This window comes from Arthrobacter sp. NPDC089319, from assembly GCF_040684925.1.
Lineage (GTDB): Bacteria > Actinomycetota > Actinomycetes > Actinomycetales > Micrococcaceae > Crystallibacter.
On record NZ_JBFBGZ010000015.1, the window covers coordinates 1 to 57092 of the forward strand.

Annotated in this window: 53 protein-coding genes (1 of these 53 running past the window's edge); 10 read left to right on the forward strand and 43 right to left on the reverse strand. The window is 67.0% G+C overall.

What is annotated here, in order from left to right:
• Window positions 1-499: 499 nt before the first annotated feature.
• The 12 genes from tyrS to argC all read right to left on the reverse strand — a co-directional run bounded on the left by tyrS (window position 500) and on the right by argC (window position 13911).
• Window positions 500-1816 (reverse strand): tyrosine--tRNA ligase, encoded by a 1317-nt coding sequence (gene tyrS / locus AB0N75_RS16965; RefSeq protein ID WP_364652123.1) that lies wholly within the window; start codon window positions 1814-1816, stop codon window positions 500-502.
• 4 nt (window positions 1817-1820) lie between these two features.
• Window positions 1821-4079, reverse strand: coding sequence for a UvrD-helicase domain-containing protein (locus tag AB0N75_RS16970; protein WP_364652124.1), 2259 nt, complete (start codon window positions 4077-4079; stop codon window positions 1821-1823).
• A 124-nt stretch (window positions 4080-4203) separates the two neighbouring features.
• On the reverse strand, window positions 4204-4743 hold the full coding sequence (locus tag AB0N75_RS16975; protein WP_127511673.1) for an adenine phosphoribosyltransferase: 540 nt from the start codon (window positions 4741-4743) through the stop codon (window positions 4204-4206).
• A gap of 9 nt (window positions 4744-4752) precedes the next feature.
• Window positions 4753-5382 carry a DNA-3-methyladenine glycosylase gene (locus AB0N75_RS16980; protein WP_364652125.1) on the reverse strand — a complete coding sequence of 210 codons (630 nt, stop codon included), beginning with the start codon at window positions 5380-5382 and terminating at the stop codon, window positions 4753-4755.
• The gene (locus AB0N75_RS16985) at window positions 5382-6371 is read right to left on the reverse strand and encodes an SRPBCC domain-containing protein (protein ID WP_364652126.1); all 990 of its coding nucleotides are present in this window, start codon (window positions 6369-6371) and stop codon (window positions 5382-5384) included. The genes AB0N75_RS16980 and AB0N75_RS16985 overlap by 1 nt, the downstream gene beginning before the upstream one ends.
• 102 nt (window positions 6372-6473) lie before the next feature.
• Window positions 6474-7925 (reverse strand): argininosuccinate lyase, encoded by a 1452-nt coding sequence (argH, locus tag AB0N75_RS16990; RefSeq protein ID WP_364652127.1) that lies wholly within the window; start codon window positions 7923-7925, stop codon window positions 6474-6476.
• Between the two features lie 119 nt (window positions 7926-8044).
• Window positions 8045-8560 carry an arginine repressor gene (locus AB0N75_RS16995; RefSeq protein WP_364652181.1) on the reverse strand — a complete coding sequence of 172 codons (516 nt, stop codon included), beginning with the start codon at window positions 8558-8560 and terminating at the stop codon, window positions 8045-8047.
• A gap of 14 nt (window positions 8561-8574) precedes the next feature.
• Window positions 8575-9534 (reverse strand): ornithine carbamoyltransferase, encoded by a 960-nt coding sequence (gene argF / locus AB0N75_RS17000; RefSeq protein WP_364652128.1) that lies wholly within the window; start codon window positions 9532-9534, stop codon window positions 8575-8577.
• Window positions 9531-10817: an acetylornithine transaminase gene (locus AB0N75_RS17005; protein ID WP_364652129.1), complete on the reverse strand. Its 1287-nt coding sequence runs from the start codon at window positions 10815-10817 to the stop codon at window positions 9531-9533. Before AB0N75_RS17005 ends, argF begins: the two co-directional genes overlap by 4 nt.
• Window positions 10814-11725 carry an acetylglutamate kinase gene (argB, locus tag AB0N75_RS17010; protein ID WP_364652130.1) on the reverse strand — a complete coding sequence of 304 codons (912 nt, stop codon included), beginning with the start codon at window positions 11723-11725 and terminating at the stop codon, window positions 10814-10816. Before argB ends, AB0N75_RS17005 begins: the two co-directional genes overlap by 4 nt.
• A gap of 6 nt (window positions 11726-11731) precedes the next feature.
• Entirely contained in the window at window positions 11732-12883 is a 1152-nt protein-coding gene (gene argJ, locus AB0N75_RS17015; protein ID WP_364652131.1) for a bifunctional glutamate N-acetyltransferase/amino-acid acetyltransferase ArgJ, read from the reverse strand.
• Window positions 12880-13911, reverse strand: a complete 1032-nt coding sequence (argC, locus tag AB0N75_RS17020) for an N-acetyl-gamma-glutamyl-phosphate reductase (protein WP_364652132.1) — start codon at window positions 13909-13911, stop codon at window positions 12880-12882. The genes argJ and argC overlap by 4 nt, the downstream gene beginning before the upstream one ends.
• 187 nt (window positions 13912-14098) lie before the next feature.
• On the opposite strand from argC, the gene AB0N75_RS17025 reads away from it, so the two are divergent.
• From AB0N75_RS17025 to AB0N75_RS17035, 3 genes are all read left to right on the forward strand, one after another.
• Window positions 14099-15064 (forward strand): quinone oxidoreductase, encoded by a 966-nt coding sequence (locus AB0N75_RS17025; protein WP_364652133.1) that lies wholly within the window; start codon window positions 14099-14101, stop codon window positions 15062-15064.
• A 144-nt stretch (window positions 15065-15208) separates the two neighbouring features.
• Window positions 15209-19066, forward strand: coding sequence for a Pls/PosA family non-ribosomal peptide synthetase (locus tag AB0N75_RS17030; protein ID WP_364652182.1), 3858 nt, complete (start codon window positions 15209-15211; stop codon window positions 19064-19066).
• The gene (locus AB0N75_RS17035) at window positions 19063-20451 is read left to right on the forward strand and encodes a M1 family metallopeptidase (protein WP_364652134.1); all 1389 of its coding nucleotides are present in this window, start codon (window positions 19063-19065) and stop codon (window positions 20449-20451) included. Before AB0N75_RS17030 ends, AB0N75_RS17035 begins: the two co-directional genes overlap by 4 nt.
• On the opposite strand, the gene AB0N75_RS17040 is transcribed toward AB0N75_RS17035, so the two are convergent.
• The 3 genes from AB0N75_RS17040 to pheS form a co-directional block, all read right to left on the reverse strand.
• Window positions 20417-21127 carry a 4'-phosphopantetheinyl transferase superfamily protein gene (locus AB0N75_RS17040; RefSeq protein WP_364652135.1) on the reverse strand — a complete coding sequence of 237 codons (711 nt, stop codon included), beginning with the start codon at window positions 21125-21127 and terminating at the stop codon, window positions 20417-20419. The two genes, AB0N75_RS17035 and AB0N75_RS17040, sit on opposite strands and share 35 nt — an antisense overlap.
• Window positions 21128-21210: 83 nt before the next feature.
• Window positions 21211-23754: a phenylalanine--tRNA ligase subunit beta gene (pheT, locus tag AB0N75_RS17045; protein ID WP_364652136.1), complete on the reverse strand. Its 2544-nt coding sequence runs from the start codon at window positions 23752-23754 to the stop codon at window positions 21211-21213.
• Between the two features lie 4 nt (window positions 23755-23758).
• A complete protein-coding gene (gene pheS / locus AB0N75_RS17050) occupies window positions 23759-24829 on the reverse strand; it encodes a phenylalanine--tRNA ligase subunit alpha (protein WP_127511685.1) in 1071 nt (356 codons plus the stop codon).
• A 108-nt stretch (window positions 24830-24937) separates the two neighbouring features.
• Between pheS and AB0N75_RS17055 the strand changes: the two genes are divergently transcribed.
• The gene (locus tag AB0N75_RS17055; RefSeq protein ID WP_364652137.1) at window positions 24938-25390 is read left to right on the forward strand and encodes a hypothetical protein; all 453 of its coding nucleotides are present in this window, start codon (window positions 24938-24940) and stop codon (window positions 25388-25390) included.
• 132 nt (window positions 25391-25522) lie between these two features.
• Here the strand turns inward: AB0N75_RS17055 and AB0N75_RS17060 are convergent, their stop codons facing one another.
• Window positions 25523-26578 carry a DNA polymerase IV gene (locus AB0N75_RS17060; protein ID WP_364652183.1) on the reverse strand — a complete coding sequence of 352 codons (1056 nt, stop codon included), beginning with the start codon at window positions 26576-26578 and terminating at the stop codon, window positions 25523-25525.
• A gap of 153 nt (window positions 26579-26731) precedes the next feature.
• On the opposite strand from AB0N75_RS17060, the gene AB0N75_RS17065 reads away from it, so the two are divergent.
• Window positions 26732-27793 carry an Rv2578c family radical SAM protein gene (locus tag AB0N75_RS17065; protein WP_364652138.1) on the forward strand — a complete coding sequence of 354 codons (1062 nt, stop codon included), beginning with the start codon at window positions 26732-26734 and terminating at the stop codon, window positions 27791-27793.
• Between the two features lie 58 nt (window positions 27794-27851).
• Here the strand turns inward: AB0N75_RS17065 and AB0N75_RS17070 are convergent, their stop codons facing one another.
• A complete protein-coding gene (locus AB0N75_RS17070; protein ID WP_364652139.1) occupies window positions 27852-28295 on the reverse strand; it encodes a (deoxy)nucleoside triphosphate pyrophosphohydrolase in 444 nt (147 codons plus the stop codon).
• Between the two features lie 220 nt (window positions 28296-28515).
• Here AB0N75_RS17070 and AB0N75_RS17075 point away from each other — a divergent pair, with 220 nt between their 5' ends.
• Window positions 28516-29724 (forward strand): MFS transporter, encoded by a 1209-nt coding sequence (locus AB0N75_RS17075; protein ID WP_364652140.1) that lies wholly within the window; start codon window positions 28516-28518, stop codon window positions 29722-29724.
• Window positions 29725-29772: 48 nt separating this feature from the next.
• Here the strand turns inward: AB0N75_RS17075 and AB0N75_RS17080 are convergent, their stop codons facing one another.
• From AB0N75_RS17080 to infC, 5 genes are all read right to left on the reverse strand, one after another.
• Window positions 29773-30717 carry a cation diffusion facilitator family transporter gene (locus tag AB0N75_RS17080; protein WP_364652141.1) on the reverse strand — a complete coding sequence of 315 codons (945 nt, stop codon included), beginning with the start codon at window positions 30715-30717 and terminating at the stop codon, window positions 29773-29775.
• A gap of 83 nt (window positions 30718-30800) precedes the next feature.
• Window positions 30801-31727 carry an RNA methyltransferase gene (locus tag AB0N75_RS17085; RefSeq protein ID WP_364652142.1) on the reverse strand — a complete coding sequence of 309 codons (927 nt, stop codon included), beginning with the start codon at window positions 31725-31727 and terminating at the stop codon, window positions 30801-30803.
• Window positions 31728-31772: 45 nt separating this feature from the next.
• A complete protein-coding gene (rplT, locus tag AB0N75_RS17090) occupies window positions 31773-32450 on the reverse strand; it encodes a 50S ribosomal protein L20 (protein ID WP_364652143.1) in 678 nt (225 codons plus the stop codon).
• 116 nt (window positions 32451-32566) lie between these two features.
• Entirely contained in the window at window positions 32567-32761 is a 195-nt protein-coding gene (gene rpmI / locus AB0N75_RS17095) for a 50S ribosomal protein L35 (protein ID WP_127511693.1), read from the reverse strand.
• Between the two features lie 145 nt (window positions 32762-32906).
• A complete protein-coding gene (gene infC / locus AB0N75_RS17100; RefSeq protein WP_364652184.1) occupies window positions 32907-34016 on the reverse strand; it encodes a translation initiation factor IF-3 in 1110 nt (369 codons plus the stop codon).
• 294 nt (window positions 34017-34310) lie between these two features.
• On the opposite strand from infC, the gene AB0N75_RS17105 reads away from it, so the two are divergent.
• Window positions 34311-34730 (forward strand): DUF1844 domain-containing protein, encoded by a 420-nt coding sequence (locus tag AB0N75_RS17105; RefSeq protein WP_364652144.1) that lies wholly within the window; start codon window positions 34311-34313, stop codon window positions 34728-34730.
• A gap of 99 nt (window positions 34731-34829) precedes the next feature.
• On the opposite strand, the gene AB0N75_RS17110 is transcribed toward AB0N75_RS17105, so the two are convergent.
• The 7 genes from AB0N75_RS17110 to AB0N75_RS17140 form a co-directional block, all read right to left on the reverse strand.
• Window positions 34830-35678 carry an SseB family protein gene (locus AB0N75_RS17110; protein ID WP_364652145.1) on the reverse strand — a complete coding sequence of 283 codons (849 nt, stop codon included), beginning with the start codon at window positions 35676-35678 and terminating at the stop codon, window positions 34830-34832.
• Window positions 35679-35687: 9 nt separating this feature from the next.
• Complete coding sequence (gene priA / locus AB0N75_RS17115; RefSeq protein WP_364652146.1) at window positions 35688-36428, reverse strand: bifunctional 1-(5-phosphoribosyl)-5-((5-phosphoribosylamino)methylideneamino)imidazole-4-carboxamide isomerase/phosphoribosylanthranilate isomerase PriA; 741 nt, start codon at window positions 36426-36428, stop codon at window positions 35688-35690.
• Between the two features lie 45 nt (window positions 36429-36473).
• Window positions 36474-36617: a hypothetical protein gene (locus AB0N75_RS17120; protein ID WP_364652185.1), complete on the reverse strand. Its 144-nt coding sequence runs from the start codon at window positions 36615-36617 to the stop codon at window positions 36474-36476.
• A gap of 20 nt (window positions 36618-36637) precedes the next feature.
• A complete protein-coding gene (gene hisH, locus AB0N75_RS17125; RefSeq protein ID WP_364652147.1) occupies window positions 36638-37279 on the reverse strand; it encodes an imidazole glycerol phosphate synthase subunit HisH in 642 nt (213 codons plus the stop codon).
• Entirely contained in the window at window positions 37276-37893 is a 618-nt protein-coding gene (gene hisB, locus AB0N75_RS17130; RefSeq protein WP_127511699.1) for an imidazoleglycerol-phosphate dehydratase HisB, read from the reverse strand. The genes hisH and hisB overlap by 4 nt, the downstream gene beginning before the upstream one ends.
• Before the next feature lie 56 nt (window positions 37894-37949).
• On the reverse strand, window positions 37950-39059 hold the full coding sequence (locus AB0N75_RS17135; protein ID WP_364652148.1) for a histidinol-phosphate transaminase: 1110 nt from the start codon (window positions 39057-39059) through the stop codon (window positions 37950-37952).
• A 72-nt stretch (window positions 39060-39131) separates the two neighbouring features.
• Complete coding sequence (locus AB0N75_RS17140) at window positions 39132-39485, reverse strand: LysM peptidoglycan-binding domain-containing protein (RefSeq protein ID WP_364652149.1); 354 nt, start codon at window positions 39483-39485, stop codon at window positions 39132-39134.
• A 280-nt stretch (window positions 39486-39765) separates the two neighbouring features.
• Here AB0N75_RS17140 and lexA point away from each other — a divergent pair, with 280 nt between their 5' ends.
• Window positions 39766-40536: a transcriptional repressor LexA gene (gene lexA, locus AB0N75_RS17145; protein ID WP_364652150.1), complete on the forward strand. Its 771-nt coding sequence runs from the start codon at window positions 39766-39768 to the stop codon at window positions 40534-40536.
• 67 nt (window positions 40537-40603) lie between these two features.
• Here the strand turns inward: lexA and AB0N75_RS17150 are convergent, their stop codons facing one another.
• Window positions 40604-42643: an ATP-dependent DNA helicase gene (locus AB0N75_RS17150; protein WP_364652151.1), complete on the reverse strand. Its 2040-nt coding sequence runs from the start codon at window positions 42641-42643 to the stop codon at window positions 40604-40606.
• Window positions 42636-44177, reverse strand: coding sequence for a GTPase HflX (gene hflX, locus AB0N75_RS17155; RefSeq protein ID WP_364652152.1), 1542 nt, complete (start codon window positions 44175-44177; stop codon window positions 42636-42638). Before hflX ends, AB0N75_RS17150 begins: the two co-directional genes overlap by 8 nt.
• A 424-nt stretch (window positions 44178-44601) precedes the next feature.
• On the opposite strand from hflX, the gene AB0N75_RS17160 reads away from it, so the two are divergent.
• Complete coding sequence (locus AB0N75_RS17160; RefSeq protein ID WP_364652153.1) at window positions 44602-45213, forward strand: methyltransferase; 612 nt, start codon at window positions 44602-44604, stop codon at window positions 45211-45213.
• Window positions 45214-45223: 10 nt separating this feature from the next.
• Here AB0N75_RS17160 and dapF read toward each other — a convergent pair whose 3' ends face one another.
• The 7 genes from dapF to AB0N75_RS17195 all read right to left on the reverse strand — a co-directional run bounded on the left by dapF (window position 45224) and on the right by AB0N75_RS17195 (window position 51603).
• Window positions 45224-46156 carry a diaminopimelate epimerase gene (gene dapF / locus AB0N75_RS17165; RefSeq protein ID WP_364652154.1) on the reverse strand — a complete coding sequence of 311 codons (933 nt, stop codon included), beginning with the start codon at window positions 46154-46156 and terminating at the stop codon, window positions 45224-45226.
• Window positions 46153-47085 carry a tRNA (adenosine(37)-N6)-dimethylallyltransferase MiaA gene (miaA, locus tag AB0N75_RS17170; RefSeq protein ID WP_364652155.1) on the reverse strand — a complete coding sequence of 311 codons (933 nt, stop codon included), beginning with the start codon at window positions 47083-47085 and terminating at the stop codon, window positions 46153-46155. Before miaA ends, dapF begins: the two co-directional genes overlap by 4 nt.
• Window positions 47086-47090: 5 nt before the next feature.
• Window positions 47091-48611 (reverse strand): tRNA (N6-isopentenyl adenosine(37)-C2)-methylthiotransferase MiaB, encoded by a 1521-nt coding sequence (miaB, locus tag AB0N75_RS17175; protein WP_364652156.1) that lies wholly within the window; start codon window positions 48609-48611, stop codon window positions 47091-47093.
• A gap of 55 nt (window positions 48612-48666) precedes the next feature.
• Window positions 48667-49314 carry a hypothetical protein gene (locus tag AB0N75_RS17180; RefSeq protein WP_364652157.1) on the reverse strand — a complete coding sequence of 216 codons (648 nt, stop codon included), beginning with the start codon at window positions 49312-49314 and terminating at the stop codon, window positions 48667-48669.
• 261 nt (window positions 49315-49575) lie between these two features.
• Complete coding sequence (locus AB0N75_RS17185) at window positions 49576-50133, reverse strand: regulatory protein RecX (protein ID WP_364652158.1); 558 nt, start codon at window positions 50131-50133, stop codon at window positions 49576-49578.
• Window positions 50134-51186 (reverse strand): recombinase RecA, encoded by a 1053-nt coding sequence (gene recA / locus AB0N75_RS17190; RefSeq protein WP_364652159.1) that lies wholly within the window; start codon window positions 51184-51186, stop codon window positions 50134-50136.
• Between the two features lie 195 nt (window positions 51187-51381).
• Window positions 51382-51603: a DUF3046 domain-containing protein gene (locus tag AB0N75_RS17195; protein WP_364652160.1), complete on the reverse strand. Its 222-nt coding sequence runs from the start codon at window positions 51601-51603 to the stop codon at window positions 51382-51384.
• Between the two features lie 128 nt (window positions 51604-51731).
• Here AB0N75_RS17195 and AB0N75_RS17200 point away from each other — a divergent pair, with 128 nt between their 5' ends.
• Window positions 51732-52214 carry a MarR family transcriptional regulator gene (locus tag AB0N75_RS17200; RefSeq protein ID WP_364652161.1) on the forward strand — a complete coding sequence of 161 codons (483 nt, stop codon included), beginning with the start codon at window positions 51732-51734 and terminating at the stop codon, window positions 52212-52214.
• 88 nt (window positions 52215-52302) lie between these two features.
• Here the strand turns inward: AB0N75_RS17200 and AB0N75_RS17205 are convergent, their stop codons facing one another.
• From AB0N75_RS17205 to AB0N75_RS17225, 5 genes are all read right to left on the reverse strand, one after another.
• The gene (locus tag AB0N75_RS17205) at window positions 52303-52740 is read right to left on the reverse strand and encodes a helix-turn-helix transcriptional regulator (protein WP_127511713.1); all 438 of its coding nucleotides are present in this window, start codon (window positions 52738-52740) and stop codon (window positions 52303-52305) included.
• Between the two features lie 129 nt (window positions 52741-52869).
• Entirely contained in the window at window positions 52870-53367 is a 498-nt protein-coding gene (locus AB0N75_RS17210; protein ID WP_364652162.1) for a CinA family protein, read from the reverse strand.
• Entirely contained in the window at window positions 53364-53969 is a 606-nt protein-coding gene (pgsA, locus tag AB0N75_RS17215; protein WP_364652163.1) for a CDP-diacylglycerol--glycerol-3-phosphate 3-phosphatidyltransferase, read from the reverse strand. The genes AB0N75_RS17210 and pgsA overlap by 4 nt, the downstream gene beginning before the upstream one ends.
• 120 nt (window positions 53970-54089) lie before the next feature.
• Entirely contained in the window at window positions 54090-56945 is a 2856-nt protein-coding gene (locus AB0N75_RS17220; RefSeq protein WP_364652164.1) for a DNA translocase FtsK, read from the reverse strand.
• A gap of 74 nt (window positions 56946-57019) precedes the next feature.
• Window positions 57020-57092: the final stretch of a ribonuclease J gene (locus tag AB0N75_RS17225; RefSeq protein WP_364652165.1), read on the reverse strand. It continues 1619 nt past the right edge of the window; only the last 73 of its 1692 coding nucleotides appear in the window; its start codon lies beyond the right edge, outside the window — the gene reads right to left on this strand; the stop codon is at window positions 57020-57022.

The window sequence follows — 57092 nt, forward strand, 5'->3', positions numbered from 1 at the left end:
CACACCACAGGGGCGGCACGCCACGGCACTTCAACCAATAAATAATTGGTATCAACAAACTTGGCACACTATTGAGTTCTCAAACAACAGGAGCAAACGAATACTTCAGCAAAACGGTTTCTTTTGGAATTCGCTTTGTTTTTCTTCGTTGCGATGTTTCTACTTTATTTCATTCTTTTTCTTTCTGTCAAATCCGCGTTTCCGCTTCATTTACTTCAGAAAAAGGATGGTCCCAGCGAAAAACTGCAGCTGATTTGCCTGCGCACTGGGCGCATGACTAACCGCTGCGTTTTATCGAAGGGGTTTTGTCGCTGTCCGGCCGGCTGTTTCACAACCCGCGGCGGCGACTCAGAAAACATTACACGGCCCCGGCACCGCCCGCAAATCGTTGAAGCGTGATGCCCGCCACCGATGCGGAAGGGCCCGCCGTCGGCCTCCGAAACGGAGGAAAACAGCGGGCCCTTCGGTCAAGCCGTCGGTTGACGGCCAAGCGGCTTTCTCAGCCAGTCACTTCCACCATGGCAAGGGTGCGCTTGCCACGGCGCATCAACAGGTACTTGCCATGCAGCAACTGGTCTGCCCCGACGACGGTGTCCGGGTCGGTGATTTTCTGGTTGTTCACGTAGGCTCCGCCCTCCGCCACCGTCCGCCGTGCCGCCGAATTGCTGGTGGCCAGGCCGGACTGGACCAACAAGTCGATGATCCCGGTGGTCTCCGGTCCGGCAACAGCACTGGGCAGCTCAGCTGTAGCGGCAACCAGGGTGGACTCATCCAACTCGGCCAACTCTCCCTGCCCGAACAACGCCGAGGAAGCAGCAATCACCTTGTCGGTCGCATCGGTTCCGTGCACAATCGACGCCACCTCGTAGGCCAGCGTCCGCTGTGCTTCACGGGTGTGCGGCCGCTCGGCCACCGCTCGTTCGAGCTCTTCGATTTCCTCCCGCGAACGGAAGGTGAAGACCTTGAGCCGCTGCACCACGTCGGCGTCGGCCGTATTGAGCCAGAACTGGTACATGGCATAGGGGCTGCACATGTCCGCATCCAGCCAGATGGCGTTGCCCTCGCTCTTACCGAACTTGGTTCCGTCCGAGTTGGTGATCAAGGGCGTGCCGATCGCGTGGACAGCGCTGCCTTCCACCTTGCGGATGAGTTCGATGCCGCTGGTCAGGTTGCCCCACTGATCCGATCCGCCGGTCTGCAGGATGCAGCCGTACTGCCGGAACAGCTCCAGGTAGTCCATGCCCTGCAAGATCTGGTAGCTGAATTCCGCGTAGCTGATGCCCTCGTCGGAGTTCAGCCTGGAGGCGACGATGTCCTTCTTAACCATGGTGCCGACGCGGTAGTGCTTTCCGATCTCGCGCAGGAAATCGAGCACGCTCATCGGAGCAGTCCAGTCAAGGTTGTTGACCATTCGCGCGGCGTTATCGCCGTCGAAGTCAAGGAAGCGCTGGACCTGGCCCTTCAGGCGGTCCACCCACTCGGCAACCGTTTCCTTGGTGTTCATGGTGCGCTCGGCGGTGGGCCTGGGATCGCCGACCAGTCCGGTGGAGCCGCCCACGAGTCCCAGCGGCTTGTGCCCGGCCAGTTGCAGCCGGCGCATGGTGAGCAGCTGGACCAGGTTGCCCAGGTGCAGGCTGGGCGCCGTCGGGTCGAAGCCGCAGTAATACGTCACCGGGTCCCCCGCCAGCAGTTTCTCCAGTTCAGCCTCGTCGGTTGAAACGTGGACAAGACCGCGCCACTTCAGTTCCTGCCAGACGTTGGCGAAACCAGGGTCGTTGCTTTGCGAAGCGAGAAACGTATTATTCACGGATTCCAAAATATCAGCCTTCAATTCCCTCTGGGACGTCGCCCTCGGCCAACAGCCGCAGCCGCTGGGTCGGACGGGTCATGGCCACGTAGAGGTCGCCGACGCGGCCGCCGGTGCGGTGCAGTAGTTCACCGGGTTCGAGTACCACCACGGCGTCGAACTCCAGGCCCTTGGCCTCCTGCGGGCCCAGCACACTGATGTCCTGTTCCAGCCCGCCCGCGCCGCCGCCTACGCGGCGGCCGTAGACCGCGGCCAACGCGCTCCGGACCTCCTGCAGCTGACGATCGGCGGCGATGACCGCCAGCAGGCCGCCGTTGGCAGCATCGAGTTCCTCGGGCATGACCTCCAGCAAGTGTTCAACCATGCGGCCGGCCGGCACCCGGTCCACCACCGGCTGCCAGCGCCCGTCGCGCACGGCTTTCGGAGCCGATACCACTTGGCCGGCCGCGTTCGCCATCCGTACCGCCGCCTGGGCAATCTGCGATGGCGTGCGGTAGTTCACGGTCAGTTCTTCGAGCTGCCAGCGGCTGCCCGCAAACGGCTCGAGTGCCTGTTGCCAGGATTCTGCGCCGGCCGCCGAGCTGGTTTGCGCGATATCGCCGACCACGGTAAACGACTTGAGCGGGCAGCGGCGCATCAGCAGGCGCCACTGCATGGCTGACAGCTCCTGCGCCTCGTCGACCACGATGTGTCCGAAGGCCCACGTGCGGTCGCCGGCGGCTCGTTCAGCGGCGGTGAGACGGTTTTGCTGCGCTTGGTTGTACCCCGCCAGGTCCTCCGCGCTGACCAGCCCGTTGATGCCGATGTCACGCAGCGACTGGTCAACGTTGCGCAGCGACTGCTCGGCATTGGCGATGTCGCGGGCCCGGTCTGCTTCCTGCTGGGCCTTGTCACGCCCGGACGAGGCATCCATCTCGCCGAGCAGCTCTGCGGCCTCGTCGAGCAGCGGCACATCGGATTCGGTCCACGGCGCATCCGGGGAGCGCAACAGCACCGAGCGTTCGGCATCGGTCAGTTCCGGGGTTGCAGCCTCGAGATGGGCCGGCTTGCTGAGCAATTCCCGGATCAGCTTTTCCGGCGTCAAAGGCATCCACGCCAGATTCAGCGCCACCCGGACATCGCGCGATGTCCGTACGTCTTCGGCCAGATAGGCGCGATCCGCGTTGTTGCCCGGTCCCGAGGACGCTTCCAGGGCTTCGCGCAGCTGGTCGGTCAGTTCGCGCAGCAGGATCTTCACGAAGGTCACCCGGGCGGCGTTGTGGGGTTTACCGGTGGCCCGCGCGCGGTCCCGCGCCCGCGCCACCTGGCGCGGGGTGAGGGTCAAGATGGTGCCCTCGACGTTGACCTTGCGCGGCTCCGCCGGCAGCCTCTGCCGGTTCGCTACCGCGTTGGCCACGACGTCGGCCATGGACAAACGGCCCTTGATCTCGGCCGCGGCGGGATCGGTTTCGGGCACCGCCCGGATTCCGGGCATCAGCCCACCGAGTGTTGACATGACGACGCCGGTTTCACCCAGCGAGGGCAGCACACGCTCGATGTACTTCATGAAGGAGTTCGACGGTCCCACCAGCAGCACACCGGCGGACTTCAGCCGTTCGCGGTGGGAGTACAAAAGGTACGCCGCGCGGTGCAGGGCGACGGCGGTCTTGCCGGTTCCGGGGCCGCCCTGGACCACAAGGATCCCCGGCATCGGTGCCCGGATGATGCGGTCCTGTTCGGCCTGGATGGTTCCGACGATGTCGGACATGGCACCGGTGCGCTTGGAGTTAAGCGCGGCCAGCAGGGCGCCTTCGCCCTGCAGCGACGCACCTTCGGCGAGCATGGTCGAATCGAGCACGTCGTCTTCAATGCCCTTGACCTGGTGTCCTTGCAGGATCAGGTGCCGGCGCCGCCGCACGCCCAGCCGTTCGAAGGCAGTGGCCTGGTAAAACGCTCCGGCTTCGGGCGCGCGCCAGTCCACCATCAACTGCTGCAGGTCCTTGGTGCTGAGTCCGATGCGTCCGATGTAGCGGCGGTCGCCGTCGTCCAGATCGAGCCGGCCGAACACCAAGCGGTCGTCAACGGCGTTAAGCTGGGCCAAACGGTCCTCATACATGGTCGCGAACGCGTCGCGTTCGGAAATGTTCTGCATACTGCCCACTGCGCCGCTGCCGCGGACCCGGGCCAACTGCTCCTGTTTTTCGGCGCGCAGTTCTTCCAGCCGGCGGTACAGTCCGGCCACGTAGCTGCGCTCATGTTCAAGCTCGGCGTGGGCCGAAAGCGATTCTGGCATGTGTGTTATCCCTCCCCAAAAGGCAGACCGTCCATTCTACTACCGGGACGGTGGATTTTCCTGCGAGCAGGACGACGGCGGGCGGGCGCGCACCCTGTCCGTTCGCCGACGGCGGAGTTAGTGGCTACTCGCGGACCAGCGAACGGATGCGGTGTCCCGCCAAGGCGGACCTGCCACGCAGTGCCGAGAGCTCGAGGACCACGCCGAATCCGGCCACCTGGACTCCGGCCCGTTCAAACAGCCGGCAGGCGGCGCCGAGCGTCCCGCCGGTTGCGAGCACGTCGTCGAGGATCAGCACCCGCGAACCCGGCAACAGATCGTCCGCATGGATTTCCAGCGTGGCGGTGCCGTACTCCAGCGTGTAATCCTCGGAGATGGTTTTCCGGGGCAGCTTGCCCTTCTTCCGCACCGTGACGACGCCGGTGCCGGAGGCATACGCGGCGGCGGCCGACAGCAGGAAGCCGCGGGCCTCCACACCGGCCACGGCGTCGAACTGGCCCTGGAACGGGTCGATCAAGGCATGCACCACTGCGTGCAGCGCTTCCCCGTCAGCGAATACAGGAGTCAGGTCCCGGAAGACGACGCCGGGCTGCGGATAATCCCGGACGGTCTCCGAAAGACGGTTGACCAAGGTTTCAACTGATTCGCGAGGGCGTTCATTCACCCGTCTACCCTACCCGCTGCCGGCACGGCGCCGCGGTTTCGCGGCCCGATACGGCGAGACGGTTGGGTCACCTTCCAACCAAAAGCGCCACGGGTAAGCATCGGTGCCGCCCTCACCGCTGACGCCCACCCGCGGCCCGGTCCGCACGTGCTGATGCGATGCCTGGACCGCCGGCCGGGTCAGTGCCAAGCCGCCGGCCGCGACGGCGCGGCCATTGTCCGCCAGCTCCAGCCCCAAGGCCACGGCCAGCCGGGCCGGCCCCCGCGCCAACTCGGCGTCCCGCTTGGCCGAGGTCCGCCGGCTGCGGGCCAGATCCAGGCCTTCGGTGACTTCTCCGGCGCGGAGCAAGGCGGCGGTGGCCTGGCCTTCGTGGCCGCACACGATGTTCACGCAATGGTGCATCCCGTAGGTGAAGTAGACGTAGATATGCCCCGGCGGGCCGAACATCACCTTGTTCCGGTTGGTCAGGCCGCGGAAGGCATGCGAGCCCGGATCGTGCTCCCCCATGTAGGCCTCCACCTCGGTGAGGCGCACCGCAACCGTCCCTTCCGCCGTCGTATGCGCCAACCGGGCACCGAGCAGCCCCGGAGCCACCTCCACGGCGGGCCGGCCCAGCCAGCGCAGCAGAGCTGCATCCACTAGGCGGGTTGGAAGCGCTGGTAAAAGCGGGCCAAGGCTTCACGCCGGTGCGCCGAGTCATGTACCTGCCCACCGCCGAGCACCGTGGCCAGCGCGTCCAGCCGCATGTGCCAGCTGGCCATCAGGCTCCCCGCCGGGATTTCCCGGCCGAGGTTGTGGACCAAGGTCAGGCGGGTCCTGCCGTCCTCCGGTTCCAGCATCCAGTGCACGGTGCCGGTGCCCTCCGGGGCGGTCCAGGTGTAGTCAAGCCTGCTGCCCGCGAGCACATACTCGACGTCTCCGGTGACGTTCCGTCCCGGCAGATTGAATTCGACCGCGCCGCCGGCCTGCAGCTCCACCCGACCGGGTCCGAGCCACACCTTGAACAGGTCCGGCTCGGTCAAGGCCTCCCAGACCCGGTCCCGGCCGGCGTCGAGCAACCGTTCGAAGCGAAGGCACGTGTGGCCGGAATCGCTCTCCACCGTGCCCATCGAATGCGAGAGCTGGTACAGGCGGGAGTACGCCTCCCGCAGCGGGGTCCAACGGTCAATTTCCGTCTCCGGCCGGCGTCCGGCCGCGACCTCGGCCAGCGCGTCCAGGATGGTCTGCCAGCCGGCGCTGCCTTCGGTCAGGAATTCGGGCCCCTCGGCGCGCGACCGGAACTGCAGCAACGTTCCGCCGTCGCTTTCCAGCACCCGCCATTCAATCACCGACTCCTGGCCGAGCTCGTCCTCCCACGTGATCTGCAGGCTCAGCGGCGGGTTCAGCTGCAGCACCGTGCCGCTGGACATGCCACCGCCCAGAACCAGCTCGTAGGTGCGGCCCAGCTCCCAGTCGGCGTCCAGCGTGCCGAGCCACTTGGCGACGTTCTCCTTCTCTGCCAGCAGGCTCCAGATGTAAGTGTGCGGGTAGTCGAGTTGGCGGTCGAAGGCCAAGACGTAATCCCCGTCCACACGCTCGATCCGGCCCTCCGGAACCAGTTTTTCCTCGTCCTGGCTCAGCGTCGACATGCTCGCTCCCTCGGCTCAGTAGCTATGCCCCAACGCTTCACAAACTACCGCAGAGACATTTGCTACCGGTCGGTAACTTATGCCGACGTCGGTCCGCGAAGGCTAGCCGCGGTTCCCGCCGGCGTAGTCCCGCGCGCTGGCGAGGCCGGCCTGGAGCGCCTCGATCTGGGCTGCCACGGCGCTCGGTGCGGTGCCGCCCTGCGAACTGCGGCTGGCCAGCGAACCTTCCACGGTCAGCACCTCACGCACCCGCGGGCTCAGCTTCGGCGAAATGGCGGCGAACTCCTCGTCCGTCAGGTCCCAGAGTTCGACGCCGCGGCTCTCGGCCTGCTTGACCGCGGCACCGGAGAGCTCGTGGGCTTCGCGGAACGGTACGCCCTGCCGGACCAGCCATTCGGCAATGTCGGTGGCCAGCGCAAATCCCTGCGGGGCCAGCGCTTCCAGCCGCTCAGTGTTGAAGACCAGGGTCTCGATCATGCCGGCGACGGCGGGCAGCAGGAGTTCCAGGGTGTCTGCGGCGTCGAAGACAGGCTCCTTGTCTTCCTGCAGATCGCGATTGTAGGCCAGCGGCAGGCCCTTGAGCGTGGCCAGCAAACCGGTCAGGTCGCCGATCAGCCGGCCAGCTTTGCCGCGGGCCAGCTCCGCAACGTCCGGATTCTTCTTCTGCGGCATGATGGACGAGCCCGTGGAGTAGGCGTCGTCCAGGGTCACAAAGGAGAATTCCTTGGTAGCCCAGAGGATGACTTCCTCGGAGATGCGCGACAGGTCCACGCCGATCATTGCGGAGACCCAGCTGAATTCGGCGAAGACGTCGCGCGAGGCGGTTCCGTCGATCGAGTTCCAGGCGGCGGAGTCGAAGCCGAGGTCGGCGGCGACGGCGTTGGGGTCCAGTCCCAGCGAGGAACCGGCCAGGGCGCCGGAGCCGTACGGCGAGACCGCGGCCCGCTTGTCCCAGTCGGCCAGGCGCTGCACATCGCGCAGCAGCGCCCAGGCATGGGCCAGCAGATGGTGCGACAGCAGCACCGGCTGGGCGTGCTGCAGGTGGGTGCGGCCGGGCATCGCAACGTCCGGGTGCCGGCGGGCCTGGGCGAGCAGCGCGTCAATGGTTGCCAGCACTCCGCTGGCAATGATCCGTGCGTGGTCGCGCAGGTACATCCGGCCCAGGGTGGCGATCTGGTCGTTGCGCGAACGCCCGGCGCGGAGCTTGCCGCCCAGCTGCGTACCGGCCCGTTCGATCAGCCCGCGCTCAAGCGAGCCGTGGACGTCTTCGTCCGACTCGGCGGCCGCGTAGGCACCCGAGCGAACATCGTCGTCGAGTTGGCCCAGGGCAGCAAGCATGCCCTCGAGTTCGGCGTCGTCCAGCAGCCCCGCCTTGTGCAGCACCTTGGCGTGCGCGCGCGAACCGGCGATGTCGTAGTGCGCCAGGCGCCAGTCGAAGTGCGTCGACTTGCTCAGCGCCGCCAGCGCGTCGGCCGGCCCGCCGGCGAAACGGCCACCCCAGAGGGCACCTTCGTTGGTGTGCCCGGCTGCGCCGGTGTTCGGTTCCTGCGTCACGTTGTCTTCCCTTTCCGCCAGGTCGCCCTGGTGACGGTTCCGCGCGCTGCCGTGCCGGCCGGCGGAGATGGCTTGCCGCCGAGGCGGTAAGCCGTTGCTTTGCGTTTAGGTTATTGCGTTCAGGCGTTGCGCGACGAGTCGTCGGCGAACTGCAGGAACCGTGCCGCGAGGGCGGCGCCGCCGGTCGGGTCCCGCGTCACCAGCAGGACCGTGTCGTCTCCCGCGATGGTGCCCAGGACCGACGGCATGACCGAATGGTCGATGGCCAGCGCCAGGAAGTTGGCCGCACCCGGCGGCGTGCGCAGCACCACCAGGTTGGCGGAGGCTTCGGCCGTCACCAGCAAATCCGCGCACAGCCGGGCCAGCCGGGCGTCCAGGATCTCTTGGGTGAGCCCGCTTTGCGGCGCTCGTTCGCCGCCCTCGCTGGGCACCGCGTAGATCAGGCCGCCGTCCTGGCCGCGCACCCGCACCGCGCCCAGTTCCACCAAGTCGCGGGAGAGCGTGGCCTGGGTGACCTGCACGCCTTCGTCCGCCAGCCGGGCCGCCAGTTCGGCCTGCGAGCGCACCGATTCGCCGGTCAGGATCGCGGTGATCTTGGCCTGGCGGGCGGTCTTGGTGGCCGGCATCGTGTTCATGGCCTGGTCCGCCTTCAAACCCTGGCCAACGGTGCCAGCGACGACTTGTCCATCAGCCATGCCATCAGCGCCTTCTGTGCGTGCAACCGGTTTTCCGCTTCGTCCCAGACCACCGACTGCGGGCCGTCGATGACTTCGGCAGAAATCTCGTAGCCACGGTAGGCCGGCAGACAGTGCAGCACGACGGCATCTTCGGCGGCCAGATCCAGCGCGGCTTGATCCACCGCGTAGTCCTTGAACAGCTCCAGCCGCTGCGCCTTTTCGTCTTCCTGTCCCATCGAGACCCAGGTGTCGGTGGCGATCACGTCCGCCCCGGCCAGCGCCTGCGCCGGATCAGTGCTGACCAGGACGGATCCGCCGGTTTCGGCGGCCCTGGCCTCGGCTGCGGCCACCACGGACTCAGCCGGCAGGTAGCCTTCCGGTCCGCCGATCCGCACATGCATGCCGGCGGTGACACCGGCGAGCAGGTACGAGTTGGCCATGTTGTTGGCAGCATCGCCCAGGTAAGCCATGGTGAGCCCGGCCAGCTTGCCCTTGTGTTCTTGGACGGTCAGCAGGTCCGCCAGCAGCTGGCAGGGGTGGTAATCGTCGGACAGCGAGTTGATCACCGGCACTCGGGACAGGGCAGCCATCTCCTCCAGCCCGGAGTGGGCATAGGTCCGCCAGACCACCGTGGAGACCATCCGTTCCATCACCTTGATGGTGTCGGATACGGATTCCTTGTGTCCCAGCTGGGATTCGCCGGGATTGATGATCAGCGGGACACCGCCCAGATCCGAGATCCCGCTGGCGAAGGACACCCGGGTGCGCGTCGAGGTCTTGTCGAAAATCACGGCCACGGTCTTCCGGCCGGCCCCGTCGCCGGCAAACGGCTGATACCGGTACGGGAACTGCTTCATCTCCGCGGCCAACTGCAGTACTTCGGCCTGCTCGGCCGGGGTAAGGTCGGTGTCCTTGAGGAAGTGGCGGGTCATGAGGCGTCCTTGCTGGTGGCGGCGGCGCGGGCGGCCGCGGTGGTCAGAATGTCCGGCAGCGCGGCGGTGAACCGGGCGGCCTGCTGGGCGGTCAGGATCAGCGGCGGGGCCAGCCGCAGGGTGCGCGGAGAAGGGCTGTTGATGATGAAGCCGGCGTCCAGTGCTGCCTCCACCGCGGCGGCGGCAATGTCGGCGTCCAGGTCGAACCCGATCAGCAGGCCCTCGCCGCGGACCTCCACCACGTGGTCGACGCCGGCCAGCTGCTCGCGCATCTTGTCCCCGAGCTCCGATACATGGGCCAGCAGCCCGCGGGACTCGATGGCGTGCAGGGTAGCCAGCCCGGCCGCCGTGGCCACCGGGTTGCCGCCGAAGGTGGTGCCGTGCTGGCCAGCGGTCAAGAGGCTTGAAGTCTCCGCACCGAAGGTCAGCAGCGCGCCGACCGGGAGCCCGCTGCCCAGGCCCTTGGCCAGGGTGATGGCGTCGGGAACGATCCGTTCGCCGCCGGCCACCTTGCCTTGGAACGCGAACCAGTTGCCGCTCCGGCCGACGCCGGACTGCACCTCGTCCAGAATCAGCAGCGCGCCGGCAGCCGTGGTGGCTTCCCGTGCGGCCTTCAGATAACCCTCCGGCAGCGGCCGGACACCCACCTCGCCCTGGATCGGTTCGAGCACGACGGCGGCCACCGTCTCATCGACGGCGGCGCGCAGTGCGTCTTCATCACCGAAGGGTAGGTGGACCACACCGCCCGGCATCGGTTCGAAGGGTTCGCGGTAGGCCTTCTTGGCCGTCAGCGCCAAGGCACCCATGGTGCGGCCGTGGAAGGCACCCTCCAGTGCGATGATCTTGGTCCTCGTCGGGCTGGAGTTGCGCCGGGCCAGCTTGAACGCCGCTTCGTTGGCTTCGGTGCCGGAGTTGGCGAAGAACACCTTGGAGCCGGCCGGAGCGCCGGCCAGCTCCAACAGCCGTTCGGCCAGCGCGATCTGTGCCGGACTGGTGAAAAAGTTTGAGACATGGCCGAGGGTGGACAGCTGGTCGGCGACGATGCCGGTCAGGAATTCGTCGGCGTGGCCGAGCGCATTCACCGCGATGCCGCCGAGCAAGTCCAGGTATTCCTTGCCATCGGCGTCCCAGACGGTGCAGCCTTTGCCTCGCACCAGCACGCGCTGCGGGGTCCCGAAGACACCCATCAGCGATTCGCGGTACTTCTCCAGCAACTGTTTGCCGTCCAGTCCCGCCAGGCCGGCCAAGTCGGCCGCCGTGGACACTGCGTGGGCCGTGTTCATGATTCGTCTCCGTCCGGAACAATCTGGGTGCCGATGCCGGCTGCGGTGAATATTTCCAGCAGGATGGAGTGCGGCATCCTGCCATCGACGACGGCGGCACGCTCCACTCCCCCGTCGACCGCCTTCAGGCAGGCCTCCATCTTGGGAATCATGCCGGATTGCAGCCCCGGCAGCAGTCCGCGCAGTTCCCCCGCCGTGAGCGACGATATCAACGAGGACTTGTCCGGCCAGTTCGCATACAGCCCCTCGACGTCGGTGAGGATGACCAGCCGTGAGGCGTGCAGGGCGTCAGCGACCGCAGCGGCCGCGGTATCCGCATTGACGTTGAGCACCTGGTTGGTGCCTTCGCCGTCGCCGCCGATTTCCGGTGCCACGGTGGAGATCACCGGGATCCGGCCGGCGTCGAGCAGATCCAGGATGGCCGACGGATTGACGCCGACCACTTCGCCGACCAGGCCCAGATCGACCTCCTCGCCGTCCACCACCGTGCCGGTGCGCACCGCTTGCAGCAGCCCGCCGTCCTCCCCGGAAAGTCCCACGGCGTACGGCCCGTGCGAATTGATCAGGCCCACCAGTTCCCGTCCCACTTGTCCGGTGAGCACCATCCGGACCACGTCCATGGCTTCGGGAGTGGTGACCCGCAGTCCGCCCTTGAACTCCGATTCGATGCCGAGCCGGGAGAGCATGGCGTTGATCTGCGGTCCGCCGCCGTGGACCACCACAGGCTTGATGCCGGCGTGGTGGAGGAACACGATGTCTTCGGCGAATGCCTGCCGCAGTTCGTCGTTGACCATTGCGTTGCCGCCGTATTTGATCACCATGGTGGTGCCGGCGAACCGTTGGATCCACGGCAGCGCCTCGATCAGCGTGGCGGCCTTGTCCTGGGCCATCAGCATTGTGTTCTTCATCGGTCCTCAGCTGGAGTAGGCGGAATTCTCATGCACGTACTCGTGCGTGAGGTCGTTGGTCCAGATGGTTGCGCTCTCGCCGCCGGCCTGCAGGTCGATCACCACGGTCACGTCGCGGCCGCTCAGGTCCACCAGGTCGCGGGACGCGCCCACACCCCCGTTGCGGCAAACCGGGACGCCGTTCATGCTGACGTTCAGCTGGTCAGGTTCGAAGACGGCGTCGGTGGTGCCCACCGCGGAGAGCACCCGGCCCCAGTTCGGGTCGTTGCCGAAAATGGCCGTCTTGAACAGGTTGGAGCGGGCCACCGCCCGGCTAACCGTTTCCGCGTCCCGCTCGGAGGCGGCGTTGATCGTGGTGACGGCGATGTCGTGGCTGGCGCCCTCGGCATCGGTGATCAGCTGCCGGGCCAGGTCTGCACACACTCCGGTCAGGGCAGCGGTGAAGTCCTCGCTCCCGGGAACCACGCCGGAAGCGCCCGAAGACAGCAGCACCACGGTGTCATTCGTGGACATGCAGCCGTCCGAGTCGGTCCGGTCGAAGGTGACCCGGGTTGCCTCGCGCAGGGCCGCCTGCAGCGCCGCCGGTGCCAGCTCGGCGTCAGTGGTGATGACCACCAGCATGGTGGCCAGTCCCGGTGCCAGCATGCCGGCGCCCTTGGCCATGCCGCCGATGCTGTAGCCGTCGCCGGCGAACACCGCCTGCTTCGGCACGGTGTCGGTGGTCATGATCGCCCCGGCCGCGGCGGCTCCGCCGTCGTCGGACAAGGCAGCCGCCGCCGCTTCGACCCCGGGCAGCAGCTTCTCCATTGGCAGCTGCTCGCCGATCAGCCCGGTGGAGCACACCACCACATCGCCTGCGGAGATGCCGAGCAGGGCGGCGGTTTTCTCGGCGGTGGCGTGGGTGTTCTGGAAGCCCTCGGCGCCGGTGCAGGCGTTTGCACCGCCGGAATTGAGCACCACGGCGTCGGCCCGGCCATCGCTGATCGCTTGCCGCGACCAGTGCACCGGGGCGGCAGCCACCCGATTCGAGGTGAAGACGGCGGCCGCCGCCTGCTGCGGTCCGTCATTGACCACCAGGGCGACGTCGGGCTTGCCGGAGGCCTTCAGGCCGGCGGTGGCGGCGGCGGCGCGGAATCCTTTGGGTACGGTAACGCTCACGGTGCAATCCCCTGGAGGGTCAGGCCGGCGGTCTCCTCGAGACCGAGGGCAATGTTCATGGACTGGATGGCGCCGCCGGCTGTTCCCTTGGTGAGGTTGTCGATGGCGCAGGTGGCGACAACGCGGCCGGCGTGTTCGTCGAAGGCCAACTGCAGGACGGCGTGGTTGCTGCCCTGCACGGACTTGGTGTGCGGCCACTGGCCCTCGGGCAGCAGGTGCACGAACGGTTCGTCGGCGTAGGCGGACTCCCAGGCGGCGCGCAGTTGTCCGATGTCAGTGCCCGGCTTGACCCGTGCGGTGGCCGTAGTCAGGATGCCGCGGCTCATCGGCGCCAGCGTCGGAGTAAAGGAGATCGTGACCGATTCGCCGGCAGCTGCCGAGAGTCCCTGTTCGATTTCCGGGGTGTGCCGGTGGCCTCCGCCGACGCCGTAGGGGCTCATGCCGCCCATGACCTCCGAGCCAATCAGGTTCACCTTGGCGGCTTTGCCCGCACCTGATGTACCGGAGGCGGCAACGATCACCACGTCCTCGGGCTCCAGCAGCCCGGCGGCAAAGCCGGGCGTCAGTGCCAGCAGCGAACTGGTGGGATAGCAGCCAGGCACGGCGATCCGGCGGGCTCCCTGCAGCTTGTCCCGGTGGCCGGGAAGTTCCGGCAGGCCGTACGGCCAGCTGCCTGCATGGGCCGAGCCGTAGAACTTCTCCCAGGCCATCGGATCCACCAGCCGGTGGTCGGCGCCGGCGTCCACCACCAGCGTGTCCGCCGGCAGCGCGGCAGCAATCTCCGCGCTGGCACCGTGCGGGAGGGCCAGGAACACCACGTCGTGCCCGGCCAGGTTCCCCACGGTGGTGTCGACCAAGACCCTGTCCGCCAACGAATGCAGGTGCGGCTGCAGGCCGCCCAGCCGCGAGCCGGCATTGCTGTGCGCTGTGATCGCCCCGATCGAGACGTCGGGATGGCCGGCCAGCAGGCGGAGGACCTCGCCGCCGGCGTAACCGCTGGCACCAGACACTGCAACCTTAATAGTCATGACGACCAGCATACAGCAAAAGTATTCACAAGACAGGATAATTATGCATTGAAGGTCCGGGCAGCCGTCCACCGTCGCAGCTGGCGGAGGGTCGCGGGCAAGCGCCTACGATGTAATCAGAGCCGGCCGGTACGCGACCAGTCTAGCCGCCGGCAACGACTCCCCCCGAGTGTTAAGGAGACCCGAGATGGCCAAGGCAATCGTGGCTGCCGCTCCCGGCGGCCCGGAAGTACTGCAACTGCAGGACGTCGAGGTCCCGCAAGCGGGCCCGGGCGAGCTGCTGGTGAAGGTGGCCGCAGCCGGCGTGAACTTCATTGACACCTACGAACGCAGCGGTGTCTACAACGTCGGCTTCCCCTACACTCCCGGCGCCGAGGCCGCGGGCACGGTGGAAGCCGTCGGCGATGGCGTCGAGGAGTTCGCGGCCGGAGACCGCGTGGCCTTCGCCGAGGGCTCGCGTACCTATGCCGAATACACCGTGGTGTCCGCCGAGGCCGCCCTTCCGGTGCCCGAGGGAGTGGACAACGACGTGGCTGCTGCGATCCCGCTGCAGGGCATGACCGCGCACTACCTCATTAACTCCAGCTTCAAGGTCCAGCCGGGCCAGACGGTACTCACCCACGCCGGCGCCGGCGGCGTGGGCCTGATCCTGACGCAGTTGCTCAAGGCCAAGGGTGCCCGGGTGATCACCACCGTATCCACCGACGAAAAGGAGGGGCTGGCCCGCAGCGCCGGCGCGGACGAAGTTCTGCGCTACGACGGATTCGAGCGCCAGGTGCGCGACCTGACCGGCGGCGCCGGCGTGGACGTGGTCTATGACGGCGTCGGCAAGACCACCTTCGACGGCTCGCTGGCCAGCCTCCGCACCCGCGGCATGCTGGTGCTCTTCGGCGGCGCGTCCGGCCAGGTGCCGCCGTTCGATCTGCAGCGGCTCAACCAGGGCGGGTCGCTCTTCGTCACCCGCCCCAAACTGAAGGACCACCTGCTCTCCCCGCAGGAACGGCGCTGGCGCTCCAGCGAATTGTTCGACGCCGTAGTGTCCGGCCAGCTTAACCCCCGGGTGGGTCGGAAATACCCCTTGGCCGAGGCCGCGCAGGCGCACGAGGACTTGCAGGCCCGCCGCACCACCGGCAAGCTGCTGCTGGTGCCTTAAGGACGCGCGGTCCACCGCCGGCCCGCGTGCACCACGGGCGCGACGGGAGGCGGGGCCGACGGTCCGTGATCTTGCCCGCATCCGGGCCGTGGGGCGGACAAAATTCACCGAGTGTTCACCTTCGGCGGGGAGGATCTGCCGGTGATGGTTTACCAGCCCCAGCTGTCGGGTGCAGCACTGACGCCCGATCCCCGCACCCTGATTGAGGTGTTGCGTGCCAGCGCCGAAACGCATCCCGATGCGCCGGCGCTCGACGACGGACGGCGGTCCCTCAGCTACGCGCAGCTGCGGACCGCGGTGCATGCCAAGGCCGACGAGCTGCGGTCCGCCGGCTTGGGTGCCGGGCACAAGGTGGGGATCAGGATCTCCTCCGGCACCATCGAACTCTACGTCGGCATCCTTGCGGTTCTCGCCATCGGCGCCGCCTACGTTCCGGTGGATGCCGACGATCCCCAGGAGCGTGCGGATCTGGTCTTCGGCGAGGCCAAGGTCGCAGGCATTCTGGGCGACGGCACCGTGAGCACCGCCCCAGGCCTGAATGCGCCCTATCCGGCGCCCCGTGCGCCAACCCTCGACGACGATGCCTGGGTGATCTTCACGTCAGGTTCCACCGGAACACCCAAGGGAGTTGCCGTCACCCACCGCTCCGCCGCGGCGTTTGTCGACGCCGAGGCCCGGTTGTTCCTCCAGCAGGAACCTCTGGGGCCACAAGACCGGGTGCTGGCCGGGCTGTCGGTGGCGTTCGACGCATCGTGCGAAGAGATGTGGCTGGCCTGGCGCCACGGCGCCTGCCTGGTTCCGGCCCCGCGGGCCTTGGTACGCAGCGGCATGGATTTGGGCCCCTGGTTGCTCAGCCGCAACATCACCGTGGTATCAACCGTCCCGACTCTGGCCGCGCTGTGGCCGGCCGAAGCGCTGGAGAATGTGCGGCTGCTGATCTTCGGTGGCGAGGCATGCCCGCCCGAACTGGCTCAGCGGCTGGCTGTTCCGGACCGGGAAGCGTGGAACACCTACGGTCCAACGGAAGCGACGGTGGTGGCCTGCGCCGCCCCGCTGACGGGCAACGGGCCGGTGCAAATCGGCCTGCCGCTGGACGGCTGGGACCTCGCGGTGGTGGACGGCGAAGGCATACCCGTGCCACCGGGCGGAACCGGCGAACTCATCATTGGCGGCGTCGGTCTGGCCCGCTACCTGGATTCCGCCAAAGACGCGGAGAAATACGCACCGATGCCGAGTTTGGGCTGGCGGCGGGCGTACCGCAGCGGTGACCTGGTGACGTATGAGCCCGATGGCCTGCTGTTCGTAGGCCGGGCGGATGAACAGGTCAAGCTGGGTGGACGCCGGATCGAGCTCGGCGAAGTCGACGCCGCGCTGCAGGCACTGCCCGGTGTCGCGGGCGGTGCCGCCGCCGTGAAGACCACGGCCGCCGGAAACCAACTCCTGGTCGGCTACCTGGCTGCCGAGCCGGACTATGATCTCGGGGCCGCCCGCCGCCAGTTGGCAGGCAAGCTTCCGGCTCCGCTGATCCCCTTGCTCACCGTGGTGGACACGCTGCCGACCAAGACGAGCGGCAAGGTGGACCGCAATGCGTTGCCGTGGCCGCTCGCCGGCGCCACGGACGGCAGCGACGCCGGGACCCTCGATCTGGAGCCGGATGCGGAGTGGATTGCCGAACAATGGACCGCCGTGCTGGGCACCTCGGTGGCAAGTCTGGATGCCGATTTCTTCGCCCTCGGCGGCGGTTCCCTGGCCGCCGCGCAGCTCGTTTCCCGTCTGCGCGGCCGTTACCCGACCATTGCGGTGGCGGAAATTTACGCCCACCCCCGGTTCGGCGCCTTGATCGAGGCCGCACGAAGCTCCATTCCCGATGGAGTACAAGAGCGCACGGTGCGCCGGACCCTGCGCAGGTCCCAGATTTTCCAGACGTTAATGGGCATTCCGCTCATGGTCCTGGCCGGCATGCGCTGGCTGACCTACCTGATGACCCTGAACAATGTGCTGTCCATCCTCGGCATCCTCACCGCAGCCCCGACGGTGTCGTGGTGGTGGGTTGCCGCCAGCTGGGCGGTGTTCGTCTCCCCGCCGGGCAGGATGGGCATCGCAGTGCTGGCAGCCAGGCTGCTGCTCAGGCGGGTTGAACCGGGCAGCTATCCGCGGTCCGGACGGGTGCATTTGCGGCTCTGGCTGGCGGAACAGATCGCCGACACCGCTTCGGCTGTTTCGTTGGCCAGCGCGCCGCTGGTCCCCTACTATGCCCGTGCCCTCGGTGCACGGATCGCCCCGGATGCCACGCTGCACTCCGTGCCACCGGTGACCGGCTGGCTCACGGTGGGTGCCGGTGCTTCCGTTGAACCGGAAGTGGATCTTTCCGGCTGGTGGCTCGACGGCGACCAACTGCACCTCGGAGCGGTGCACATCGGCGCCGGCGCGGTCGTCGCCGCGCGCAGCACCTTGATGCCCGGAGCCAGAATCGGCGACGGCGCCACCGTGGCCCCCGGCTCGGCTGTCATGGGACGGGTCAAGGCCGGCACCAATGTGTCCGGATCGCCTGCCGTGCGCACCGGCCGGGCCAAGCAACTGTGGCCCGATCCGCCGGCCAGATCCGCACCGCTGTGGGGCCTCTGGACCGCGCTGGCTTCGGCCCTGATAGCCCTGATTCCGTTTGCCGGGGCCGCCGCCGGCATCGCCGTCGTGCTGCCGCTGCTCTCCGGCCGGATCAGTCTGGCCGATGCCTTCCTGCCCCTGCTGGCCGCCGTGCCGGCCGCCGCACTGGTGTGGTTCCTGACCAATCTGCTGTTGATCGCGGGGGCGGTCCGCGTGCTTTCCCTCGGCATCACCGAGGGGCACCACCGGGTGCGCAGCTTCGTAGGCTGGCGGGTCTGGGCAGTTGAACGCATCCTCGATATGGCCCGCGATATCCTCTTCCCCATCTACGCCAGTTTGTTCACCCCGGTCTGGTTGCGCCTGCTCGGCGCCAAGGTGGGACGCAATGTGGAGGCGTCCACGGTGCTGCTCCTACCGAAAATGACCACCATCGGAGACGGGGCCTTCCTGGCCGATGACACCATGGTCGCCTCCTATGAACTCGGTGGAGGGTGGATGAAGATCGCCCCGGCCAAGCTGGGCAAGCGCTCCTTCCTGGGCAATTCGGGCATCACTGCGCCGGGACGGAAGGTCCCGAAAAACGCCCTGGTGGCGGTACTGTCCGCCACTCCGGCCAAGGCCAAGGCCGGCTCCTCCTGGCTCGGCAGTCCGCCGGTGCGTCTGCGCCGTACGGCTGTGGAAGCCGACCTGAGCCGCACCTTCGCGCCCCCGCTGCAGCTGAAGCTGGCGCGGAGTCTGTGGGAGCTGTGCCGGTTCGTGCCGGTCGCCGTCACCGGCGCACTGGCGCTATGTGTGCTGGCTGCGTTCGACCTGCTGGCAGCTTCCATCGGCTATCTCCCCGCGGCGCTGCTCGGCGGCGTGGTGATGATGGCGGCAGGCGCGGTGGCCGCCGGCAGTTCCGTGCTGGCGAAATGGCTGCTGGTGGGGCGGATCCGGCGGGGCGAACATCCGCTGTGGAGCTCGTTTATCTGGCGCAACGAAGTCGTGGACACCTTCGTGGAGATGGTCAGCGCCCCGTGGTTCGGACGCGCCGCCTCCGGAACACCCGCCCTGGTGTGGTGGCTGCGCGGCCTCGGTGCCACCATCGGCCACGGTGTCTGGTGCGAAAGCTACTGGCTGCCCGAAGCGGACCTGGTCGCCCTCGGCGACGGCTCCACGGTCAACCGCGGCTGCGTCGTGCAGACCCACCTGTTCCACGACCGCATCATGAACATTGATACCGTGAAGCTGGCGGCCGGTTCCACCATGGGTCCGCACGGAGTCATCCTTCCGGCCGCCTCCCTTGCCGAGGGAGCCACCGTGGGCCCGGCATCGCTGGTCATGCGTGGTGAAACCGTTCCCGCAGCCAGTTACTGGATGGGCAACCCCGTACGACCCTGGACTTTTGACGCCTCATGACTCCTTCTTCACAAGACACACAGACGGCAGCGCCGGGCCGGATCCCCGCCATTCCGGATGCCTATACACCGGGCAGCGGCAGCGCCGCGTTCGCGGTGGACCACTACCACCTTGAGCTTGAGTGCAGGTTGGCGGCCAACAGACTCTCCGGCCGTGCCGTGCTGACAGGGCGGACCCTGACACCCACCGCCCGGCTGGAGCTGGATCTGGTGGGCCTGCAGGCCGCCAAGGTCAGTGTCAACGGGCAACGTCCCGCCAAATCCACGCAGCGGAACGGTAAGCTGCTCCTCGACCTGAACCTGGAGCTGCCCGCCGGTGCGGCTTTGAGCATCGAGATCCGGTACGCGGGAACGCCGCGGCCGCGCCGGTCCGCGTGGGGCGAGGTGGGCTGGGAAGAACTGACCGACGGCGTCATGGTTGCCGGGCAGCCGAACGGGGCACCGACGTGGTTCCCCTGCAACGACCATCCCAGCCAAAAATCCAGCTACCGGATCAGCTTCACCACCGATGCCGGCTACCGTGCGGTTGCCAACGGCGAACTGGTGTCTCATACGAAGAAGGCCAGCCGGGAAACGTGGGAGTACGTGATGGCCCGCCCGATGGCAACGTACCTGGCGACCATCCAGGTGGGACGTTATCTCCTGCATGACTTGGGCGGCCCGGGTACCGGGCACGGGGCCCACAGCGGAACCAGCGTCCCGCAGTTTGCGGCCGTCCCTGCCGCCCTGCGGGACTCGGCCATCGCAGCCCTGGCCGACCAGCAACACATGATGGAAGTATTTGTCCATCGTTTTGGTCCGTACCCGTTTGACCGGTACACCGTGGTGGTGGCGGACGACGAGCTTGAGATACCGCTCGAGGCGCAATCGCTGTCCATCATTGGACGCAACCATCTGGACACCGGGTGGGAGTCGCAGCGGCTGATAGCGCATGAGCTCTCGCACCAGTGGTTCGGGAACTCGCTGACCGCCGCCCGTTGGCAGGATATTTGGCTGCATGAGGGCTTTGCCTGCTACGCGGAGTGGATCTGGTCCGAGGAATCCGGGGGGGCCACTGCCGGTGAACGGGCCAAGGCCGCCTGGGGCAAGCTCGCCGGACTGCCGCAGGACATCCGCGTCGGCGACCCGGGGCCGGAGCAGATGTTCGACGACCGCGTGTACAAGCGCGGTGCCTTGGCTTTGCATGCCCTTCGCCTGGCGATGGGCGACGAAACGTTCTTCAGGCTGCTGCGCCGCTGGTGCACCGCGAATGCGCACGGATCTGTGGACACCACGGCGTTTCTCGCACTCGCCGATGCGGAATGGGGCACCGGCGGCCAGCCGGCTGAGCACTTGCTGGCACCCTGGCTGTTCAGCCTTGGACTACCGCGATTTCCCGGTAGGTGATCTTCGGGTCGGCTGACCCACCGACCGCCAGCGCTGCGGCGAGGCCAGGCGGCACGGCCGCGCCGGCCTCCGTCAAGGCCAGGTCCAGCAGTTGCAGGCCCGGACGGTCCCCTGCTTCGCCGGGCCAGCTGGACAGCCGAGGTTCGCCGTTGGCACCGGCGACGCCGATCGTGTCCGGCGACAGTCGCAGCCCGTGGCCGGTGGACTTCAGCACCGCCTCTTTCCTGGTCCAGAGCTGAGCCCTCAGCCGGCGCGGATCGACCGCCTGCTCCACCAGCGGCCGCTCGGAGGGGGTGAGCATGACGGCGTCAATATTGTCCTCGGGCCGGAAAGCGTCATCACCTGCGTCCTCGATGTCGACCCCGAGCAGCACGGGACGGAAAGACAGCGCGGCCAGCAGCCACCGTCCGGACCGTGCGTAGCTCAGGCGGGCGGCCGCTGGAGCACCGTCCAGCAGCAGCTGCGGCTGGCCATGCCGGCCATCATTGCCGCGCTGGCAGTTGCGGCAGTCAAACGAGAGCCGCATCCGGTCGGCGTCCACGTTCAGTTCCTGCGCCGCCAGCAGACGGACGGCTTCACGTGTGCGTGTGCGGATGCTGGGTCGCCGGTCCGGCTCGCTGTCAGCCGCGAACCCGTCCTGCAGCTGCACCAACTGCAGTATCACCTGGGCCTTCATGCGTTACTTTTCCCTTTCCCCCACGACGGCGGGGCCCACCTGGGTCGGTGGGCCCCGCCGTCGTTATTCACTTCAGTAGCCGGTTAGCGCTGGACGGCGCCGCAGCGGGCCGCAGCCAGCTCCACGGCTTGTGCCCGTGCCGCTGATGCCTCGTCGGCGGTCAGCGTGCGGTCGTCCGCGCGGAACCTCAGCCCGAAGGCCAGCGATTTCTTGCCGGGCTCGATTCCGGTGCCGGAATACACGTCGAACAGGGCGATGTCCTCCAGCAGTTCACCGGCGCCTTCACGCAGCGCCTCGCGGACCGCTTCGGCCGGAACTGAAGAGTCCACCACCAGGGCCACGTCCTGGGTGGAGAGCGGGAAGGTGGACAGCGGCTTGGCCACGATCACATCCGCGGCGGCCTCGAAGAGAGCCTCGCCGTTCAGTTCCATGGCGGCGGTACGTGCCGGCAGGTCCAGGTCCGCCAGCAGCTTCGGATGCAGCTCGCCGGCGTAGCCGACCACCTCGCCGGTGCGCAAGGTGAGCTGTGCGGTGCGGCCGGGGTGGAAGGCCTGGTGCCCGCCCTGGGCGACCACGAGGTCGACGCCGAGGATGTCGCCGACGGTCAGCGCGGCATCCACCGCGTCGGACCATTCCCAGGCACGCGGGGTGAACCCGGCGCCGGGGGCGGCCTCGTGTCCGGTCAGGACGGCGCCCACGTGCCAGGGCTGCTCGGGGATGCCGGCAAACAGCTCCTCCAGCACCTCCTCGGACGGCTTGACGCCCAGCGGCGGCAGCACGGGTGACCCAACCTTCTCGCCGGGCAGGAACACCAGGCCGCCTTCGAACAGCGCCAGATCGCGGAAGCCACGGGAGTGGTTGCGGCGGGCAGTCTCCAGCAGGCCGGGAAGCAGGCTGGTGCGCAGATAGCCGAATTCGGCCGAGATCGGGTTCGCCAGCTTCACCGCGGCCACCTCGGAGCCGGTCCGGGGTGCGCCGAAGGTTGTGTTCTGCTCCGTGGAGACGAACGGGTAGTTGAGCACCTCGGTCAGGCCCGCGTCGGCCAGCGACTGCAGCACGCGGCGGCGCTGCTGCTGGCCCCGGGTGAGGCCGCGGCCCGGCGGCGCCACCGGAAGGGTGGCCGGAATCCGGTCGTAGCCCACCAGCCGGGCGATCTCCTCGACCAGGTCTTCCTTGATCGCCAGGTCTGGACGCCAGCTCGGCGCGGTGACGCGCAGTCCGCCGTCGTACTGTTCGATCGAAGCACCGATCCCGGTCAGGGCCGTTTCGATCTGCTCGGCGCTGTAGTCGAAGCCGATCAGGCGGGAGGCGAATCCGTCCGGCAGTTCGATCACCGTCGGTGCGGGGCGCGTTCCGGCGTCCGTTGCCGTGGTGTCGGCGGTGCCGCCAGCGAGTTCCACCAGCAGGTCCACGGCACGCTGCGCCGCCTCATCCGCCACTTCCCAGTCCACGCCGCGCTCGTTGCGCTTGGATGCCTCCGACGGCAGCTTGTGCCGGCGCCGGGTGCGGCCCATGGAGACGTCGTCGAAGTGGGCGGACTCGATGAGCACGTTGGTGGTGCCGTCCCCGACTTCGGTTTCCGCGCCGCCCATCACGCCGGCCAGCCCGATGGCGCCGCGGTCGTCGGTGATCAGCAGGTCCTCGGTGGAGAGCTTGCGCTCCTTGCCGTCCAGCGTCACCAAGGTCTCCGCCGGGTTGGCCCGGCGGACCACGATGGGACCCTGCAGCTTGTCCACGTCGTAGAAGTGCAGCGGCTGTCCCAGTTCCAGCATGACGTAGTTGGAGATGTCCACCACCAGCGAGATGGAGCGCATGCCCGCCAGGCGAAGCCGCGAGGCCATCCACTGCGGGGTGGGGCACGAGGCGTCGACGCCGCGGACTGCGCGGGCCACGAACCGGTCGCAGCCGGGCTTGCCGTACACCGGGGCCTGGTCTTCGAGCCGGACGGGGTAGCCCTCGCCGCTCGCTTCGGCAACCTCGACCTGCGCGGCCGGATCGGTGAAGGAGGTACCGGTGGCGAGCGCGTATTCGCGGGCCACGCCCCGGATGGAGAAGCAATAGCCGCGGTCAGGCGTCACGTTGATCTCGGCAGCCTCGTCGGTCAGGCCGAGCAGTTCCATCGCGTCGGTGCCGATTTCCGGGTCGAGGCCCAGCCGGGAGAGCACAATGATGCCGTCGTGGTCGTCGCCGATGCCGAGTTCGCGGGCGGAGGCGATCATGCCGGCGGAGGTGTGGCCGTAGGTCTTGCGCGGGGTGATCCGGAAGTCTCCGGGCAGGACGGCGCCGGGCAGCGTCACCACTACCTTGTCACCGGGCTCGAAGTTGTGGGCACCGCAGACAATGCCCTGCACGCCGGACGGGTCGATCCCGTCGCCGGTGAGCTGCTGCTCGGCGCCCTCCGGCACCACGCGGACGTGGCACCAGTTGATGGTCTTGCCGTTGGTCTGCGGTTCCTTGACCACATCCAGGACCTGTCCCACCACGATCGGCCCGGAGACCGAGTCGGACGGACGGTGGACATCTTCTTCTTCGAGGCCAACCGTAACGAGGTCGGCCATGACGTCCTCGGCGGTTGCGTCAACGGGAACCTGCGCGTACTCGCGCAGCCAGGAAAGGGGAATACGCATTCTTCTAGATCTCCATCCCGAAGTGCTGGCTGAAGCGGACGTCGCCTTCAATCATGTCGTGCATGTCCGGGACGTCGTTGCGGAACATGAGGGTGCGTTCAATGCCCATGCCGAAGGCGAAGCCGGAGTAGACCTCCGGATCGATGCCGGCCGCGCGCAGCACGTTCGGATTGACCATGCCGCAGCCGCCCCACTCGATCCAACGCGGGCCGCCCTTGGCGCCCGGGTGCCAGATGTCCATCTCGGCGGAGGGCTCGGTGAACGGGAAGTACGCCGGACGCAGCCGGATTTTCGCCTCGGCACCGAACATCTGCCGGGAGAAGTGCTCCAGAGTGCCGCGCAGGTCGGCCATGGTCAGGCCCTTGTCCACTGCCAAGCCCTCGAACTGGTGGAACACCGGTGTGTGGGTGGCGTCCAGCTCGTCGGTGCGGAAGGTCCGGCCAGGGCAGAGCACGTACACGGGCAGGTCCCGTTCCAGCATGGAACGGACCTGCACCGGAGAAGTGTGGGTGCGCAGCACCAGGTGTGCTTCCGGCGGCTCCACAAAGAACGTGTCCTGCATCTCGCGCGCCGGGTGGTCCGGCTTGAAGTTCAGGGCGTCGAAGTTGAACCACTCGGATTCAACTTCCGGGCCTTCGGCGATCTCCCAGCCCATGCCGACAAAGATGTCGCTGACCCGCTCCTGCAGCGTGGAGAGCGGATGCCGGGCACCGGCACGACGGCGCCGCGGAGCCGCGGTGACATCCACGGCTTCCTCGACCAGGATCTGCGCTTCGCGCTCGGCTTCCAGCTCTGCGGTGCGGGCAGCCAGCGCCTGGTTGATGCGTCCACGGGCCGGGCCAATGATCTTGCCGGCGGCCGCTTTGTCTTCTTTGGCCAGCTTGCCGATTTCTCGGTTGGCCAGGCTCAGCGGAGACTTCTCGCCGACGTGGGCGAGACGGGCCGTCTTGAGTTCGTCCAGGTCTGAGGCGGCCTTAAAAGCCATCATCGCCTGCTCGACGGCGGCGGCGACTGCCGCTTCATCGAGCGGGCTCGGCACGAGCTGCTCCTGGGCTGGGGGTGTCACGTCAGACATGTGCTGTTGGGACCTCGGAATAGGTTAAAGGGTTTCCGCCCGCGCACGGGCAACCACACCAGTCTAGTTCACCGGCGGGCACCGGCCCGAAACGCCTACGATGGGTCCATGACGCCGTTGGAGAAGCTGCGTGCCGGCTGGAACCTGCTCAACGGGTCCACGCTGGCCGGACTGGGCCTGGCCACGGCGGCGCGCTGCAGCCTGGCCCGCGGCCCGAAGGGCCTGATCCTGGCCCACGGCTACCGGCCCCGGCTGCCCAAAGCCTCCGCCTTTACGGTGGGCAATGTGGTGCTCCTCCGCCGGGCTGCCGCAGGCTTGGCCGACAGCCCGCTGCTCTTGGCCCATGAGTCACGCCACAGCACGCAATACGCGCTCTGCCTCGGCCTGCCGTTCCTGCCGCTCTACGCCTGTGCCGCACTGTGGTCTTTGTGGCGGACCGGCGATCCGGCATCGCGGAACTTGTTCGAACGGCACGCGGGTCTGCGCGCCGGCGGCTACACCGAACGGACGGTCCGGCGGGGGCCGGGCCGTCGCCGTGATCCGGCCGCTCCGGTGGTGTGACCCCCGGCACACCCGGCCCACCCGACCCCCGGGTCCTCCGGCCGACCCGGTCCCTGGGTGCGCCGGCCGCCCCGGTCCCCCGGCACACCATGTACCGGAGCACCATGTACCGGCCCGGCGGCAGCGACGCCATCACCAACCGCCGCGCGTCGGGGTATGTCCCTGACGGGCGCCGTCGGGCATTGCCATTTCGGCCCGCAGTCCGAGGAGCCGGATCGGGCGGCCCGTTTCGATCGCACCTGCCAACTCCAAGACCCGCGTAAGGATGTCGTCCCGGACGAAAGTCTCGGGAATCTTCTTCGCGTGGGTCTTGGTGATGAACGGCGCATACCGAACTTTAAGGGTCAGCCCAACCACGGGCCGCCCTTCGGCCACAACATCTTCAAGCACACGCACCGTCAACTCCCTCACGGCGTCGTCCACCTCGGCAGGCTCGGTCAGGTCGCGCTGGAAGGTGGTCTCCCGGCTATGCCCGCGGGCAATCCACGGGGTGTCATCCACAACGCTGGCACCCTCTCCCCGCCCGAGCTCCGCGTACCAAGGACCCATCCTCGGGCCGAACTCCGGAACCAGGTCTTGTGGGTCGCTCGCGGCGAGGTCGGCGACGGTGTTGATGCCGAGCTTGGCCAGCCGGCCGGACACTTTGGCGCCGACGCCCCAGAGGTCCTTGGTTGGCCGGCTGCCCATGACGTCGAGCCAGTTCCCGGCGGTGAGACGGAAGACTCCGGCGGGCTTTCCGAAACCGGTAGCGACCTTGGCCCGAACCAGGGTGTCGCCGATGCCGACACTGCAATGCAGCCGGGTTCGTTCCAAAACAGCGGCCTGCACCCGCCGGGCGTACGCTTCCGGATTGTCCGTCTCGGTGCCCATAAAGGCTTCATCCCAACCCAGCACCTGCACGGTGGCGCCGGGTTGCGCGCGCAAGGTAGCCATCACCGTTGCTGACGCCGCGAGGTAGGCCTCGTGATCGACGGGCAGGATCACCGCCTCCGGCACTTTCCGGGCAGCAATGCGCAGAGGCATTCCGGAACCCACACCAAACGCCCTGGCCTCGTAGGATGCGGTCGACACGACGGCTCGTTCTGTGGGGTCGCCCCGACCGCCGACGATGATCGGCTTGCCCTTAAGCTCCGGCCGCCGAAGCACCTCCACGGCCGCGATGAACTGGTCGAGATCGACGTGCAGCACCCACCGGATTCCGCTCACGTCATCAGTCTGCACTAAACATCCCCGTGCGGGCATCGGTTCTCCGCCCGGCTTGTCCATCTCCGCGCGGGATCGACTTCCCCACTCCCCGCTCCAGCGCTGCGCAACCATTAGAAGATGTGTTCTAATGAATGCATGCGCTGGGATGGACAGTTAGTTACCGCCGAGTCACCGGCTGCGTTGCCGGGGCTGGCCAAACTGAGCAACCTGGTGCGCAGTGTGCAGACGCCGGAGTTCGCGGGAATCACCTTTCACGAGGTGCTGGCGAAGTCCGCGCTTAGCCGGGTTCCCAGCCAGTCTGCCATGCCCTTCGCGTGGACCATCAACCCGTATCGGGGCTGCTCGCATGCCTGCGCCTATTGCTTCGCGCGCAACACCCACAGCTATCTTGGCCTTGATACAGGGTTGGACTTTGACAGCCAACTGGTGGTGAAGATCAACGCCGGCGAGGTGCTGCGCCGGGAACTGGCCAAGCCGTCATGGAAGCACGAACACGTGGCCATGGGTACCAACACGGATCCGTATCAGCGGGCAGAAGGCCGGTACAAGCTGATGCCGGAGATCATCAAGGCACTGGCCGAGTCCGGCACGCCGTTTTCGATCCTGACCAAGGGGACCTTGCTGGCCCGCGACCTGCCCCTGTTGCATGAGGCGGCCAGAGACGTCGACGTCGGCATGGGGATTTCGCTGGCCATGACGGACGCCGGATTGGCGCACCGGGTGGAGCCGGGAACACCGACGCCGCGGGCGCGGCTGGACCTGATCGCCAAGCTCAGTGACGCCGGCCTGCCGTGTTCGGTGATGGCGATGCCGATCCTGCCCTGGCTGACGGATTCCGAAGAGGCGCTCGACGATCTGTGTGCCTCGGTGGCCGCCGCCGGTGCCACCAGCATGACTGCGGGCGCGCTGCATCTTCGCCCCGGCGCGCGGGAATGGTACATGCAGTGGCTGGCCAGGGAGTATCCGCAACTGGTTGGCAGCTACCGCCGCCTCTACGACGGCGGAACCTATGCCTCCAAGGATTACCGGCGCTGGCTGGCCGCCCGGGTGGGCGCTGCCAAGCGGCGGCACGGGTTGCAGAGTGGAGCCCGGCTGCGCGACGTCACCACACCGCAGACTGACGCTTCTGCTGGCCGGCCGAGCCGAGGACCGAACGCACCCGCAGAACCTGATGTTGGGCAGGCGACGTTGTTCTAACCGTTGGTCCAGCCATGGGGCACCAGGTCCGGGCCGTGTGGCGGGCTGGGGGACTTTGTCAGGCCGGGCGGCCAACCGCCTTGGCCGTCTTGAGGACAGCAGCGACGATCGGAAAATCGGCCGGAATCCAAGGCAATGACGTGGCCTCGTGCTCGTCCAGCCTGATCCAGCGCAGCTCGTCGTGGTCTTCAAGCGGCTGCGGCCGCCCGTCGGTAATGTACGCACACCAGACCCGCATGGCCGCCGTTTCGTTCAGCGTCCAGCCCTGCTCGTGCGGACCGATCACCTCCGCGCCAAGTTCTATCTCCACGCCGAGCTCCTCACGGATTTCGCGCCGGAGGGCGTCCTCGCAGCTCTCCCCCGGCTCGACCTTGCCGCCGGGGAACTCCCACAGGCCGGCCAGCGCCTCCGGCGCCGTGCGCCGGGCGGCCAGGAATCCGACGGGTGCTGCGCGGTGATCGAGGATCGCTGCGCCGACAATTTGTTTCAGGCTGATGTGCACGCCGACCAGTCTACGGTCCGGTTGGCCCCTGCCCGCGCCCGGCGACGGCTGTGCTACGGCCCACATTTTGGGCCCAGCCGGAATTGGACAGAGCGCTGATGTGTTGCCGTACAGTAACTGCCGGCGCCTCGGCGGTCATCGACATCCCGCCGCTCCCTCCGCAACGGCGCAATCCTTCCCCTTCCCGTGCACCCGATGCAGCTCAAACGAAAGCCGACAGATGAATTCAGCCGCCCTGGCAGCCCCACGGACGCAGACCGACAACCGCCGGACGGTCTGGGCCATCGTTGCGCTGGCTATGGGCGGGTTCGCCATCGGCACCACCGAATTTGCCATCATGGGCCTGCTTCAGAACGTGGCCCAGGGCCTCAACATCAGCATCCCGGAGAGCGGGCATCTGATCTCCGCTTACGCCTTGGGCGTGGTGGTCGGGGCGCCACTGTTGGCAGGCCTCGGAGCCCGACTGCCGCACAAGCATCTGGTGCTGGGGCTGATGGTCCTGTTCACGCTGGGTAACCTCTCATCCGTCCTCGCGCCTGACTACGCCACCATGCTGGTCACGCGGTTTATCTCCGGCCTGCCGCACGGCGCCTACTTCGGCGTGGCCGCGGTCCTTGCGGCCTCGCTGGTATCGCCGGGCCGACGTGCCCGGGCGGTTGCGATGGTGATGCTGGGCCTGTCAGTGGCCAACGTCGTCGGCGTGCCGTTGGTGACCTGGCTGGGTCAGCAGTACGGCTGGCGGCTGATGTTCGTGGCCGTGGGCATCGTCGGGGTGGTGACGGTGTTGATGATCCAACGCCTGGTCCCCTTCAGCCCCGCCCATGAAGAGGCCGGCATCCGCCGCGAACTCCGCGCGTTGAAACGCATCCATGTGTGGCTGGCGCTGTTGATCGGCGTGGTCGGCTTCGGCGGGTTCTTCGCCGTCTACTCCTACATCAGTCCCACCATGACGGAAGTCACCGGCCTGGCCCCGGCCGCCTTGCCGCTGATCGTCGGCCTCTATGGCTTGGGAATGGTCGTCGGCACGTTTATCGGCGGCCGGTTGGCTGATCGGTCCGTGATGGGCACCATCTACCAGGTCATGACGGCCATCGTCGTCGTGCTGGTGCTCTTCTGGGCAGCGTCCTCCATTGCGCTGCTCGCGGTTCCGCTGGTCTTCCTGCTGGGCGTGGCGGGATCCAGCTTGATTCCGGCACTGCAGACCCGGCTGATGGACGCGTCGCCCGACGCGCAGACTCTGGCTGCCTCGCTGAACCATTCGGCGCTGAACCTGGCTAACGCGCTGGGCGCCTTCCTGGGCGGACTGGTGATCTCCTGGGGCTGGGGCTTCGCGGCCCCGGCCCTGGTCGGCGCCGGGCTGGCGGCCTTGGGCCTGGTCATCGCCGCAGTCAGCGGAGCGATCGAGAAGCGGCACAGCGTCCGCCGCTGAGTAGGGCCCCTGCCGGCCTGGCACCCGTCCCCTCCGCCACCCGACGAATCAGGACTCGCGTGCCGCGGGACGCACGGACTCCGACCGGTAGATATCCGGTTCCAGATAGATCATGGTGGCGATCGGCACCGCATCGCGAATACGGGCTTCGGCTGCATCGATCAACCTGGCGATCTCTTGCCCTGAGTCGCTGCGCCCGACGCTGATCTTGGCCGCCACGAGGAGTTCCTCGGGCCCCAGATGCATGGTCTTGAGGTGAATGACCCGGGTGGCGTCGACGGCGCCGATGGCTTCTTCGATGAGCCGGATATGCTGGCGCGTGGCGGACTCGCCGAGCAGCAGGGACTTGGTTTCTATGGCGAGCACGGCGGCGATCGCCACCAGCAGCAAACCGATCATGGCCGTGCCGGCTGCGTCCCACAGACCGTTGCCGGTCAGCAGGGTCAGGCCGACGCCGAACAAGGCGAACACCAGCCCCAGGAGGGCACCAAAGTCTTCCAGCAGGATCACCGGCAGTTCCGGCGACTTCGACCGGCGGATGAAATCGACCCAGCCGGTGCCGCCGCGCACGGGATTGGACTCCCTGATAGCGGTGCGCAGCGAGAAGGATTCGGCGATGATCGCACCGACCAGTACCGCCAGCGGGACCCACCACCAGAAACCTTCGATGGGATGCGGATCCTGCCACTTATGGTAGGCCTCGTACAGCGCGAATAATCCGCCGACGCTGAACAACACGATCGACACGATGAATGCGTAGATATAACGGTCTCGGCCGTAACCGAACGGGTGGCTGGGGCTGGCCTGACGTGCGGCTTGTTTTCCGCCGACCAAGAGCAGGATCTGGTTTCCGGAGTCGGCCACCGAGTGGATGGCCTCGGCCAGCATGGACGACGATCGGGTCAGGAAATACGCGATGAACTTCAGCGCCGCAATGGTTAGATTGGCGGCCAGAGCCGCCACGATCGCCTTGGTTCCTCCGCTGGCTGCCATCCTTTACCTCCCAGGCCATTCCCGGTCATAGTCCAGTCACCGCGGTTCTTACGGTACCGTCCGCCCGGGTCGTTTGGGAGTGGCTAAACCGGCTGGGTGCCCCGTCGCTGCGACCTTGCCGAGGCATACAGGCAGACCGTGGCCGCGGTGCCTACGTTGAGGCTTTCGGCCTGGCCGTAGACCGGCACCGCCACCCGGTGGTCCGCTGCAGCGAGCTCCTCCGCTGACAGCCCCTGGGCTTCGTTGCCAAAGAGCCAGGCAGTTGGCGACGCCAGATCCGGAAGGCGAGCAGCGCCGTCGTCCGCCACTGCGGTCCCCTCCCCCAAACGGGACAGCGCGCTGCGGTCCTGCAAATGGTCCAGGTCGATGGTTCCGTACCCGTCGGCCGCGAGCATGCTCAGGCCGGCCGCTCGCAGGGCGGCGGCCAACTCGTCGAAATCGTGTCCAGTCACCACTGGCAGGTGGAAGAGCGATCCGGCCGTGGAGCGCACCGCCTTGGGGTTGTAGATGTCGACACTGGAGCTGGTCAGCACGACGGCGTCGGCGCCGGCAGAGTCGGCGGCCCGCAGGATGGTGCCGGCGTTGCCGGGATCCTGCACCCGGACCATGATGGCCAGCAGCAGCGGTTTGGTCTGCAGCACCTCATTCAGCGGCCGGTCCAGGTAATGACAGACTGCCACGATGCCCTGCGGGTTGACGGTGTCGGCCATGGCCGAGAGGACTGCATCGGTGGCCAGCCGCAGTGGAACGCCGTCGGCCAGATCCAGCAGTTCGGGCAACCGGTCCAGGCAGGCTTCGGTAGCGAAGACCTCGACCACGATCCCGTCGCCGCCGGAGGCGATGTTCGCGCGGTGGGCGGACAACGCCTCGCGGACCGACTGGGGGCCTTCGGCGAGGAACTGCCGGCGTTTTGAACGCACCGAGCGCCCGGCAAGCTTGGCCACATCCTTGACCCGATCGGCTCGGGGGTTGGACATGATCGTAGCTTGCGGGCGCCCGGTAATGCTCATACAGCGACTATAACGTCGCCGTATGGCGGTTTATGCATCCGGTGCTTACTCGGCAACCTTCTGGCGGGCTTCGCCGCCGGCGGGCTCGAAACCGGCAGCCTTGGCGGCCTCGACGGACTCGAACCAGTACACCGGGGTGGTGTTCTCGTACCAGGTAGAACCCGGGACGTGGTACTTCTTGGACTGGTTGCCCTTGATGCTGTAGCCGGCAGGGGCGTCCTCGCCGTCAACAGCCTTGACGGCACCGGCAACTTCGCCGGCCTCAGCGGCCTTGGCGGCCGGAGCAGCCTTGGCAGCCGGAGCGGCCTTCGCCTTGGCGGCCGGCTTCGCAGCGGCGGCCGGGCGCTCGGCGGGAGCGGAAGTGTCGGCAGGCAAGGCGTCCTTGGCAACCTTCACCAGTGCCGCGAAGGCGTTGGCGTCGGACACGGCCAGCTCGGCCAGCATGCGGCGGTCGACCTGAACCTCGGCGGCCTTCAGGCCCTGGATGAGGCGGTTGTAGGTCAGGCCGTTGGCGCGGGAGGCAGCGTTGATGCGCTGGATCCACAGGCGGCGGAAGTCGCCCTTACGCTTGCGGCGGTCGCCGTAGCTGTACACGAACGAGTGCAGCAGCTGTTCCTTGGCCTTGCGGTACAGGCGGGACCGCTGTCCGCGGTATCCGGCAGCCCGGTCCAGGATAACCCGGCGCTTCTTGTGGGCGTTGACCGCCCGCTTCACACGTGCCACGTGCGTACTCCTTTTGATGATTGGTGCCCGGTGGTTCGACCGCAACGATCAGCGGTCGGGGCAAAACTTGCTGGGATGGCCCCGAGGCTGACGCCGCGCGGACCGGAGGGAGAAAGTTAGATGCCGAGCATCTTCTTGATATTGCGCACGTCTGCCGGAGCAACGATCTTGTCACCTGCGAGGCGGCGGGTCAGCGTGGAAGGCTTGTGCTCCAGGTAGTGGCGACGGTTGGCCTGCTGGCGCTTGAGCTTGCCGCTGCCGGTGAGCTTGAAGCGCTTCTTGGCGCCGCTGTGGGTCTTCTGCTTCGGCATGGCTGCCGTTCTCCTTACGTCTTCCTCAGGTCGTTGCGGACCTTCGGCTCGTGCGGCGCCACTATGGGCACCGGCGGTTTACTTGTCTACCGGCACCGGACACAAGGATGTGCCCGGCATAATGCCGGATGATCTCTGGACGGTCTTAGCTCTTGGAGCCGGACCGGCCAGCAGGTTTGGGTGCTGCGGGCCGCGCCGCCGGCTTGGGCCGTGCTGCGGGCTTGGGTGCCGCGGGCTTGGCCTCCGCAGGGGCTGCAGGCTTGGACGGAGCGGCCGGCTTGGCCTCCGCTGCAGGCTTGGACGGAGCGGCCGGCTTGGCCTCCGCTGCAGGCTTGGCCGCCGCTGCAGGCTTCGCCGGAACGGCGGGCTTGGTCTCGGCAGCAGGCTTTGCCTTCGGTGCGGCCGCCGGCTTGGTCTCGGCAGCAGGCTCCGCCTTCGGTGCAGCCGCGGGCTCCGCCTCGGGCTGTTCCTCCGTCTTGGCCTCTGCTTCAACCACGGCGGGCTTCTCAACCTCGGCGGGCGCTTCGGGCTCTGCAACTGCCGGTGCGGCCTGCTCGGCGGGTGCCTCGACGGTTTCCTCCGACTGGCTCGCCATGGCGGCAAGGCCTTCCGGAAGCAGGTCGCCCAGGCTCTGGGTCATCGGCGCCTGATCGTCACTGGTGTCCACCCGCTGCTTGCCGGCTTCGTTGGCCGCCTTGGCATCTGCCTTCTGCGCGGCCCGCCGGGCCTCAGCCTTGGCTTCGGCCTTGTTCTTGGTCGGGCCGATCACCATGACCATGTTGCGACCGTCAATCCGCGGAGTCGATTCGATCACGCCGACCTCTGCGACGTCCTCGGCAAACTTCTGCAGCAGGCGGATGCCCATTTCCGGACGCTGCTGTTCGCGGCCGCGGAACTGGATCATGGCCTTGACCTTGTCGCCGGCCCCGAGGAACCGCAGCGCGTGACCGCGTTTGGTCTCGTAGTCGTGCTTGTCGATCTTCAGCCGGAACCGGATTTCCTTCAGCACAGTGTTCGTCTGGTTCTTGCGCGCCTCGCGTGCCTTGACCGCAGCCTCATACTTGTACTTGCCAAAATCCATCAACTTGCACACCGGAGGCTTTGCCTGCGGCGCAACCTCAACCAGGTCAAGATCCGATTCCGTGGCCAGGCGCAGGGCATCCTCAATACGGACGATCCCGACCTGTTCACCGTTCGGTCCGACTAAACGCACCTCGGGAACGCGGATACGATCATTGATTCTTGGCTCGCTAATGGGTGGCTCCTGTCACTGATATTCGTCTGCCGCCGGCAATGAAAGAAGGCCTCCCATTGCAAGCGCAATCGAAGGCCTCGAAGTGGCGGCAGGCGGAACCGAGAAGTCCCGGACTGGGCGTGGGCAATGTCGTTCAACATTGCCGGCCGCAGCCTGCCGACCGTAACCCGGCAGCTCTGGCTAGCCATACCGACGGGTGGGAGAGGTCTCCGCTTGCTGATCGGACCCTTTTCCCCACGTGCTTTCAGGCACATAAGTAACCGGATCCAATTGGTCTGTGAAAAGCTTACCAGTATGAGCAGCTCAGATAACAATCCGCAGACCGACGACCATCGCCACAGCTTCGCGCCGGACGCCGGTTCTGCCTCCTCCCAGGAACAGGAAGTCCTGGGCCAGATGCGCGATATCGCCGAAGTACCCGCCGTCGAAGTCATCACCACCGCGGCAGTCCACCTGATGAGTGCCGCCGCCGTAAAGTGCGGCCTGGCCGCCGGCGACGATGCGGAAGAGCTCAAAGACCTGGATGAAGCCCGCAAGCTGATTACCGCGCTGGCCGGCTTCGTGACCGCTGCTGCGCCGGAAATCGGCAGTCAGCACGCTGGCCCGTTACGCGATGGCCTCCGCTCCCTGCAGCTCGCCTTCCGCGAGGCCTCTGTCATCCAGGATGAGCCGGGCAAGGGCCCAGGCGAGAAGTTCACCGGCCCGGTCAACTAGCCAGGCAAAGCTCCAGAACTGACCAGAACGACGCCGGTGCCCCGCACCGGCGTCGTTCTCGTCTGTAGTGCCTTTGTTGCGGGTGGAGCCGCGCGATGCTCAGCGGGTGAACTTCAACTCCAGCGAATCCACCCGCTCTGCGAATTCCTGCCGCGCCTGTAGCCGCCCTTGAATCCGTCCCGCCATGGCGGCCAACTCTTGGCGGCCCAGACCGTCACGCACCTGCAGCACCAAGCGAAGCTCCGGACCGTGGCCACCGCCTGCCACCACCGAGCCATCGGCCGTCCGCACCGCGATGCCGGCACCGGGCTCGACCGAAGCAGCCGTGACTGCTTCTTCGGCGTCGGTCGCTTCGGCCACCCAGTCCAGCATCGCCGGATCGCGGTAGGAGGGCACCCATTCGTGCTGCTTGGCCAACGCCCACACGGCCGGGCGCCGGACCACGAAGGTCAGCGCGGCGCCCGGATCCATGACCATCAATTCTGCGTCTTCGGACACTGCTGCCAACGCCGCCCGCGGAGCATAGACGGCAACCGGCCTGGCTTCGGGATGCCAGGCTTCGAGAGCGGCGGCATTGCTGAACGCGGGCAACGCACGGCGCCCGTCCGGGGCTTGCAGGGTCACCAAGGCCATGTCGGCCTGTTTATCCGTTGTCAGGCCGCCGCTGCCCTCCGCCTCTTCTCCGAGCGTGGCCACAATGGGGACGAAAACGCGGGCGTCGGCCAGGGCGGCCACCACTTCCGCTTCTCCCCCGGTGCCGGCGGCCAGCCATTGGAGCGCCGCTTCATAGGCCGGGTCGGTGCTGCCGTCGTCGTGATCGAACTGGTGCAGCGGATTTCCTTCGCCGCTCAGGTCCCGTCCGGCCCAGCTTTGGCCCGCCGAATCCCCCGCACCGCCCGCGCCCGCGAGTGCCGCGGCGATGTGGGCTGGCAGCTCCTTCTTAGCCACGCTGGTACCTCAGCGCCGTCCGGCGACGTCGAGGGCTTCGGGCAGGGTGAACTTGCCCGCGTAGAGGGCCTTGCCGACAATGGCTCCTTCGACTCCGGTCGGAACCAGTTCACGCAGGGCCCGCAGGTCATCCAGGCTGGAAATACCGCCGGAGGCCACCACCGGCTTGTCGGTCCGCTCGCACATCTGCCGCAGCAGGTCGAGGTTCGGTCCGCGCAGTGTTCCGTCTTTGGTCACGTCGGTCACCACGTACCGGGCACAACCGGCATCTTCGAGCCGCGACAGGACGTCCCAGATGTCGCCGCCTTCCTTCGTCCAGCCGCGGGCCGCAAGCGTGGTGCCGCGGACATCAAGACCGACGGCGATGGCGTCGCCGTGCCGTTCAATGGCCCGCGCGGTCCACTCCGGGTTTTCCAGAGCGGCGGTGCCCAGGTTGACGCGGGCGGCACCAAACTCCAGGGCCCGTTCCAAGGACTCATCATCGCGGATGCCGCCGGAGAGCTCCACCTTGATCTTCAGCTCGTCCGCGACCAGGCGCAGCACCTCTGTGTTGTTGCCTCGACCGAAAGCCGCGTCGAGATCCACGAGGTGCACCCACTCGGCCCCGTCGTTCTGCCACGCCATGGCGGCTTCCAGCGGGTCGCCGTAGCCGGTCTCGCTGCCGGCTTCACCCTGAACCAGCCGGACTGCCTGGCCGTCTGCTACGTCGACTGCGGGCAGGAGTTCGAGGATGGGCGTTTGGTTCGTCATAGTGATTCCGCTTTCTGCGCCGTCAGCTGCGCGGGCTGTGGGTGGTTACTCGGTCGGACCGAGGGTGAGCAGGTAGGCCGCCAGCAGGGCCAATCCGGCCAAAATCCAGAAGACGATGGAAGCCCACTTGGGCAGCCGCTGTTGCCGGAACGAGATGGCACCGCCAGCCAGGAGCCCGGCCAGGGCCATGAGGAGAAGGCTGCCCACGGCTATCGCAGCGTCTTCAGCCAGTTGCGGAGCAACTCCGCGCCGGCGTCGCCGGACTTCTCCGGATGGAATTGCGTTGCACTCAGCGGACCGTTTTCAACGGCGGCGATGAACGGGGCCCCATGCGTGGACCAGGTCACCCGGGGCGGCGCCATCGCCGGCTGGGTGACATCAAAGTTCCAGTGCTGCACACCGTAGGAGTGCACAAAGTAAAACCGCTCGTCTTCGATGCCGGCGAACAACCGGCTGCCCTCCGCCACGTCAACGGTGTTCCACCCCATGTGCGGTACCACCTCGGCTGGCAGCGCTTCCACGACCCCGGGCCATTCCCCGATCCCCTGGGTGCGGACGCCGTGTTCTACCCCCTCTTCGAACATGACCTGCAGGCCCACACAAATGCCCAGCACCGGCCGGCCGCCGGCCACCCGGCGTCCGATCCAGCGAAGGGCATCAACAGACTTCAGTCCTTCCATGACCGTGGCGAAGGCTCCGACGCCGGGGACCAACAGCCCGTCGGCGTTGAGCACGTCCTCGGAAGCATGGCTGAGCGTGACGTCGGCACCGACGTGTTCCAGCGCCCGGACCACCGAGCGCACATTCCCGGATCCGTAGTCCAGTACGGTGACCTTGGGTCCAGCCGTCACAGGGCACCCTTCGTTGAGGGAATGCCCTCGACCCGGGGATCGGATTCGACCGCGGCGCGCAGCGCCCGGGCGAACGCCTTGAACTGGGCCTCGACGATGTGGTGCGGGTCGCGGCCGCCCAGTACGCGCATGTGCAGGCAGATCTGGGCGTGCAGCGTGATGGCTTCGAAAACGTGGCGCGTCAGCGACCCGGTGAAGTGCCCGCCGATCAGGTGGTATTCCTGGCCGGCCGGTTCTCCTGAGTGCACCAGATAGGGACGGCCGGAGACGTCGACGACGGCGTGGGCCAGCGCCTCATCCAGCGGCACCGTTGCCTCGCCGAACCTGCGGATCCCGGCCTTGTTACCCAGGGCCTGCTTCAAGCACTCGCCGATCGTGATGGCGACATCTTCCACCGTGTGGTGGGCGTCAATATGCGTGTCGCCGGTGGCCTTCACGGTCAGATCGACCAGCGAATGCTTCGACAGTGCGGTGAGCATGTGGTCGTAGAACGGCACGGTGGTGCTGATCTCGGATCGGCCGGTGCCGTCGAGATCCAGTTCAACCAGCACGGACGACTCGCTGGTGATGCGTTCGAGGCGTGCGGTACGTCCGGTGGTGGTATCCACGGTCATGGGGGTCCTTTGACGAAAATGGTTGACCGGCCAGGCCGGTGCGCTCTTACTACAGTTTAGGAGACTCGGCTCGACATCAGGGCCTTGATGCCATCGAGGAAGGCTGTGGTCTCGGCCTCAGTGCCCGCCGTCACCCGCAGGTGTCCGGGAATCCCGACGTCGCGGATCAGCACACCGGCTTCCAGAAGCCCCTGCCACACCGCGTGCGGGTCGTCCAGGCCGCCGAAGAACACGAAGTTGGAGTCCGACGGTGCCGGCTTCAAACCGAGTTCGGTCAGTCCGTCGACAATGCGGTCCCGTTGGGTCTTGATGTCCTCAACATTGGCGAGCAGCGCGTCCGCATTTTCCAGTGCGGCCAGCGCCGTCGCCTGGGTGATCGCGGACAGGTGGTAGGGCAGGCGGACCAAGCGCAGGGCGTCGGCAACCTGCGGTGCGGCGGCAAGGTACCCCACACGGGCACCGGCAAGGGCGAAAGCCTTGCTCATGGTGCGGGAGACGATCAACCGCTCCCGGCCGGGCAGCAGCGTCAGCGCGCTCGGCGTGCCGGCGTGGGCGAATTCGGCGTAGGCCTCATCCACGATCACTATGGCGTTGGATGCCTCCCCCGCTTCGTAGGCGGCTTCGACGACGTCAAGGCCCAGCGCGGTGCCCGTCGGGTTGTTCGGGGAACACAGGACGACGACGTTGGCTGCGGATTCTGCGACGGCAGCGGCAACCGCTTCCGCGGAGATCGTGAAGTCCGCTCCACGCGGCACCGCAACATACTCTGTGTCCGTCCCGCTGGCCAGCAACGGGTACATGGAATACGTGGGAGGGAAGCTCAACAAGGTCCGGCCCGGCCCGCCGAAGGCCTGAAGGATTTGCTGCAGCACTTCATTCGAACCGTTGGCCGCCCAGATGTTCTCTGCCGTGAGGCCGTGTCCCAGATAGCGGGACAGCGCCGTCCGAAGCTCGGTAAACTCGCGGTCCGGATACCGGTTCAAACCGGCAGCCGCGGCGCTGACGGCCGAGACGATAGCTTGATGCACCGTCTCCGGCAAGCCGTGGGTGTTTTCGTTGACGTTCAGCAGGATGGGCACGTCCAATTGGGGGGCACCATATGGCTCCAGGCCCCGGAGATTACCCCGCAACGGCAGACGGTTCAGGCGTTCTAGCTGCTCACTCACCGATCCAGCTTAAGCTTCGGCCCGCCCGGGGCAGGAATCGGGCGGGCCGAAGCGGCTCATATTACGGTTGCCTCAATGCGCTGACGGCACGAGCAACTGCTGGCCGGAATGGACGATGTCCCCGTCCAGGCCGTTCAATTGCGCGATCTCGAAGATGACATCATGCGGGTTGCGGTCGGGTGCGGACAGCACTGCCACATCCCAGAGCGTCTGGCCGCTGCCGACCGTGACGGTAACAGCCGGCCCCGGCCCCAGCCCTCCGGCAGCGGCCATTGCCGGTGCGGTGAAGAAGCCGACCAGGGTGAGCGCGACGGCCGCGGCAAGCATGAGCGGCAGGCCAATCAGCAGCAAACGGCCCCGGCGGGTAAGCCGGAGGGGGGCGTTGGCGCGGAAGTCTGCGGACTGCGGTGCGAGCTGGGCGGACATGGTGCCACCTTTCCGATTTTCGATCTATTTCGACTGGTTTCGATCATCGAACCACTGCGTTCGAACGTATCTTCGAACACGTCGTCTACAGTTTTAGCACTGGTGATCGACTGTTGTCGAGACTCAGTCGAACAAATGTTTGAAATTCCTCACCGCCTCGCCTAGCGTTGATGGCATGAGCGGCTGTGAATTGCAGTGCATCAGCCGCCACTGACAAAACAGTCGAGACAGCAATCCGAGTGCCGGTTCCGCATCAGCCAGACCCGGCACCTGGACCATCATGGGAAGACCGGGGCCGGATATGTCCGAAGAGACCACCACCACTGCCGGAGCGCGGCGACGAGGCCGCCCTGTCAAGGTCGGACGCAGCCTGACGCCGCGGCAAAAGAAGATCCTGGAAACCATCCAGCGCTCCGTTATTGCCCACGGGTACCCGCCGTCGATGCGCGAGATCGGCGACCTCGTCGGCTTGGCAAGCCTGTCCAGCGTCACCCATCAACTGGCCCAACTGGAGAAGATGGGCTACATCCGGCGGGACCCGAAGCGTCCCCGGGCCATGGAGATCCTCACTCCGCTGACGCTTGAACAGGGCGGCGTGGAAATCGTGGGCGTGGACGAGCCGCAGCAGCTGCGCAGCTCCAGTGGCGTCGCGGTGTCCGAACTCACCACGTCATCCGATACGGCCATGGTGCCGCTGGTGGGACGGATCGCCGCCGGCGGACCGATCCTGGCGGACCAGGCGGTCGAGGACGTCATGCCGCTGCCCCGGCAGCTGGTGGGGCACGGCGAGTTGTTCATGCTGAAGGTTTCCGGCGATTCGATGATCGATGCTGCCATTTGCGACGGCGACTGGGTGGTGGTTCGGCAGCAGCACACCGCAGAGAACGGCGACATTGTTGCGGCGCTGCTCGACGAAGAGGCAACGGTGAAAACCTTCCGGCAGCGCGACGGGCACACCTGGTTGCTGCCGCAGAACACGCGCTATGAACCGATTCTGGGCGACCACGCAACCATCATGGGCAAGGTTGTCTCCGTGATGCGGGCGCTCTGACCGCTCCTTCAGCCGATGCAGCCTGCCCATGCGGCGGCGGACCCGGATGGTTCAGGCCGCCGCCGGTTCAGGCGGCCGCGGCCGCCAGCCGCTCCAGGACCTGGCGGGCGATGGCGCCATCCTTCGTGCTCCAAAACGGCGGCAGGGCGCTGCGGAGGAAATTTCCGTAGCGGGCGGTGGCCAGACGGGAATCCAACACGGCCACAACCCCCTTGTCATTGGATGCGCGAATCAAGCGGCCAGCGCCCTGGGCCAGCCGCACTGCTGCGTGGGTGGCCGAGACCGTCATGAAACCATTGCCGCCGGCCTGGGCTACCGACCGGGTCCGGGCAGTGGTCAGCGGGTCGTCCGGCCGCGGGAACGGAATTCGGTCGATGACCACCAACCGGCATGCCTCGCCCGGAACATCGACTCCCTGCCACAGAGTCATCGTGCCGAACAGGCAGGTGTCCGGTTCATCGGCGAATTGGCGGACCAGCGCCCCCATTGATGATTCGCCCTGGCACAGGATGGTCAGGTCGGTGCGCTGACGCATTTCGGCGGCAGCTTCTTCTGCCGCGCGACGCGAGGAGAACAATCCGAGGGCCCCGCCGCGTGAGGCGCGCAGCAGCTCCTCGAGTTCGTCGAGCTGCTCGCTGCTGGTGCCACGGCCCGGCTTGGGCAGATGCGATGCCACATACAGCACACCCTGGCGCGGGTAATCGAAGGGACTGCCCACGTCAGCGCTTGAGTACGCTGGGGCGCCGGCCCCCAACAATCCGAGCGAACCGGCAACGGCGTCGAAAGTGCCCCCCACCGACAGCGTGGCGGAGGTCAGCACCACCGTATGTTCGTCGAAGAGCCCTTCACGCAGCCTGGAGGCAACAGACAACGGGGCGATGTTGAGCGTAGCCGGCTGGTCGTCGTTGGCAATATAGTCGCCGGTCTCGCCGAAGGTGCTGGGACGGGTCGCCCAAATGACCTCGCGGGAATCTGCCGCCGAAAGCAGCCGTTCGGCCATCTCCAGCACCGCGGAAAGACGGGATCGGGCCATCTGCCTCCCGCCGTCTGCCGCCGCGGACCCCTCGGGCTTGGAATCGGATAGCGCTGCGCGAGCCGCCTCCCGCAGCTGCACGAGGACCAACTCCTGCTCCTCGCGCAGGCCGGAGGCCAACAAGCCGCTCGGCAACGGCTCCAGTACGTCCTCCAGGGCGCCGGCAGCCGAGTTCAGCGGCTCCACGCTGATCCCGGTGTGCTTGCGCGCGGTCGAAGCCGCAGTGCGGACCATGGCAGCCGACAGCTGCCCCGCCACGGCGCTGGTGACGCGGTCCTGCAATTCGTGGGCTTCGTCAATCACCACCACGTCGTAGTCCGGAAGCACGGCCACGCCCTCAAAGGCGTTGATGGCGAGCATGGCGTGGTTGGTGATCACGATGTCCGCCTCGGCAGCATGTCCGCGCGCCAGTTCGCTGAAGCACTCGGCGGCGAGGGGACATTTTTGCGCGCCGAGGCATTCCATCGATCCCACGGAGACCTGTCGCCACGCGCGATCGCTGACCCCGGGCACCAGTTCATCGCGATCGCCGGTCTCGGTCTCCTGCGCCCATTCGCGCAGCCGCACGACCTCCTTGCCCAATGCCCCCGCGGCCCCGCTGGACGCCCCTCCGCCGGCGGGAGCCGGATGCGGGACGGCGTCCTCGCCGAGGCTAAACAGCGCAGCAGGCGCGTCTTCGTCCGGAAAGCCGCCTGCCAGCTTATGCAGGCAGACGTAGTTGTTCCGCCCCTTGAGCAGCGCCACGTCCAACGGCCGGGGAAGCTCATCGGCGACGGCTTCCATCAGCCGCGGCAGGTCCCTTTTGACGATCTGCGACTGCAGGGCCAGCGTCGCGGTGGAGACGATGGCGGGCTTCTCACCCTCCAAGGCCTGCACCATGAGCGGGATCAGATACGCCAACGACTTGCCCGTGCCGGTGCCCGCCTGCACCAGCAGGTGCTGCCGGCGGTCGAAGGCCTCGGCTACTTTGGCAGCCATCTCGTGCTGGCCGGCGCGGTGTTGGCCGCCCATGCCCTGGACCGCGACATCGAGCAGCCGCAACGCCTCGCCGGCCGGTACCCGGGTTTCAGTCATGTCGAAGGAATCGTTCCAGCTCCGCTGCCAAGCCCTCGCGAACCAGGACATCGAGCCGTGTGCCGTCTTCCCCGTGCTCCATGGCGAGGATCTCCGCGTCCTCGCTGTGCAAGCGGCTGATGACTTCGCCGCGGTCGTAGGGCACCAACAGCCGCAGCTTCACGCTCGGACGCGGGATGGTTTCGCCGATCAGTCGAAGCAGCGCGTCGATGCCCTGGCCGGTGCGTGCCGAGACCACTACGTGGTTCGGTTCGCGCTGCCGCAGCCGTTCGACCACGAAGGGATCGGCGGCATCTGCCTTGTTCAACACCACGATTTCAGGAATGTGCCGGGCATCCACCTCGGTGAGCACTTCACGCACCGCGGCGATCTGGCCCTCCGGGTCGGGGTGCGAGACGTCCACCACGTGCAGGATCACATCGGCGTCGGCAACTTCCTCCAACGTGGAGCGGAAGGCTTCCACCAATTGTGTCGGCAGCGAGCGGACGAAACCGACGGTGTCGGCGAGCGTGTAGCCAATGCCGTCGGGTGTTTCCGCGCGGCGCACGGTGGGGTCCAAGGTGGCAAAAAGCGCGTTCTCGACCAGGACACCTGCATCGGTCAGGCGGTTGAGCAGCGACGATTTTCCGGCGTTGGTGTAACCGGCGATGGCCACCGAGGGCACGGCATTGCGGCGGCGGTTGGCACGCTTGGTGTCCCGTGCCGGCTTCATGGCTGCGATTTCGCGGCGCAGCTTCGCCATCCGGGTCCGGATACGGCGGCGGTCCAGTTCGATCTTCGTCTCACCTGGTCCGCGCGAACCGATGCCGCCGCCGGCGGCTCCGACGCGCCCGCCGGCCTGACGGGACATCGACTCGCCCCAGCCACGCAGGCGCGGCAGCAGGTACTCCAGCTGGGCCAACTCGACCTGGGCCTTGCCCTCGCGGCTCTTGGCGTGCTGCGCGAAGATGTCCAGGATCAGCGCCGTGCGATCAATGACTTTGACCTTCACGATGTCTTCCAGTCCGCGGCGCTGCGAGGGCGAGAGTTCGCCGTCGACAATGACCGTGTCAGCGCCGGTGGACATCACGATGTCCCGCAGTTCCTGGGCCTTTCCGGACCCAAGGAAGGTGCCCGGGTCCGGCTTCATCCGGCGCTGCACGATGCCGTCCAGCACCTCGGAGCCGGCGGTCTCCGCCAACGCCGCCAGTTCCCGCAGGGAATTGTCTGCGTCGTCGGCCGTGCCTTCGGTCCACAGACCGGCCAGCACCACGCGCTCCAGGCGTAGTTGCCGGTACTCGACCTCGGTGACGTCCTCCAGTTCGGTGGAGAGGCCCGCTACGCGGCGGAGGGCACGGCGTTCGGCCAAGTCCTGCTGGTCACCGTCGAATTCGGAATGCTCGGAGTCAAGTTTGGACAGGGCCTGCGCTCGGCCGCCGACTCCCGGCTTGCTTCCTGCCGCAGTGTCGCGGGCCAGGATACGGTCAATGACTGCCTGGATCTCATCCGGCGTCATTTCCGGTTCCGGCGACGGCTGGGGGCTGTTGGTGGTCATGCTCTCCTTCGAAATGTCCGTGGTCTTATCGTAGTCCTCCGGGGTGCGTCCAGCGGAGCCCGAAGATGCGGTTTGTGGATGATCGGCCAAAAGTCCTCCTGGCATGGGCCCCGTCGGTGCGGGGCGGGAAATGCGTGGCAGCTGGCGCCTTCTGGTGCGGCCGGCATAACCGGCACCGGGGAACTGAAACAACCGAACGGGCGGCTGCGGCGGTGGAACGCTCCTGAGTTTCGCGGAACGGCGATTGCCCGGCGGCCGGGGAGAATGAATTCTCGACCAACGGCACGCGCTGTGCCGCATGGAACGGGACAGCATGGTGGCGGCGCAATCATTACTTCTTCATGCGGTCAACGCTATCAGAGCCAACGCAGCTTAGGCGCGCCTTGATACCGATTCCGCTGAACGCGCACTAATCTGGCCGATTATGGGAACAGAGCACTACTTCAGCCCGCAACCAGGCAAACCCGAGGTTCGCCGCACCCTGGAGGTCGAACTGGACGGCCGCCCACGGCAGTTGCAGACGGCCGGCGGCATCTTCAGTCCGGACGGCGTCGACAAGGGCACAGCGGTGCTACTGGCCGAGGTTCCTCCGCCGGCGCCGGCAGGCAACCTGCTGGACATCGGCTGCGGGTGGGGTCCGATCGCCCTGACCATGGGCTTGAAATCCCCGGGGGCCACGGTGTGGGCCGTCGACGTCAACGAGCGCAGCATCGCCTTGACCAACGACAACGCCGCGTCGTTGGGCCTGGACAATGTCCGTGCCTGCCTACCGGAAGACGTCGACCCGTCGCTGCGGTTCGAAACCATCTGGTCCAACCCGCCGATCCGAATCGGCAAGAGTGAACTCCACGAACTGCTGTTGCTGTGGCTGCCCAGGCTCGCGCCCGGCGGCTCCGCCTGGCTGGTGGTCCAGAAGAACCTGGGCTCGGACTCGCTGCAGCGCTGGCTTTCCGGCGAACTGCCGCCGGACTACTCCATCAGCCGGGAGAGCACGGCCAAGGCCTTCCGCGTGCTCTGCGTCCGGCGGGCCGGCTGAACCGCTTCCCTCAGGCCACGGTTCCGCGGGACACCAACACGGCGGGTCCGCTGAGCTCCACATGTTCACGCCCGTCCGGCGCCGGGAGAAACCGCACGCGGACGGTTCCACCGGGGACTCCGACCTGCCAGTCGTCGGGAGCACCGTTCCCGGCCCAGTAGCGGATGGCAGCGGCGGCGGCGCAGGCACCGGTCCCGCAGGACTGGGTCTCCCCCACCCCGCGCTCGTGCACACGCATGCTGATATGCCCTGCTCCGTCGGCGACGAGGGGTTCGGCCGGTACCACAAATTCCACGTTGGTTCCGTTTGCGGGAACGGGATCCACCGCGGGTGCCGCAAACAATTCGGTGGCGGCCAATTCTGCAAGTCCGGCGAGGGCGACGACGGTATGCGGGTTGCCCATGCTCACGGACAGCGCCGGCCGCGGCACCTCCAGGCCGCCGGCGCTGACGGTGGAGTCCATGGCCCGGGCCGCAGCCTCGGCGGGGAAGATGAATTCCCATGGCCCCATGTCCACGGCGTAGCCGTTGGCGGACCGGCGGATGATCTTGATCCCCGCCCTCGTCCCTATCGTCAAAGACTCCCCGGCCGCCAGCCCGACCAGCCCCTCGGCCAGCAGAAAGTGCACGAAGACGCGGACGCCGTTGCCGCACATCTCGGATACCGAGCCGTCGGCATTTCGGTAGTCCATGAACCACTCGGCCTCCGGCGCTGCTGCCAGCAGCTCACGGCCCTCGGGCAGGTGCTCCGAACGGACGGCGCGGATCAGCCCATCGGCGCCGATGCCCAGGTGGCGGTGGCACAGCGCGGCGACGGCTTGGGGTTCGATGTCCTTGAGTCCGTCCGGATCGGCAATCAGCACGAAGTCGTTGCCGGTTCCGTGCCCTTTGGCGTAGGACAGCCCGGACAAGACTGACAAATGGTCAGGAAGGGGGGTGTTCACGCTTCAAGCTTAGCGAGGTGGCCGGCGGCCTTGTCCGCCAGCAGCGGATCCCGCCAGTCGAGCCAGTGGATCCGTGGATCAGCCCGAAACCAGGTCAGCTGGCGCCTCGCGAATTTGCGGGTGGCGGCGACGGTGTCCTCGACGGCGGCGTTTTGGCTCCATTCGCCGTCGAGCACCCTCAGAAACTGGGCGTACCCGAGCGCGCGCGAGGCGGTCCGCCCCTGGCGCAGGCCCCGCCGGTCCAGCGCGGCGACTTCGTCCAGCAAGCCGCGCTCCACCATCGCATGAACGCGACAGGCCAGCCGGTGCTTGAGCTGTTCGCGGTTCACTTGGAGGCCGATCTGCACGGTGGGGCGGACGTAATGCCGCTCCGGCATGTAGGAGCTGAAGGGGCGCCCGGTCAGCTGCCACACTTCCAGCGCGCGGACGATGCGGCGAGCATCGGCCAGCCTGCCAGCGGAGGCCGGATCAACGTCCCGGAGCCGTTCCTGCATGGCTTCCAGGCCTTGGCTGGCCAGCTCTTCCTCGAGGGCGCGGCGCACGGCCGGATCGGTGCCAGGAAACTCGATCGCGTCGAGGGCCGCCCGGACGTACAGTCCGGACCCGCCGGCAAGGATGGCCCGGCGGCCCCGGCTGTGAATGGCATCGATCGCGTCGCGGGCCTGCCGCTGGTACGCCGAGACGCTCGCTTCGTCCGTGATGTCGAGGATGTCCAGCAGGTGGTGGGGCACCCCTTGCCGTTCGGCCACCGTCATCTTGGCCGTGCCGATGTCCATTCCCCGGTAGAACTGCATGGAGTCGGCATTGATCACTTCTCCGTCCAGCCGTTGCGCCAGCTCGACGGCGAGATCCGATTTACCCGATCCGGTGGGGCCGACGACGGCGATGACCGCCGGGCTGTCCTGCTGGCTCAGTGGGTCGGCCGGCATCGGGCTCAGGCCGGCCGGACCGGCAGCGCGGGCATGCCCAGCGAGACCTGGGCCGGTTTGCTGCCCGGAGTCGCGGGTACCCCGCAAGAGTCTGCCTGGGAGCCATCCCAGGCGTCCCCGGCGCGCGAGCGGCGCAGTTGGTAGTCCGACGCGGAAGCCGGATCCGCGATCAGGTGGAAGGCTGCGGCTTCGGTGATCGTCACCGTCACCAAGTCGCCCGGGCGCGGCGCGGGCGCGCCGTCGGGGACGGAGAAATGCACCAGCCGCTGGTCCCTGGCCCGGCCGGAGAGCCGATGGGTCTCCCCCGCCTTGCGTCCCTGCTGCGCGGTCACCATGACCTCGACCCGGCTGCCCAGCTGTTTGGCATTTTCTTCCGCGGCAATCCGGTCCTGCAAGGCAATCAGGCGCTCGTAGCGTTCCTGCACCACGGACTTGGGCAGCTGGTCCGGCAGCTCCGCGGCCGGGGTCCCGGGCCGCTTGGAGTACTGGAAGGTGAATGCGCTGGCGAAGCGGGCCTGTTCCACCACCGCCAGGGTTGCCTGGAAATCTTCCTCGGTCTCGCCGGGAAACCCGACGATGATGTCCGTGGAGATGGCCGCATGGGGAATCCGTTCCCGGACCTTGTCCAGGATGCCCAGGAACTTCTTGGACCGGTAGGACCGGCGCATGTCTTTGAGGACCTTGTCCGAGCCGGATTGCAGCGGCATGTGCAGCTGCGGCATGGCATTGGGGGTTTCGGCCATGGCGTCAATGACGTCGTCGGTGAAGGCCGCCGGGTGCGGACTGGTAAACCGCACCCGTTCCAGTCCCTCGATGCTGCCGCAGGCGCGCAGCAGCTTGGCGAAGGCCCCGCGGTCACCGAACTCCACACCGTAGGAGTTCACGTTCTGGCCCAGCAGCGTGACTTCGATGGCGCCGTCGTCGACCAGCGCTTGGACCTCCGCCAGAATCTCGCCCGGCCGGCGGTCGCGTTCCTTGCCGCGCAGCGACGGGACGATGCAGAACGTGCAGGTGTTGTTGCAGCCCACGGAAATGGAGACCCAGCCGGAGTACACCGCATCGCGCTTGGTGGGCAGCGTGGAGGGGAACACGTCGAGCGATTCCAGGATTTCCAGCTGCGCTTCGTTGTTATGCCGCGCACGCTCCAGCAACGCCGGAAGCGAACCCACGTTGTGGGTGCCGAACACCACGTCCACCCACGGCGCCTTCTTGAGGATCGTCTCGCGGTCCTTCTGGGCCAGGCAGCCGCCGACGGCGATCTGCATCCCGGGATGGCGTTCCTTGACCGGTGCCAGCTGGCCCAGGTTGCCGTACAACTTGTTGTCGGCGTTCTCCCGTACCGCACACGTATTGAAGACCACGACGTCGGCTTGGCCGGCTTCGGCTTCGACCATTCCGGCGGCTTCGAGGAGCCCGGCCAGCCGCTCGGAATCATGCACGTTCATCTGGCAGCCGAAGGTGCGCACCTGATAGGTGCGGGCTTCCGGCTGCTTCTCGATGGTGGGGGCGGGGACAGTCAAACTCACCTTACAAGGGTACGGCCTGCGGCCGGACGAGCCACAATCTGCAGCCGGTCAGGGATTAGTACCAATTGTTCGCCAAATGGAAGTCCAGGGCGGAGCACGGGGAGCCGTAGCGGTCCTCAATGTAGCCCAGTCCCCAATCGACTTGAGTCTGGACGTTGGTCTGCCAGTCGGCGCCGGCGGCGGCCATCTTGTTACCGGGCAGGGCCTGCGGTATGCCAAAGGCGCCGCTGGAGGGATTGGTGGCGCCGAGGTTCCATTCCGATTCCTTGTGCCACAGCGTTTCCAGGCAGCCCAATTCGCCAGCGCCCCAGCCAAAGGATGCCAGCGCCCCTTCGGCGTAGGCCTTGGCAGCGGCCGGATCGTTCCGCGACGCCTGGGCCTTGGCAGCAGCTTTCTCCTTGGCAGCCTTTGCCTGGGCAGCCTCCTGGGCGGCAGCACGCTTCTTTGCCGCCTCGGCAGCGGCACGTTTTTCCGCCGCCTTCCGATCGGCGGCTTCCTTTGCTGCAGCCCTTGCGGCAGCTGCCTTCTGATCTGCTGCCGCTTGGCGCGCCTGATCCGCCTGCGCGGCCTTCTTCTCGGCTGCGGCATGGCCGGAGGCCTCAGCGTCCTGCGCCTCGAGGGCGTCGGCGGCCACCGGGTTTGGCTCCTCGGCGGGCTCTGCCAATCCCACCAGCTCCATCACGGGTGCTGTGATCGATCCCACAGCCTCCGAGGCGCTGTGCCCCTGCCGAACGGCGCTGGCGGCCCCGGTTGCGCCGACTGCGGCAACGGAGCAAAGTGTCAGGCCTGCGGCGATCCTGAGGCGGCGCTGCCTGCGGCTGCGCCTGCGTTGCTGGGTTTTCTGACGACGTTCATTCTGCGATGCACTCACAGTCGCACTACGGTAACGACCGAATCTGGGAAAAGTCTCAAAACGATAACAGTGCCGAAGGGGACCCGGCGCTCCGGGCGAGGCTAGGGCGCGTCAGAATTCCGGGTTGCCGGCGGCGCCGAGTTCCTCATCCGCCACCCGGTAGGCCAGCGAGGCAGAATAGCCCTTACGGGCCAGCATGGAGACCAGCCGGCGCAGATGCTTGTCCCTTTCTGACCGGTCCTGCAGCTGCCAGTCGGGGCGGATCTTGCGGCGCACCAGGCTGCGGGCGGCTTCAAGCTCGTCGTCCGCCGTAAGCTGGTCCAGCGCTTGCTCGGCCACTTCACCGGAGATCCCTTTGTCGGCGAGCTCCCGCTGGAGTGCGGACCGCGCCAGCGAACGCGACTGGGACCGGCTGCGCACCCACATCCTGGCGAACTCGGCGTCGTCAATGAGGTTGACCTCCTCGAACCGCTCGAGTACTGCCTCCGCGACGTCGCCCGGGACGCCGCGCTCAGCCAGCTTCGCGGCCAGCTGGGCGCGGCTCTTCGGGGACTGCGTCAGTGCGCGCAGGACAATGGAGCGCGCGACGCCGTAGGGATCAGCATCCGGTGCCAGGTCCGCCGGGCTGCCCGGCGTCGGGCCGGCGCCCTGTCCCTGCCTGAACGCCATTTAGAATCCGTCGACGGCCTTGAGCTTCGGCTCGCCCTCTTCTCCGCTGTCCGGGACTGCATCGATGCCGAGCTTCTGCCGGATCTTGCGTTCGAGCTCATCGGCCAGATCAGGATTGTCAATGAGGAACTTGCGGGCATTTTCCTTGCCTTGGCCGAGCTGGTCTCCGTCATAGGTAAACCAGGCGCCCGACTTCTTGACGAGCGAATGCTCCACGCCCATGTCGATCAGGCCGCCCTCGCGGGAAATGCCGTGGCCGTAGAGGATGTCGAATTCTGCCTGCTTGAACGGCGGTGCCATCTTGTTCTTGACGATCTTGGCGCGCGTCCGGTTGCCCACCGGATTGGCTCCGTCTTTCAAGGTTTCGATGCGGCGCACGTCGATGCGCACCGAGGCGTAGAACTTCAGCGCCTTGCCGCCGGTGGTGGTCTCCGGGCTGCCGAAGAACACGCCGATCTTTTCGCGCAGCTGGTTGATGAAAATGGCGGTGGTCTTCGACTGGTTGAGCCGCCCGGTGATCTTTCGCAGGGCCTGGCTCATCAGACGGGCCTGGAGACCAACATGGCTGTCGCCCATTTCGCCTTCGATTTCCGCGCGCGGCACCAGGGCGGCGACGGAGTCGATCACGATGATGTCGAGAGAGCCGGAGCCGATCAACATGTCCATGATTTCCAGTGCCTGCTCGCCGGTATCCGGCTGCGACACCAGCAGGGCGTCGGTGTCCACGCCAAGCTTCTTGGCATATTCCGGGTCCAGTGCGTGCTCGGCGTCGATAAAGGCAGCGATTCCGCCGTTGCGCTGGGCGCTGGCGACAGCGTGAAGCGCCACCGTGGTCTTACCCGAAGATTCCGGACCGTAAATCTCGACCACACGGCCCCGCGGCAGGCCGCCAATGCCCAATGCGGCGTCCAAGGCGATCGAACTGGTGGAGATCGTTTCGATGGGGGCACGGGTGTCGTCGCCAAGACGCATCACCGAGCCCTTGCCGAACTGCTTGTCGATCTGCGCCAGCGCAGCTTCCAGTGCCTTCTCGCGGTCAGCTGGTGCGGCCATTGTTCACCTCAGTCTCTTGCGGCCCTCGGGCCTTGTCTGTCTTGACTCTTCCGACCGTAGCGTCCGGCTCGGACAAAATCGGGATCGGCAGCGGAGCGTGTGGATAATCCGGCCTCTCGGCGGTCTGTGTAGAAGCTTAGCGGGATCCGAACACACTTTCGAACATATCGGGGTTTTTCTGCAGGGCGTGTCCGCTCAGCCTCGCGGTTCGCGGTCCTTGCCCCAGCGCCGCTCCTGCGGAACGTCTTGAATATCGCAGACGGCGAGCCATACCGATTTCGGCGGAATTCCTGCAGCCAACGCTTCGGCGGCGGTCCGGCCGCCGAGCTGTCCCAGCACCAAATCTGCGGCGAGGACATGCGAATAGGCAGAACCGAATTCATCGTCCATCAATCGCCAGAAGTCACTGATTCGCACGCGTACATCTTCTCACGTGTCCGGCTGATGCGCCGGGACGGCATCGAGATTCCTTCGACCTGCAATCGGCCTGCGACGCGTCCGCGCGGGATCTCTGCGCCGACGCCGGCGCTCATTAGAATAAGGCCATGACAGACCATGCCACAGGCAGCGAAGATGCACGGTTCGATACGGCCATCGAAGCACTTGAACGGCAGTTGAGCTTGCTCTGGCGCCGGGCCAGGGCGAACTCCCACCGGGTGGCGCGAACCGTGCACCCGGACATGGAACCGGCGGCCTACGGACTTCTGCTGATCCTCCAGCGGGAGCATTCGTTGCGGCTCACGGAACTGGCTGCGGCAATCGGAGTCGGCAAGCCGTCTGTCAGTCGCCAAATTGCCATGCTCGAGCAATTGGGTTTGGTGGGCAAGCAGGCGGATCCATTGGACGGGCGGGCCCAGTCGATTACCCTGACTCCCGCTGGGTTGGAGAAACTGGCCGAGGCGCAGGCCGCCCGCAAGGTCGCCTTTCACGAGCGCCTTGGCGACTGGTCCGTCGAAGACCTGTCCACGCTGGGACAGTTGCTGGACCGGCTGAATGCCTCCTATGCCAACGAGCCGCCGGTCCACTAGCGGACAGCGGGCCGGCCGGGAACCGCAGGCACAAAGAAACGGGCCGGTTCCGCCGCTGTGGGCGGAACCGGCCCGTTAGGGTCTTTGATCAGTACCGGGCGGAAGCCAAACCGCGGAGTTCTTCGGGCAGCTCGTCCGGAATGTCGCCGACAAACTCACGCGAGAGTTCCTGCGGGACGGTGTCGGGAATGACCACACCCTCGGCCTCTGCGACCCGGTCGCTCACCTCCCGCAGCATGTGCGACAGGGGAACGTCCAAGGCCGAGCAAATCGAGGACAACAGTTCAGACGATGCTTCCTTCTGGCCGCGCTCGACTTCGCTCAGGTAGCCAAGGGAAACGCGGGCGCTGTGCGACACTTCGCGCAGGGTTCGTCCCTGCCGCTGCCGGACATCACGGAGGACATCGCCAATTTCGTGTCGCAACACTACCATTTTGCGCTCCTTCTGCTCCCTGCGGGGTTCTTCGGCCAATCCCACATCACGCCAACGGACAACACCGTTTACGGACACGGGCTGCTTTACCATCTGTATCGCCTTGCTCCCTCTTAAGCTGGGCGGCTTCTGCCGCTGTTTTCAAGCCTAGGCCAACAACCTAACATCTGCTGACACCCTTGATAACTACTGAATCAATATTTTTGTTCCCCGGACTTAAATCTACGATCCGGACAAAACCGCCGCCTCATCGCCGACCGCCCGGCCCAGTTCCATGATGGCGGCTTCGCAGGCCTGCCGCCGGATACTGGCCCGGTCGCCGTCGAAGTGGTACTCGCTGGCCCACGTTCCGCGCGGCGCGGCGATGCCGATCCACACGGTCCCCACGTCCCGGCCGCCGTGCGGTTCCGGTCCGGCAACCCCGGTGGTGGACACCGCAATGTCCGCCTGCAGGACGCGCCTGGCACCCTCGGCCATCTGGCAGGCCACGGCTTCGGTGACCGCCCCCTCGCGCGCCAACAGATCAGGGTCGACGCCGAGCACGGCAGCCTTGACCTGGCTCTGGTAGGACACGACGCCGCCTTGAAGCGTGCCGGATGCCCCTGGCACCGTGGCCAGTTCGGCCGCCACCATACCGGCAGTCAACGATTCGGCCGTGGCCACCGTCAGTTTCCCGGCGATGGCTGCTGCCACGACGGCCGCGGCCTGTGCGGTGTTCATCGCTGGCCCTCGGTCCCGGCGTGCGAAGCGCGGCGCAATTTCACAGCCTTCACGACGTAGTCGACGCCGGTCACCACGGTGACGATCACGGCCAGCATCATGACGGCGAAGGCCACCCACACCGCCCAGGCTCCCAGCCAGGACTCGAGCGGCAGCAGGTAGAGGAAGATGGCCAGTGTCTGGAGGACGGTCTTCAGTTTGCCGCCGCGCGAGGCCGGCATGACCCCGTAGCGAATCACCACGAATCGCAGCAAGGTGATGCCCAGCTCCCGGACCAGGATGATGATGGTGATCCACCACGGCAGGTCGCCCAGCACCGAGAGCAAGATCAAGGCCGAGCCGATCAGGAGCTTGTCTGCAATCGGATCGGCGATCTTGCCGAAGTTGGTGATCAGCCCCCGGCTGCGGGCCAGATCGCCGTCGAGCTTGTCCGTGTAGATCGCGACGGCGAACACCAACACCGCCAGCCAACGGTACACTCCCCCTTCGCCGCCGTCAGCCAGCAGGAACCAGATGAAAAACGGAACCAGCAGGATCCGCACCGTCGTGAGGACGTTGGCGATGTTGAGCAGGGGCACGGGCCGGGACACTGAATCAGTCACGCGTTCAAGGCTACCCGTAGCGGGTCTCCACGCGGGCCTGACGGCCCTTGGTCGACCACCGGAGGGCGGACGTCACCTCGCGGGCCTGACGGCCCTTGGTCGACCACCGGAGGGCGGACGTCACCGCCCGGTCAGGTTCCAGGCGTCCTCGGATCCCGCATCGTCCTCGTCGCCGTCGTAGTAGTCCACCGCCTGCGGCCGGGAATCGAGGTCCTCCGCGACCAAATCGCGCGGGCCCTCGAAGCCATGGTTGGCATTGGCATTGTCCGCCAATGCCTCGGTCAGCGGGTCGGCGCTCCCTGGCTCGCCGGGGCTTGCGGCGGCCGGCTCGTCGCCCCGGATGGCGGCCAGCGTCGCCGCGAGGTCATCCGGCTTGACCAGCACGTCGCGGGCCTTGGAACCCTCGGACGGACCAACCACTCCCCTGGATTCGAGCAGGTCCATCAGGCGGCCGGCCTTGGCGAAGCCGACGCGCAGCTTCCGCTGGAGCATCGAGGTCGAGCCGAACTGGGTGGTGACCACCAGTTCGGTCGCCTGCAGCAGCACGTCCAGATCGTCGCCGATGTCGTCGTCGATCTGCTTCTTCGGCGCCTCCACGGCGACGTCGTCGCGGTAGACCGCCTGCAGTTGCCCCTTGACGTGTTCAACGACCTTGTGGATTTCCGATTCGGAGACCCAGGCGCCCTGCACACGCATCGGCTTGCTGGCACCCATCGGCAGGAACAAGGCGTCACCTTGGCCAATCAGCTTTTCCGCGCCGGGCTGGTCCAGCACCACGCGGGAGTCGGTCACCGACGAGGTGGCGAACGCCATCCGTGACGGGACGTTGGCCTTGATCAGGCCGGTCACCACATCCACCGAGGGCCGCTGGGTGGCCAGCACCAAGTGGATGCCGGCGGCACGGGCCAACTGGGTGATGCGGACAATCGAGTCTTCAACGTCCCGCGGGGCCACCATCATCAGGTCCGCGAGCTCGTCCACGATCACCAGCAGATACGGGTACGGCTTGACCACTCGTTTGGAGCCGGCCGGCGGGACCACCTTGCCGTTGCGCACGGCCTTGTTGAAATCGTCGATGTGTTTGAAGCCGAAGTTGGCCAGGTCGTCGTAGCGGGTGTCCATCTCGCGGACCACCCACTGCAGCGCCTCCGCGGCCTTCTTCGGATTGGTGATGATCGGTGTGATCAGGTGAGGCACGCCCTCGTAGGCGGTCAGCTCCACCCGCTTGGGGTCCACCATGACCATCCGCACCTCGTCCGGCGTCGACCGCATCAGGATGGAGGTGATCATCGAGTTCACGAACGAGGACTTGCCCGCTCCGGTGGCACCGGCGACGAGCAGGTGCGGCATCTTGGCCAGGTTGGCCAGCACGAAGCCGCCCTCAACATCCTTGCCAACGCCCATGACCATGGGGTGTTCGGTCTTGCGGGCGTTGTTCGAGCGCAGCACGTCGCCCAGGGACACCGTCTCGCGGTCCGTGTTGGGGATCTCGATGCCGATGGCGGACTTGCCCGGGATCGGCGAGAGAATGCGGACGTCGGAGCTGGCCACGGCGTAGGAAATGTTCTTGGACAGCGCCGTGACGCGCTCCACCTTGGTGCCCGGCGACAGCTCGATTTCGTAGCGCGTCACTGTCGGCCCGCGGGAGAAGCCGGTGACCTTCGCATCGACCTTGAACTGGTCCAATGTCTCGGTCAGGGCATTGACAACGGCGTCGTTCGCCTCCGACCGCTCCTTCGACGGCGGTCCGGGCGGCAGGAAATCGGACGGCGGCAGCGTGTACGCGACGTCGCCGGCCAACTGCAGCTGCTCGGTGCGCTGCGGGATCGGAGTGGTTGGCGGCTGCGGCTGCACCGGATTGGACGGCACGGTGGGCGCTGCGGTTGCCGGCGGGGCCGCGGGCAGCACCGGAAGCGCTTCGGTGGCCCCTTCGGGGACCAGGCCTTGGTCGCGCTTGATCTTTTCGACGGCCAGTTCCGCCTGCGTGGGCCGGCGCACTCCCGGCGGCACGGCCGGAGCCGTTTCCTCCGGTGCGGGTAGCTCTTCGGGCTCTTTATCCTCGATGACGGCGGTTTCGAATGCCTCGTCGAAGTAGAACCCTTCCTCGTCGGCGGCCTCTTCGGCCTTGCGCTTGCCGAAGAGTTTGCGCCGCGGTTTCCGCTCCTTGGCCGGAGCCTGGTCGGCGTAAAGGTAGCTCTGGTCGTGCTCATCGCCCGGCTGGTACGGCGCCGCTTGGGCGGACGGGTCCTGGCCCATCAGCCGCTCGTAGAGCATCCGCAGGCGCATGGGAATGTGGCGGAACGGCGTGGCGGTGATGATCAGGATGCTGGTGAAGGCCAGCAGCCCGTAGATGGCCACCGGCAGCCACAGGCTGACGGCCGCCAGCGGGGCCGCGAGCAGGAAGCCTGCCATTCCACCGGCCGCCCACAACGCATCGAAGCCGTCCGCCAGTGCCGGCTGGCCGCCGATCACATGCGCGAGCCCGGAGCCCGAGGCGAGGAAAAGGATCAGGCCAATGGAGATGCGGCTGTTGGCCGGTGAGTCTTCGGGATGGCGCATCAGCCGCACCGCCATGATCAGCAGCAGCACCGGCAGCACCAGTGCCATCCAGCCGAAGGTTCCGCCGGCCACGGCGTGCACCACGTCCCCGAACCAGCCGTCCAGGGCCCACCACTCCACGGTGGCGACGCAGGCGGCCAGGAGCAGCAGGAAGAAACCGGTGCCGTCGCGGCGCAGTTCGTGGTCGGGCCGCACATCGGGACCCAGCTTCCGGACGCCCGCGGCCACCGGACGGGCCAGGCTCATCCACAGCCCGTGGATCATCCGCGGCAGCAGCGGCAGCTGCTCTTCCGGCGGCTGCACTTCGAGCACCTTGGTCTTGCTGGAACGCCCCGATGAGGAGCGCGCAGTAGTGCCTGTACCCTTACCGCGCGACTGCTGGGTGCCTTTTCGGGCAGGGGAAGTACGAGTCGCCATAGTCGCAAGGTTACCGGCTGAACCCGCTCATCCGCGGGATTTGGCCCGCACGGATCGGCTGCGCCGGACCGGGCTCAAGCCTCCAGGACCACCGGGACGATCATCGGCCGGCGGCGGTGCCGCTTGTTCACCCAGGTGCCGATCACC

Bases quoted from the DNA above. Each gene is read 5' to 3' on its own strand.
- AB0N75_RS17040 (WP_364652135.1), bottom strand. From the start codon at position 21,127: ATGAAGGCCCAGGTGATACTGCAGTTGGTGCAGCTGCAGGACGGGTTC.
- AB0N75_RS16995 (WP_364652181.1), bottom strand. From the start codon at position 8,560: ATGAACACGATGCCGGCCACCAAGACCGCCCGCCAGGCCAAGATCACC.
- AB0N75_RS17075 (WP_364652140.1), top strand. From the start codon at position 28,516: ATGAATTCAGCCGCCCTGGCAGCCCCACGGACGCAGACCGACAACCGC.
- rpmI (WP_127511693.1), bottom strand. From the start codon at position 32,761: ATGCCGAAGCAGAAGACCCACAGCGGCGCCAAGAAGCGCTTCAAGCTC.
- AB0N75_RS17085 (WP_364652142.1), bottom strand. From the start codon at position 31,727: ATGAGCATTACCGGGCGCCCGCAAGCTACGATCATGTCCAACCCCCGA.
- hflX (WP_364652152.1), bottom strand. From the start codon at position 44,177: ATGACCACCAACAGCCCCCAGCCGTCGCCGGAACCGGAAATGACGCCG.
- AB0N75_RS17080 (WP_364652141.1), bottom strand. From the start codon at position 30,717: ATGGCAGCCAGCGGAGGAACCAAGGCGATCGTGGCGGCTCTGGCCGCC.
- AB0N75_RS16970 (WP_364652124.1), bottom strand. From the start codon at position 4,079: ATGCCAGAATCGCTTTCGGCCCACGCCGAGCTTGAACATGAGCGCAGC.
- hisB (WP_127511699.1), bottom strand. From the start codon at position 37,893: ATGACCGTGGATACCACCACCGGACGTACCGCACGCCTCGAACGCATC.
- AB0N75_RS17205 (WP_127511713.1), bottom strand. From the start codon at position 52,740: ATGGTAAAGCAGCCCGTGTCCGTAAACGGTGTTGTCCGTTGGCGTGAT.
- argC (WP_364652132.1), bottom strand. From the start codon at position 13,911: ATGACTATTAAGGTTGCAGTGTCTGGTGCCAGCGGTTACGCCGGCGGC.
- AB0N75_RS17105 (WP_364652144.1), top strand. From the start codon at position 34,311: ATGAGCAGCTCAGATAACAATCCGCAGACCGACGACCATCGCCACAGC.
- lexA (WP_364652150.1), top strand. From the start codon at position 39,766: ATGGGAAGACCGGGGCCGGATATGTCCGAAGAGACCACCACCACTGCC.
- pheT (WP_364652136.1), bottom strand. From the start codon at position 23,754: ATGCGTATTCCCCTTTCCTGGCTGCGCGAGTACGCGCAGGTTCCCGTT.
- AB0N75_RS16985 (WP_364652126.1), bottom strand. From the start codon at position 6,371: ATGTCGACGCTGAGCCAGGACGAGGAAAAACTGGTTCCGGAGGGCCGG.
- AB0N75_RS17065 (WP_364652138.1), top strand. From the start codon at position 26,732: ATGCGCTGGGATGGACAGTTAGTTACCGCCGAGTCACCGGCTGCGTTG.
- argF (WP_364652128.1), bottom strand. From the start codon at position 9,534: ATGACCCGCCACTTCCTCAAGGACACCGACCTTACCCCGGCCGAGCAG.
- AB0N75_RS17210 (WP_364652162.1), bottom strand. From the start codon at position 53,367: ATGAACACCGCACAGGCCGCGGCCGTCGTGGCAGCAGCCATCGCCGGG.
- AB0N75_RS17035 (WP_364652134.1), top strand. From the start codon at position 19,063: ATGACTCCTTCTTCACAAGACACACAGACGGCAGCGCCGGGCCGGATC.
- AB0N75_RS17160 (WP_364652153.1), top strand. From the start codon at position 44,602: ATGGGAACAGAGCACTACTTCAGCCCGCAACCAGGCAAACCCGAGGTT.
- AB0N75_RS17025 (WP_364652133.1), top strand. From the start codon at position 14,099: ATGGCCAAGGCAATCGTGGCTGCCGCTCCCGGCGGCCCGGAAGTACTG.
- recA (WP_364652159.1), bottom strand. From the start codon at position 51,186: ATGGCCGCACCAGCTGACCGCGAGAAGGCACTGGAAGCTGCGCTGGCG.
- AB0N75_RS17140 (WP_364652149.1), bottom strand. From the start codon at position 39,485: ATGTCCGCCCAGCTCGCACCGCAGTCCGCAGACTTCCGCGCCAACGCC.
- argB (WP_364652130.1), bottom strand. From the start codon at position 11,725: ATGAAGAACACAATGCTGATGGCCCAGGACAAGGCCGCCACGCTGATC.
- miaA (WP_364652155.1), bottom strand. From the start codon at position 47,085: ATGCCGGCCGACCCACTGAGCCAGCAGGACAGCCCGGCGGTCATCGCC.
- AB0N75_RS17185 (WP_364652158.1), bottom strand. From the start codon at position 50,133: ATGGCGTTCAGGCAGGGACAGGGCGCCGGCCCGACGCCGGGCAGCCCG.
- AB0N75_RS17055 (WP_364652137.1), top strand. From the start codon at position 24,938: ATGACGCCGTTGGAGAAGCTGCGTGCCGGCTGGAACCTGCTCAACGGG.
- priA (WP_364652146.1), bottom strand. From the start codon at position 36,428: ATGACGAACCAAACGCCCATCCTCGAACTCCTGCCCGCAGTCGACGTA.
- AB0N75_RS17005 (WP_364652129.1), bottom strand. From the start codon at position 10,817: ATGAACACGGCCCACGCAGTGTCCACGGCGGCCGACTTGGCCGGCCTG.
- AB0N75_RS17120 (WP_364652185.1), bottom strand. From the start codon at position 36,617: ATGGCCCTGGCCGGGCTCCTGGCTGGCGGTGCCATCTCGTTCCGGCAA.
- pheS (WP_127511685.1), bottom strand. From the start codon at position 24,829: ATGTCTGACGTGACACCCCCAGCCCAGGAGCAGCTCGTGCCGAGCCCG.
- AB0N75_RS17030 (WP_364652182.1), top strand. From the start codon at position 15,209: ATGGTTTACCAGCCCCAGCTGTCGGGTGCAGCACTGACGCCCGATCCC.
- AB0N75_RS17200 (WP_364652161.1), top strand. From the start codon at position 51,732: ATGACAGACCATGCCACAGGCAGCGAAGATGCACGGTTCGATACGGCC.
- AB0N75_RS17220 (WP_364652164.1), bottom strand. From the start codon at position 56,945: ATGGCGACTCGTACTTCCCCTGCCCGAAAAGGCACCCAGCAGTCGCGC.
- AB0N75_RS17150 (WP_364652151.1), bottom strand. From the start codon at position 42,643: ATGACTGAAACCCGGGTACCGGCCGGCGAGGCGTTGCGGCTGCTCGAT.